Origin of the sequence: Gemmobacter serpentinus, from assembly GCF_008973825.1 — a bacterium.
GTDB classification, from domain to species: Bacteria; Pseudomonadota; Alphaproteobacteria; order Rhodobacterales; family Rhodobacteraceae; genus Gemmobacter; species Gemmobacter serpentinus.
Genome location: NZ_WCHR01000007.1, coordinates 114,139 through 169,205 on the forward strand (window position 1 = coordinate 114,139; position 55,067 = coordinate 169,205).

Here is a 55,067-nt window from a genome sequence, read left to right on the forward strand (position 1 = left end):
GCCAGATCAATCCCGCCGAGATCAGGCAGCAAGCGACGGATGCGGCCATAGACCGGCTCCAGAATGCGGTTCAGCCCATACCAGAGCTGGGCAACCAGCGGCTGGCGCAGGTTCAGCACCTGGAAGTTGATGAGCCAGGACATGATGATATGCGCCAGGATCACGAATTGCGCGATACGCAGCACCATCAGCAGCACTTCAAGGATCGTGATCATAGCCCAACCTCACCATCTGTTGTGGTTCGAGGTAACGCGAAGCCCCAAAAAGCACAACCACTTCCGCGCAGCGATGCAGCCTCGCGGGCTCGGATTTCCGCAGCGTTCCGCTTGACCGCACGGCCCTCTGGCGGCAGGTCATGCGGCAGGAGGCGCGCATGTATCCCTATATCCGACTTCTGAAGGAAGTGTTGAAGGCGCGCCGGGCGCCGCGGCTTGGCATTCTGGACACCCATATCAGCGAACATATCTGCTGGCCCTGGGATATCGACCCGTGGCTGGAGCTTAACAATGGCCGCACCCTGACGCTGTTCGATCTGGGCCGGGTGCCCTTGGGCATCCGCACCGGGCTGGACAAGGCGGTGATGAAAAACGGCTGGGGCATGGCGATTGCGGGCAATTCCACCCGCTATCGCAAGCGTGTGACCACGTTTCAGCGCATCACCATGCACTCGCGCTGTGTCGGATGGGATGCGCGCTTCATCTATATCGACCAGAGCATGTGGCGCGGCGATGATTGCACCAGCCAGATGCTGGCACGATCGGCCTTCACTTCGCGGCAGGGGATCGTGGCACCGGAACGGGTTATTGCGGCCATGGGGCAGGATGCGCAAAGCCCGGCCTTGCCGGATTGGGTGGTCGAATGGATCGCCGCCGACGCGGCCCGCCCCTGGCCACCCGAAATCTAGTCGGCCACGGCCGCCCCCGGCCTCATCGCCCCCCGGCCTCGTCATCCCCCAGTCTCGCAGGCCACAATCTCTTCACCCCCAGCCTGGTGGCCCGCAGTCTCGCTGCGACTCAGGTCCTTGCGTGTCTCGTCAAGCCTGTGCTTGCGCGCAGGCCCGGTTTCGGGCTTCATCGCGCGAAAGGGCGTGGACAAGCGAGACGGGTATGGCATCGGTAAAACGGCGGATCTGGGGCTGGTTCTTTTTCGATTGGGCCAGCCAACCCTATAACACGCTTCTGCTGACCTTCATTTTTGGCCCCTATTTCGCCGAAGTGGCGCGGGCGCATTACGCCACGCTCGGCATGGCACCCGATGCGGCGGCTGCCGAGGCACAGGCGCTTTGGGGCTATGGGCAGACCATATCGGGCGTCATTATCGCCCTTCTGGCACCGATCCTGGGTGCGGTCGCCGATGGGTCAGGGCGGCGCATGATCTGGATCTGGGTCTTCTCCGCCTGCTATGTGATCGGTGCCTTCGGGCTTTGGTATCTGATGCCAGAGGCCCCGATGCTGATGCTGGCCATTGCCTGTTTCGGCATCGGTCTGATCGGTATGGAATTTGCCACCATCTTTACCAATGCGCTGATGCCCAGCCTTGGCACGCATGAGGAAATGGGCGCGATCTCCGGCTCTGGCTTTGCCTTTGGCTATGCAGGCGGCGTGCTGGCATTGGTTATCATGCTGCTGTTCTTTGCCGAAAGTGGCAGCACCGGAAAAACCCTGATTGGCCTCGATCCGGGCTTTGGCTGGCTGGATGGCGCAACGCGTGAGGGCACCCGCGCCGTCGGCCCCTTCACCGCGATCTGGTACGTCATCTTCATGGTGCCCTTCTTCCTTTGGGTGAAGGAACCAAGGCAGACCGGCAGCCGCCGCCCCCTGAAGCAATCGCTGGCCGATCTGGGGGCCCTTCTGAAAAGCCTTCCCACGCGCAAAAGCCTGTTCGCCTATCTGATGTCGTCGATGTTCTACCGCGACTCGCTGAATGCGCTTTACGGCTTTGGCGGCGTCTATGCCTCGGGCGTGCTGGGCTGGAGCGTGACCCAGATCGGCATTTTCGGCATCATTGGCGCGATTGCAGGCGCGCTGGCCACATGGATCGGCGGCAAGGTCGACACTTTGCGCGGGCCAAAGCCGGTCATCGTCACCTCGGTCTGGGTGCTGATTGTGGTCTGCGCGGTCATCGTCGGCATGTCGCGCGAACAGATCTTCGGGATGGAGCTTTCGCCGGGATCCTCGATCCCGGACGTGATCATGTATGCCTGCGGCATCCTGATCGGCGCGGCAGGCGGCACGGTGCAGGCGGCCTCGCGCACGATGATGGTGTTCCACACCACACCCGAACGCGCGACCGAGGCCTTTGGCCTGTTCGCCCTCTCGGGCAAGGCCACAGCCTTTATCGCGCCATTGGCCATCGCCATCGCCTCGGATCTGAGCGGATCACAGCGTATTGGCGTGGCACCGCTGATTGGGTTGTTCCTGTTCGCGCTCATTCTGTTAATCTGGGTCAAACCGAATGGTGAACAGGCCCCGTCATGATCCGTGCTTTTTCCGTTGCCCTGCTTCTGGGCCTTTCTGCCCTGCCCGCCTCGGCGCAGCAGCTGGCGAACCAGTTGTTTGGTGCCCATGCCACCCCCTCGAAACAAGCGTCGATGCCAATCGGGTCTTACGCCAAGGGCTGTGCGGCAGGCATGGTAGAATTGCCGGAAACCGGGCCGACATGGCAGGCGATGCGCCTGTCACGGCATCGCAATTTCGGCCAGCCGGAACTGGTGCAATATCTGGTCGACCTGTCCTATGCGGCAACGCAGATCGGTTGGCGCGGCCTTTACATCGGCGATATGAGCCAGCCGCGCGGCGGCCCGATGACCTCGGGCCATGCCAGTCACCAGATCGGGCTTGATGCAGATATCTGGATGTTGCCCCCCAAAAGCCTGCAATTGTCGCGCAAGGAACGTGAGAAGATCAGCTCCATCCCCGTGCGTTCGGCCGATCAACGCAGCGTGACCCGCAACTGGACACCACAGCATCATGCCCTGCTGCGCGCGGCCGCCTCCGATCCGCGCGTCGACCGTATCTTCGTGGCGGCGGCCGTGAAGATCGAGATGTGCAAGACCGCCAAGCGCCGTGACAAGGCCTGGCTGCAAAAGATCCGCCCCGTTGCGGGCCATGACACGCATTTTCATGTCCGGCTGAAATGCCCGGCAGGGGCCACCGCCTGCCAGCCCCAGACCCCCACGGTCGATGAACTGTCCAAGGGCGGCAATGGCTGTGATGATACATTGATGTGGTGGGTGACGGATTACCTCAATCCGCCGAAACCCACCGGCAAGCCGCCGAAAGACCCGGAAGAGCCCAAACGCCATCCGCGCCAATATACCATGGCCGATCTGCCTGCCCAATGCGCCGCCGTTCTCTCTGCGCCCTGATCCTTCTCGCCGCCATTGGCGGCGCGCAGGCGCAGGAGACCGGCTATATCGGCAGCTTCACCTGGCGGTCGGATGATCCGCGCCTGGGCGGGATGTCGGCGATTGATCTGGATGCAAGCGGCACGCGGTTCACCGCGCTGTCGGATCGCGGCGGCTGGACCGAGGGGCGGCTGATCCGCAATGCGCAAGGGCGTATCACCGGCATCGAGGCTGCGCCGATCCGCCTGCTGAAAGGCAAGGGCAAGGCCCCTCTGGAAAAGGGGCGCAATGACAGCGAGGGGCTGGCGATTGCCGAAGACGGCACCGCCTATGTCTCGTTTGAAGGGGCGGCGCGGGTCTTGCGTTACCGCGACCTTGCGGGCCCCGCCGAGAACCTGCCCGTCGCTGCGGCATTCAAAAAGATGCGCAGCAATGCGGCATTGGAGGCCCTTGCGATTGCCCCCGATGGCACGTTGTTCACCCTGCCAGAGCAATGGGGCAAGCCCGATCAGCCCTTCCCGGTGTTCCGCTTGCCCCCCGGCGGCAAATGGGCGCGCGCCTTCACCATCCCGAAAATCGGGGAGTTCCTGCCGGTCGGGGCCGATTTCGGACCTGACGGCAAGCTCTATGTGCTGGAACGGCAGTTTCGCGGTATATTGGGCTTTGCCTCGCGCGTGCGCCGCTTCACGCTGGATGGCACCGGCGAGACGGTGTTGCAGACCCCACTTGGCACGCATGACAATCTTGAAGGCATCGCGGTCTGGCGCGATGCGGCGGGCAGCCTCCGCCTGACCATGATCGCCGATGACAATTTCCGGTTCTTCCTGACCACCCAGATTGTCGAATATCGGATTCCCGATTGACCGATCCGCCGCCCCGGCGTATCGGGGCGGCTGCCTGTGCAACCTTGCCTCCCGCAACCTTGCCCCAACGACGGGGCCAAGTCTCCGCGACCTTGTAAAAAACGGAAATGACATGACCAGAATGCTCGTGCCCGGCGTCATCGCCATGGCGGCCACAGTCGTCGCCTCCAATATCCTTGTGCAATATCTGCTTGGCCCATGGCTGACCTGGGGGGCGCTGACCTATCCGGTCGCCTTCCTCGTCACCGATATCATCAACCGTATCCATGGGGTGAAAGCCGCACGTCAGGTCGTGCTGGTGGGCTTTGTGGTCGGGGTCGCCTGTTCGTTGATCGGTTCGCAGATCATGGGCGAGTTCGGACCGCTGGTCACGCTGCGCGTGGCGATCGGCTCCGGCCTTGCCTATCTCTGCGGCCAGCTGACCGATGTGACCGTGTTCAACTGGCTGCGCCGGGGCAGTTGGTGGCGGGCACCGCTGGTCTCCACGCTGGTCTCCTCCACCATGGATACCTGCATCTTCTTCAGCATCGCCTTTGCCTCTGGTCTCAGCTGGATCGACCCCGCCGCCGATGTGGCCTGGGCCAATGAGGCCCTGCCGCTGCTGGGATATGGCCCCATCGTCCCGCTGTGGATCTCGCTCGCCGTGGCGGACTGGATGGTAAAGCTGGCGATGGCCGCTGTTGCACTTGTGCCATTCCGAATGCTTGTCGGAAAATTGACGCAACGGGCTGTGTAAATTGTTTTGACAAACCCAAAATCTGTGTCACGCTCCCTATATCGGCAATCTTTTGAAAGGAGGTGATCCAGTGTCTAGAGTGATATTGGAGAGAGGTGTCGGGACAGTCGGAGGGTGTGATTACTAGGGCAACCCCTTGGAAATCATGACTTTGATTGGGCTTGTAACCTAACTGGCCCATCTCCTTGGAACTCGGAAAGGGTTGCCGTCCATGCGGCAACCCTTTCTCTTTGCAGCCACCTTAAAATGCTTGGGCATTTCTGCTTAAAATATGACAGCTTTATGAACGCCCATGCGGATCGTGAATAATTCGGCAATCATTTAGGCAATTGCGAAAGCCGCCTTCCGCAATAGGCGCAAGCCAGATCACCCGATCCACCGGAGGGTGCGAACACCCTCCGAAATTACCCTTGCATCAGAACTTTCGCCTCATGCGCCTTCAGGGTCATGCGGGCCGCGCTGAAGCTGCGCGGCAGATCCTGCGCCGCAAGCTCCGGGAATAGTTTCAGCACCTCGTCGCGGCTTGGGCAATCGAGGCCCGACATGCTGCGCTCACCGGGCTGGAAGCTTTCGCTCCAGGTGCCGTCGCCAAGAACCAACTCGTGCCGGTCAAACAGCAGGTGCAGATAGGTCACGTCCTTCAGCGCCGCAAGTTCGATCCCCGGCAGGCCAACCAGATGAATCGCCCGCACCAGAACCTCATCGACCCCGAACATCAGTTCGGCGCGCTGGCCGGTCACCAGCATACGGTGCTGGCGCGAGACCAGCATATCCCGCTCCGGCAGGCCCGCCCCCAATGCCCCCTTGCGGATCCGCACCGGCTGCAGTGTCGGGTCGGCGATCAGTTCACCGATACCAAGACGACGATGCCCGATCCAGCGGATCACCTGCTGGCCATGATCTCGGGTCAGCACGCGTTGGCCCACCTTCAGATCCTCAACCGCCATTTCGCCACGGTCAGTGACGATGCGGGTGCCAGGTGTAAAGCAGGCCACGATCTTTTCGATATTGCGGAAGGTGATTGTGCCGGTGACATTGCCCCAGAAATCAAGGAACTGGATGATGCCGTTCTCGGGGTTTGACGGATCGCGGATGATCCGGCGCGGCCCAAGGCCCGTCAGGTCGATGGTGTCGACATCATCGCCCGCCTCGCCCCCATCGATGGTGTCGCCGTAGCCGGCATAGAAGGTGTCGCGATCTGCGCCGCCCTCCAGGCTGTCATTGCCGGAACCCCCGACCAAAGTGTCGCGCCCTGCCCCGCCATAAAGCGTGTCATTGCCCTCGCCACCTTCAAGATAGTCATCGCCGTCACCGCCCGACAGCGTGTCATTGCCCCAACCGCCGTATAGGCGGTCATTGCCGGAACCACCGTCCAGGCTGTCATTGCCCCAATCACCATACACCGTGTCATGGCCGCTGCCGGCATTTACGGTGTCATTGTCATAGCCCGCATCGACATAGTCATTGCCCGCCCCGGCATCGACGGAATCATTGCCGAATCCGGCAAGGATGGTGTCATCCCCGTCGCCACCAGACACGGTGTCATTGCCATAGCTGGCATCGATCAGATCATTACCGTCATCGCCCGAGACATTGTCATCGCCATTCCCGGCATAAAGCGTGTCATGCCCGCCGCCGCCATAGATCAGGTCGTTGTTTTCGCCGCCATAGACAAGGTCATTGCCGCCGCCTGCCAACACCGTGTCATTGCCGGTGCCCGCGTCGATGCTGTCATCGCCATCGCCGCCATCGACACTGTCCTGACCGTCGCCGGCTAGGATCGTGTCATTGCCGCTGCCGCCAAGGGCGGTGTCATGCCCGGTGCCCAGTTCGATCCGGTCATGGCCATCGCCACCATCGACCCGGTCATCGCCATCACCCGCATAAAGCAGGTCATTGCCCGCATCCCCGAACAGCGTATCATTGCCGGTGCCACCAAGAAGGCTGTCATTGCCCTCGCCACCAGCCAGACTGTCGGCCCCATCGCCGCCGTCCAGAGTGTCATCGCCGGTGCCCCCAAACAGCGTATCGTCGCCATTGCCGGCGTAAAGCAGGTCATTGTCGGCCCCGCCATCCAGATAGTCGCGGCCTTCACCGCCCGTCAGCGTGTCGCGACCGGCACCGCCCAGGATACGGTCATTGCCATTGCCCCCGTCAAGGCTGTCATCCCCGTCACCGCCATCCAGGCTGTCATGGCCCTCTCCGCCCAAGACGGTATCATTGCCAAGCCCGCCCAGCAGCGTGTCATCGCCCTGACCGCCATCGACACTGTCATTGTCTGCACCGCCATCAAGGTAGTCATTGCCCGCACCGCCCCAAAGCGTGTCAAAGCCCGCCCCCCCCAGCAGCGTGTCATTGCCATTGGCCCCATCGAGCGTGTCATTGCCCGCACCGCCATCAAGGCTGTCATGGCCTTCGCCACCCTGCAGGGTGTCATTGCCGGTGCCACCCAACAGGGTGTCGTCGCCCTGTCCGCCATCAAGGCTGTCATTCTCGGCACCGCCATCCAGATAGTCGTTGCCCGCCCCACCCCAAAGCGTGTCGAACCCGTCTCCGCCCAGCAAGGTGTCGTTGCCATTGCCGCCATCCAGCGTGTCATTCTCGGCACCGCCATCAAGGCTGTCATGACCCTCGCCACCCACCAGCGAGTCACGGCCCGCACCACCAATCAGCGTGTCATTGCCGTCGCCGCCTTCGAGCCGGTCATTATCGGCCCCGCCATCCAGCCGGTCATCGCCTGCCCCGCCGATCAGCGTGTCAAAGCCATCGCCGCCAATCAGCGTGTCATTGCCTGCGCCGCCTTCAACGCTGTCATTGCCGCTGCCTGCGTCGATGCTGTCATTGCCATCGCCGCCAAACAGGCGGTCATTGCCCTCTTCGCCCCAGATCGAATCTTCGCCGCTGCCGCCGATGATCGTGTCATTGCCGATGCCGCCATAAAGGATGTCATCGCCGCCGCGACCATCCATGGAATCGTCGCCAGCGGCACCATAGAAGATATTGGTATAGATATCGGAGCCGGTGCTGCTGGATCCGTCATAGCCCAGAATGGTGTCGTTATAGGCGCTGCCGATAATGCCATCGATGCCCGACAGGGTATCGCCGGTGCCATGGCCGCCGGTGATGGTGTAGGAGGCCAGATCGACATTGATCGCGCCATTGGAGCCGCTGTAATCCGCGATATCAAGGCCACCGCCCCCGGCAAGGATATCCGCGCCCGCGCCGCCGATCAGCGTGTCATTCCCCCAGCCGCCGTAAAGCCGGTCATTGCCCGCGCCGCCGTCCAGACGGTTGGCCCCATCATCGCCGGTCAAGGTATCGGCATAGTTCGAGCCCACCAGATTTTCGATGTCGCGCAGCGTATCGCCAGCCGCATCGCCGCCCGTGCCGCCCCCGAGCGTGATCGTGATGATGCCCAGATCGATGCCGAACGGATCGGTGCCCGCGCCGGAGCCTTCCCCCAGCGAGACATTCACCCCCGAACCAGAGGCCGAATAATCTGCCGTGTCGATGCCGTCGCCACCGTCCAGCCGATCGGCCCCCGATCCGCCGATCAGCGTGTCATTGCCTGCCCCGCCATAAAGCGAGTCCGCGCCAAGCCCGCCATATAGCAGGTCATTCCCGGCAGCGCCGGAAATGGAATCCGCGAAAAGCGTCCCGGTCAACGTGTCGTTGCCGGACGTCCCATTGATGTTCGCCACGATGGTCTGCCTGTGATGCCCGAGGTTTTCCCCGGTGCGATGCTGCTCGAGGATCAGACTACGTCAGGAATGCGGCGGAATTTAGTCAATTAAGGCGGGACCATGGCGAAAACAGGTCGCCTGTGACGAAAAAACCCCGGCAAAGCCGGGGTTTCTGAAAGCGACCGCCTGAAAATCGATCAGTTGTCGTCGTCTTCGTCTTCATCATCGCCTTGCGGCAGGTTGAAGAAGCTGTCGGCATCGGAATAATCCGCCGGGCTTTCTTCTTTTTCCACTTTGGTGAAAGCATCAAGACCCGCGAGTGCGTCTTCGTTGCGCGCATCCGGTGCCATGCCCAGGGACTGCTCGGTCGACACCAGTTTGCGACGCTCGTCATCCGACATCACGCCGCCCTCGGCTGCCTTCTTGCGGGCCGCAGCCTGCACGATGGTGTCCAGTTCGGACTGGCGGCAGAGACCAAGCGCCACCGGATCAATGGGCTGGATGTTCTGGATGTTCCAGTGGGTGCGCTCGCGGATCGAGGCGATGGTCGGCTTGGTGGTGCCGACCAGCTTGCTGATCGCGCCATCCGAAAGTTCAGGGTGAAACTTCACCAGCCACAGGATCGCGGCCGGACGATCCTGACGCTTGGACAGCGGCGTATAGCGCGGGCCGCGGCGCTTTTCCTCGCCGACAGCGGCGGGGTTGTGCTTCAGCCGCAGGCGATAAAGCGGATCCTTCTGGCCACGCTCGATCTCGATCGGGTCCAGCTGGTTGTTGCTCACCGGGTCAAACCCCTTGACGCCCGTCGCCACATCGCCATCGGCAATGCCCTGAACCTCAAGCTCGTGCATACCGCAGAAATCGGCGACCTGCTTGAAGGTCAGCGTCGTATTGTCCACCAGCCACACGGCCGTCGCCTTGGCCATCAGAGGTCTCGACATGAGGATCACTCCTTTACAAATCTCTCCCGTGCCGGGAAAACGGCTGCAACCGATCCGGCTGCGATTTCCACGTTTTTAGGGAATTCAACCGTTCCTATAATGCGAATCCGCTGCGGGGGAAAGAGAAAATGCGTGCAATTGCAGGGGCCCTTCTCGCCAGTGTGATCGGGATCGGCCTGCCGGGCATGGCGCGCGCCGAGGGGGAACCAGCGGGCGATTTCGACTATTATGTCATGGCGCTCAGCTGGTCGCCCAATTGGTGCGCGCTGGAGGGCGACGGGCGCGGCGCGCCGGAATGTCGAAAGGGGGCGGCACGCGCCTTCACGCTGCACGGTCTTTGGCCGCAATATGAAGAGGGTTGGCCCTCTTACTGCCGCACGGTGGAGCGCGATCCCTCGCGTCAGGAAAGCGAAGGCATGGCTGATATCATGGGGGCATCCGGCCTTGCCTGGTATCAGTGGAAGAAGCACGGGCGTTGCGCCGGCTTGCCTGCGCGGACCTATTACCAGACCATGCGCGAGGCCTTTGCGGGCGTGAAGATCCCTGCCGTATTCCCCAGGGTGAACAAACAGCTGAAAGTGCCCGCCGAAGTGATCGAGGGGGCCTTCCTGGAGGCCAATCCGCAGCTCAAACGCGATCAGGTGACCATCACCTGCGCCTCGGGCATGATCCAGGAGGTGCGGATCTGTCTGACCAAGGATCTGGAGCCACGCCGTTGCGGACGCGACGTGATCCGCGACTGCACGCTGAAGGATGCGGTGCTGGACCCCGTCCGCTAAGCGGACCGCGATTTTTCGCCGAAAAATCGAGGCCCCCCTGCGGTCAGGTTCAGATCAGGCCTTCCTTGCGGAACAGGGCCTTCAGATCAGCCTCGGGACGCGCGCCGAAATGGCTGATCACTTCGGCGGCCGCCACACAGCCCATGCGGCCCGACACTTCAAGGCTTTGGCCGGTGGCCATGCCGTAGATAAAGCCTGCGGCGAACTGATCGCCCGCCCCGGTCGCATCCACCGGCACCACACGGCGCACCGGCACCACGGCACGCTCGTCCCCGCGCAGCACGATCACCTCTTCGCCCGAGCGCGTGCAGGCCACCAGCCCGGCATCCTGCGCCGCCTGTTTCAGCGCGCTATCGAGATCGGTCTGATACAGGCTTTCCCATTCGTGCTGGTTGCCGATCACATAATCCAGATCGCGCACCAGACGGCGGAAATGATCGCGGTGACGGTTCACGCAGAAGGGGTCCGACAGCGCGATGCCCGCGCGCCCGCCCGATTGACGGCAGAGTTTCGCCGCGCGTTCAAACGCCTCCATTCCCTTGGGCTTGTCATACAGATAGCCCTCAAGGAACAGCACTTCGGTATCGCCCGCCACCTCGTCGCTCACATCCTCCGGCCCCAGTTCCGAGGAAATGCCGAGATAGGTGTTCATCGACCGCTCGCCATCGGGGGCCACGAAGATCATCGACCGCGAAGTCGGCAACTCGCCACCCGGCACCGGCGGGTTCACGAAGGCCGTGCCCTCATCGCCCATGGCCTTGGCATAGAACCGCCCCAAAGCGTCGTCATGCACACGGCCAATAAAGGCCGCGTTCAGCCCCAGCATCCCCAGCCCTGCCAGCGTATTGGCGACCGATCCGCCCGGGGCCTGCACCCGGTCCTTCATCGCAGCGTAAAGCAGTTCGCCCCGCTCGCGCTCCACCAGTTGCATGATGCCTTTCTCGATGCCCATCAGCTCCAGAAAGCTGTCATCGGCCTGCGCAAACACATCGACGATGGCATTGCCGATGCCGACAACCTGATATTTCTTCATGCGGTTTTTTCCTCAAAATGACAAAGGTCCTGGATCAGACAATCCGGGCAACGGGGTTTGCGGGCGGTGCAGATGTAGCGCCCATGCAAAATCATCCAGTGATGGGCGTGTTGCTGGAACTCGGCCGGGATGTGATCTTCGATGGCGCGCTCCACCACATCGACATCCTTGCCGGGGCAAATGCCGGTGCGATTGCCAAGGCGGAAGATATGGGTATCCACGGCCTGGGTCGGCACATGCCACCACATGTTCAACACGACATTGGCAGTCTTGCGCCCGACACCGGGCAGGGATTGCAGGGCGGCCCGGCTGCTTGGCACCTCGCCACCATAGTCATTGACCAGAATTTCCGACAGCCGGATCACGTTCTTGGCCTTCTGGCGGAACAGGCCGATGGTCTTGATCGCCTCTGTCACGCCCTCGATCCCGAGGTCGAGCATCTTCTGCGGTGTGTCCACGCGCGCAAAAAGAGGGCGCGTTGCCTTGTTCACCCCTGCATCGGTCGCCTGTGCCGACAAGGCCACCGCCACCAGCAGCGTATAGGCATTGGTGTGATACAGTTCACCCTGCGGTTCCGCCTCTTGCGTACGGAACCGGGTAAAAATCTCGCGGATGCTATGGTAATCCAACTGTCGAGCCATGGCGCTTCCTAGCCCGCGGACGCGCCGCTGCCAAGCAAAGCCGCAGGTTCCGGGTCGCTGCCCGCATTTTTACCGCCTATTGTGACAGCAAGAACCAGTTGAGACCGATCATGACCGACCAATCCAGCCCCTATCATTACCGCGTCATCGCCCGCGCCCTGGCCGAAATCGACGCGGGCGGGCCGTCCTTGACGCTGGACGGGCTGGCCGGCCGCATGGGCATGAGCCCCGCGCATTTCCAGCGCATCTTCTCGCAATGGGTAGGGGTCAGCCCGAAACGCTACCAGCAATATCTGACGCTGGACCATGCAAGGCGCCTGCTGGCCGAGCGGCATTCGGTGCTGGAAACCTCACACGCGACCGGGTTGTCTGGCGGTGGGCGACTGCATGATCTGTTCCTGCGGTGGGAGGCCATGACACCGGGCGAGTTTGCCCGGGCTGGCGCGGGTCTGACCATTCGCTATGGCTGGTTTGACAGCCCCTTCGGCCCGGCGCTTGTCATGGCCACCGATCGCGGCATCTGCGGTGTGGGTTTTGCCGCCGAGCAAGGCGAGGCTCAGGTGCTGGCCGATCTCAGCGCCCGCTGGCCTGGTGCGCGGGTCCTCGAAGATGCCCCTGCCCTGCGGGTTTGGGCGGATGCGGCCTTTGGCGGAGGGACGCAGGCACCGCTGCATCTGATCGGTGCGCCCTTCCAGATCAAGGTCTGGGAGGCGCTGCTGGCCGTGCCATCCGGCCATGTCACCACCTATTCCGATCTCGCCCGCGTGATCGGCCATCCGGCGGCTGTGCGCGCCGTCGGCACCGCCGTGGGGCGCAACCCGATCAGCTTCCTGATCCCCTGCCACCGCGCCTTGCGCAAATCAGGTGGCCTTGGCGGTTACCATTGGGGTCTGCCGGTCAAACGCGCGATGCTGGCATGGGAATCCGCGCGCAGCGAAACCGAAGCCGACCCCCATACCGCGCCCGCCGCCTGACGCGAAACCGTGAACGCGCTGAAATGTGATGGGCAATTTTTTGCTGCACATCATGCAACGAATTCCGCTTTGCCACGTTAATGGGCTAAGCTGGGGGCAAGGCCCGGCTGGGCTGACCATAACGAGGCATGACCATGACCATCAAAACCTCCCTGATTTGCGGCCTGCTGGGCGCAAGCCTGCTCGCAGGCTGTGTGCAGGACCCCTATCGTTACGAGGACCCCAATGCGCGCGCCAAGGGCGGCGCATTGGCAGGCGGGTTGATCGGCGCCGTGGCAGGCGCCAAGTCGGGCGGTGATGACCGTCTGGCCAAGGCCGTGATCGGCGGCGCCATCGGCGCGGCGGCCGGCGGGGCCATCGGCAGCGCGCTGGATAACCAGGCGGCAGAACTGCGCCAGCAACTCGGCGGCAATGCCAATGTGGTGAACACCGGCAATGGCATCAATGTCACCATGGGCCAGGACGTGCTGTTCGCCACCGACAGCTTCACCGTGCGTCCTGATCAGGCCTATAACCTGAACGCCATCGCTCAGAACCTGTTGCGCTATCCCAATAGCCGCGTGGAAATTGTCGGCCATACCGACAGCGACGGCGACGCCGCCTATAACCAGACCCTGTCGGAACGCCGCGCGGCAGCCGTCAGCAATGTCATCGCCGCCAATGGCGTGCCGGCCAGCCGCCTTTCGGCCTATGGCCGCGGCGAAAGCCAGCCGATTGCCTCGAACCTGACCGCGCAGGGCAAGCAACAGAACCGCCGGGTCGAGATCAGCATCATCCCGCTGCGCTGATCCTCCTGGACATCGATCTTGGGGCGCGGTTCTGCCGCGCCCTTTTCCATTGCCGTTTCGCCTGATCGGTCATATTTTTTAACCAGCACCTGTGCCTTTATGCAAAGCCACGTTCTTGGCCCCCGCCGGAGACCCCATGCCCTTCGAGAAGATCGCCGCCGAAAAACTTTCGCAGTCCGTCTCGCGTCAGATCGAATTGTTGATCCTGCGCGGCATCCTGCGCCCCGGTGAGCGGCTTCCGGCTGAGCGCGATCTGGCCGAACGCATGGGCGTGTCGCGCCCCTCGCTGCGCGAGGCGCTGGAGGCGCTGGAACTGAAGGGCTTGCTGGTCACCCGCCCAGGTGCCGGTTGTTTCGTGGCCGAAGTGCTGGGCAATGCCTTCGCGCCTGCGCTGGTGGAACTGTTCTCGGCGCATGACGATGCGGTGCAGGATTACATCGCCTTCCGCCGTGATCTGGAATCCCTGGCGGCCGACCGCGCCGCCCGGCTTGGCTCGGCCACCGACCTGGAGGTGATCGCGACGATCTTCACCAAGATGGAGGCCGCGCATCTGAAGCGCGACCCCTCGGATGAAGCTGCGCTGGATGCCGAATTTCACATGGCCATCATCGAGGCCAGCCATAACATCATCATGCTGCATATGATGCGGTCGATGTTTGATCTGTTGAAACAGGGTGTGTTCTACAATCGCCAGATGATGTTCCGCAATCGGATCACCCGCGACAACCTGCTGGACCAGCACCGCGCCATCAATGCGGCCATTCAGGCGCGCGATCCGTCAGCAGCCCGGGCGGCGGCGGCATTGCATATGGATTATGTTGAACAGGCTTTGGCCGAACATGCCAAGGCCGAACGCAATGAGGCAATTGCCCGCCAACGCATCGAACACGAGCGCAGTCGCTGATTCACGGACACTGGAAAGGCCAAAGAAAAACCCGGCCACAAGGACCGGGTTTTTCAGATCGTATCGGGCGCGTCGAAGATCAGTGCAGCTTGGCTGCAACCTGATCGATGGCCTCATCGATGGTGGCCGCAGCGCCTTCGGTCGAAAGCTGCTTCGACAGCACGCTGGAGGCTGCGGCAATCGCCACATCCACGGCGCGCTCGCGCACTTCACGGATGGCACCAGCCTCGGCCGAAGCAATCCGTTCTTCTGCGGCAGCCAGACGACGGGTGATCGAGGCCTTCAGATCCTCTTTCGCTTGCGCCGCAGCGGATTGGGCTTCGGCTTTCGCCGCAGCCACGATCCGCTCCGACTGTTCCATCATCTCTTTCGACTTGCGCTCGTAAGATGCGAGAATGGCTTTCGCCTCTTCACGCAGCGCCTTGGCCTCTTCCAGCTCGGCCTTGATGGTCTGCGCACGCGCATCCAGCAAACCGCCCAGCTTGGCCGGGACCTTCATCAACAGCAGGAAGCCGACAAAGACGATGAACGCGATCAACACGATGAAATCGGTGTTTCGCAGCGAGAAGAACGGGCCACTTGCGGCAAATGCCGGGCTTGCCATCAGCGCGAACAGAACGGGGGTCAGCTTTTTCATGGGCTTACCCTTTCAGTTTCGCAGTGACAGCAGCCGTGATGCTGCGCGCGTCCGCCTTGCCACCCAGAGCTGCGACCAGCTCTTTCGCGGTGTCTTTGGCCACTTCCGTGACGCTTTCCAGCGCACCGGCGCGGATCTCGCCGATCCGGCTCTCCGATTCCGCAACCTTGGCTGCGATTTCGGCATCGGCCTTGGCCGTTGCCTTGTCGAGATCAGCCTGGATTTCGGCCTTGGCGGCAGCGACGATGGCAGCCGCATCCGCACGCGCCTTGTCCAGCGCGGCGTTATAGGCCTTCTCGGCGGCGAGCGCCTTTTGCTTCAGCTCTTCAGCTGCGGCAAGATCATTGGTGATGGTGCTGCTGCGGTCAGCCAGAACCGCCCCGATGCGGGGCAGCGCCACGAGGCGCAGCACGAAATAGATCACGACAAGCGCGACCACCAGCCAGAAGATCTGGTTCTGCCAGGTCGAGACGTCGAGTTGCGGCATACCGACGGATTGCCCCGCCGCGCCTGCCGCGTCATGCGCTTCGGTCGCCATGTGATTTCCTCACGTTCGTCAAAAACCTGGCCGGGGGGCGCAAAGCCCACCCGGCCGAGATGCCTGGACGCGTCAGGATCAGACGGCGAACATCAGCAGCAGGGCGATCAGGAACGAGAAGATGCCCAGAGCTTCGGCAAACGCGATGCCGACGAAGAGGTTAGCGGTCTGGCCGGCAGCAGCGGACGGATTGCGCAGGGCGCCTTCCAGGAACTTGCCGACGATGTTACCGACGCCGAGGCCAGCACCGGCCAGGCCGAAAGCTGCGAGGCCAGCACCGATGTATTTGCCGAGCAGAGCGAGTTCGCCTTCCATGTCGTAGACTCCTATGGTTGGAATGGCTGGATATTAAGTTCGGACCTTAGTGATGGGCGTCGCCCACCGCGTCCTTCAGATAGACGCAGGTCAGAATGGTGAAGACATAGGCCTGAACACAGGCCACGAGAACCTCAAGCGCATAGATGCCGACGGCACCCAGCACAGCGACCGGCATGATGACGGTCATCGAGGCAAAGCCCGCGAACACTTTCAGCACCGCGTGACCGGCCAGCAGGTTGCCGGCAAGACGGATGGAGTGCGAGACGGGGCGCATCATGTAGGAGATGACCTCGATCACGGCGAGGACCGGACGCAGCGCCAGCGGTGCCGAAGTGATCCAGAACATCGCGAGGAAGCCCGGGCCCTTGCGAACCAGACCCAGCAGGGTGATGCCGAAGAAGACCAGCAGCGCCAGCGTCACGGTGACCGCGACATGGCTGGTGGTGGTGAAGCTCATCGGCAGCAGGCCAAGCAGGTTGGCGAACAGGATGAACAGGAACAGCGTCATGATGTAGGGGAAATACTTCACCCCTTCATGGCCGGTCACGTCTTCAACCGTCTTGTAGACAAAGCCGTAAAGCAGCTCACCGATCGACTGCACCCGCGACGGGATGATGGCGCGGCCACGCGAGCCGAACACCATCAGCGCGATGATGACGATCACCGTCATTGCCATCCAGAAGGTGACATTGGTGATCTCATACCATTTGATATCAGTGGTGCAATCGGCGTGGGCGGCATCACAGAAGAACCGCTTCACAATGAACTGGTCCATCGGGTGAATTGCAAAACCGGTCTCAGCCAAGTTCGTCATCCTTCGGTTCCGGCGGTGGCTCCGCCTTTGTCTGCGCGTTCATGGCCCGCATCTGGCGCTCCTGCAGGTCACGGGCGGTGCCGATGACGACGCGGATGCCGGCGACGAAGCCGAACAGAAGGAAAATCACCAGCAGGATGGGCTTGGTGCCGAACATATGGTCCAGCCCGTATCCGATACCGCCCCCGACCACGATGCCGGATATCAGTTCGATCACCATCCGCCAGGCCATTTCCGCCTGCGAAAAATTCTGCCCCATTCCGGCTGGCTTGGCCTTGGCACCTTTCACCGCACCGATCCGCGCCTCAAGTCTGCGCAGCCGCTCGGCATCGGGTTCTTGCGCCATGCTCACGCCCCCAGAACAGTCTCGGGGAACCTAGACAGGGCAAGGATATGAGTCAAGCAGAACAACCCGACGCAAGGCATTGATAAATAATGATTTTGCAAATTCAACCTTGCCCCGCAACACCTGTTTGCGCTGTCACGGTGACGTGAGGCATATTCAACCTTCCGGTTGACGATCCAGGCACCGCCCGTCAAAGCTGGACCCCATGTCGCACTCCGGATCCCCGCCTCCCGACCGTCTCAGCCCGATCTTCGCGGCGCTTGCCGATCCGACCCGACGCGCCATCCTCGCGATGCTGCTGGAAGATGACATGGCGGTGACCGATGTGGCAGAGCCCTTCCAGATGTCACTCGCCGCGATTTCCAAACATCTGCAGGTGCTGTCCGAGGCCGGGCTGATCAGCCGCGAAAAGCGCGGCAGGGTGATCTGGTGCAAGCTGGAGCCCGACGCGCTGAAAGCCGCATCGGTCTGGATGCAGGGATTCGGCCAGTTCGAGCCGGTGGACCTCGACGCGCTGGAACGCTTCCTCGCGGTCGAATTGCAGGATCCCGACACGACCGGGGAATGACCTGCCATCTGCATTGCTCACAGGAAGATTGAGTATTTGGGCAAGCAGCACAGGGCATAGATCTGCACGACACGCCCAAACCGGGTATCCTTCCTAGATGACCCACAGGTGCGCTACCCCTGTCTTTGCTGCTTGCCCAAATACTCATCCTGCCTTCAGGGCCAGCTTTGCAGTCGTAACACCATCGACCGGCCTGCAACTGCGATGGCAATGCCGTCGGGCGAGGGCCCCGGCGGGGCCTGAGCCCGGCGGCGCCCGGCTCAGAGAAACCAGTCCCTGAACTGGTCGCGCAGCAGGTTCTTTTGCACCTTGCCCATCGTATTCCGCGGCAGCTCTGCCAGGATCACCGCGCCTTTGGGCTGCTTGAACCGCGCGACCCGGTCCTGCAACGCCGCCAGCACATTTTCTGGCTGTAGCTCGGCACCCTTTTGCGGGACCAGCACAGCAAAGACTGCCTCGCCGAAATCGGGATGCGGCAGGCCGATCACCGCGCTTTCCAAGACACCCGGCACCTCGTCCAGCAGCAGCTCCAGCTCCTTGGGGTAGATGTTGAACCCGCCAGAAATCACCAGGTCCTTGGCGCGCCCGACGATGGTCACATAGCCTTTCGCATCGACCTGCCCCAGATCGCCAGTGATGAACCAGCCATCGGCGCGCAACTCCTCGCGGGTTTTATCGGGCATCTGCCAATAGCCCTTGAAGACATTGGGGCCGCGCACTTCGATCACGCCGACATCGCCGGGCGCAACCTCTGCCTCGCCCTTCATCACGCGCAGCTCCACCCCCGGCAGGGGCTGCCCGACGGTGCCCGCCCGGCGGTCGCCATCATAGGGGTTGGAGGTGTTCATATTGGTCTCGGTCATGCCATAGCGTTCCAGAATGCGCTGTCCGGTTCGCGCTTCGAAATCGCGATGGGTCTCGGCCAGAAGCGGTGCCGAGCCAGAGATGAACAACCGCATATGCCCGACCAGATCGCGGTCCAGCCGGGGATCATCCAGCAGCCTTGTGTAGAAGGTCGGCACGCCCATCATCGTGGTGGCCTGCGGCAACAGCCGCAGCACCGCTTCCAGATCGAAGCCCGGCAGGAAGATCATCCGCCCGCCCGTCAGCAGGCAAAGGTTGCTGGCGACAAACAGCCCATGGGTGTGGAAGATTGGCAGGGCGTGCAGCAGCACATCGCGCCTCGTGAAGCGCCAGGCCGAGCGCAACACCTCGGCATTGGACAGCAGATTGCCATGGGTCAGCATCGCACCCTTGGATCGCCCCGTCGTGCCCGATGTATACAGGAGGGCCGCAAGATCATCCGGCCCGCATTTGGCGGGCGTGATGGTATCCGGCTGGCTTCGTGCAGCGACCGCCAGACTGCCGCTGCCATCGCTGTTCAGCGTCAGCAGTTGCGCCCCATGGCGCGCCGCAACCGGGGCCAGCGCATCAGCCTTGGCTCCATCACAGAGAAAGACCTTGGGGGTCGCATTGCCTAGAAAATAATCGACCTCATCTGCCGTATAGGCGGTGTTCAGCGGCAGGAAGACCGCACCAAGCGCCAATGCCGCCCCATATGTCGCCAGCGCCTCGGGGCTTTTGGCAATCTGAACCGCGATGCGATCGCCCTGCCCCAGCCCCGCCGCGCGCAGCGCATGGGCCTGCCGTGCCACCATGCCCAGGAAATCACGGCCGGATATCTCGCGCCCATCTGCCAGGATCAGCAAGGTATCCTTTCGCTTGGCAAGCGGCGCAAACAGGGAATCGAACAGGGTATTGGCCATGGCAACCTCCGCTATTGCCCCTTCCTGACACGCGCCCGGCCCTGCCTCAAGGCTATGGTCCCAAGAAGTCTCTGCCCCAAGAGGACCCTGCACCAAGGGCCGGTCCGCAGGCGCTGGCCCCAGAGCCTCGCCCAAGATCCCGGCCTATGTCCAGATCCGGGCCCGCGAATGCAATTGCCTAAAATCGCCGCGAAACCATCCAGATGCTTGCACCGCATTGCCGCAATTTTGCCGCGCTTCACCGCCAGCCTCAGATTACATATCCGAGGGCAAGACTATCCGCCCCCGGCCATTCAGGGAGAAGCCCAATGACCTTCGTGACCCGCCTGCTGGCAAAATTCCGCAAGACTGCTGCAGTTGAACCCCTGTCCGAAGATGACATCTTTGCGCTGCGTCTCAGCAAGATGCAGGGCCGCGCCCGTCTGGCGCAACAGGGCTCGCCGTTCAAAAACCACCGGACACAGCCGGCAGCCTGAGTTCCGCCATCAGGTCGCGCAACTCTTGCCGCGCGGCGATATTGGACAGGTTCAGCTGCTCGACGCCTGTATCCTTGAGATCCAGCAGCGTCAGCCCGCGCGGGAACAATTCGCGGAAGATCACGCGCTCGGTAAAGCCGGGCGCGACACGAAAGCCGATCCGCCGCGACAGATCTTCCAGCGCCGCCCCCACCTTCTTCTTGTTGTGCATCTGCTGCGCGCCCAGACGGTTGCGCAGCACGATCCAGTCGATCGGCTTCAACCCGGCCTGCGCCCGCGCCTGACGCGCCGCCCAGACCATTTCCGAATAGATCGACGGACCCTGCACCTTGTTGGTTTCCGGATCGATCCGCGCCAGCAGATCAAAATCCACAAAACTGTCATTCAGCGGCGTGATCAGCGTATCCGCCAGACTATGCGCCACCTGGCTGAGCCGGGTATGCGAGCCGGGGCAGTCGATCACGATGAAATCGCTTTGCTTTTCCAGTGTCGAAATCGCGGCTGACAAGCGATGGTCGAACAGGTTTTCGCCCGCTGGAATGCTGGCCGGGTCCAGTTCCGGCAATTCGCGGTAATCGGGGCTGGGCAGCTCGCGCCCGTTGCGCGCCATCCAGGCCCGACGATTTTCCACATAGCGGCCAAAGCTGCGTTGGCGCAGATCAAGGTCCAGCGCGCCGACGGAATGGCCCATCCGCACCAGCGCCGTCGCAACATGCATACAGGTGGTCGATTTGCCCGACCCGCCCTTTTCGTTGCCGACAACGATGATATGCGCCATGTGAGCCGCCCCTGTCTTTCCGTCTGGCCTGCTTCATAAGCGGCGATCCGCCCGGAGGAAAGAGATTCCCCGCGCGCAGATCCCGCCGCGCATGGAATGCCGCTTTAGCGCGCGGCTTTTGCCTCCGTATGGGCCTTGAAGCGGTCAAGAATGGCCTGCCAGCCCTGACGCTGCATATCTTCAGGATATTCACCATCAGAATCAAAGGCTTCGCGGATGCGCACGCCCTCAGCGGTCTGGATGAACTCTACGATCATCTCGCGATCTCCAAAGCGCGCCTCCAATCGCGACAGGGGCGCGACCACGGTATAGACCCCGGTAAAGTCGAACCCCATGCTGCCGTCGCGGGCCTCCATCCGCGACGAAAATTCTCCGCCCTCGCGCAGATCGACCCGTGCAGCGGTGGTGTGCCAGTCGTCCGAAGCCGCGTTCCAGGCCATGATATCCTCAGGCGTGGTCCAGCTGTCCCAGACGGTCTGCAAAGGCGCGGCAACAAGGGTTTCAACGGTGATCTTCATGACATGCTCCACTGCGATGCAAAGCAGAGTGCCGCAAGGCCTGCGCCTTGCCAAGCCTCGCCGCGACGGCGGGGCCAGGATCGCCTTCGGCATGGATAACCTAGGTCGCCCGCGGCTTTGGCAACAAGGGTCGCTTAAGTCTTTGGCGAAACGCGCGGCAGTCTTGCTTGCGCGCAAATGTTCGCCTAATGTTCCAATTCATCATCGAAGGAGCATGACAGATGTATGCAGCAAGTTGTTGTTCTGGTGCGGTGGCGTTCACCGCGTCAGGCCCCCCGACGATGATGGGCACCTGCCACTGTTCGCGCTGCCGGAAGCTGGGGGCAAGCACCATCGCGTTCGTGCGCCGCGACGACCTGCATTGGCAGCGCGGTCAAGAGCATGTCGCGCAATACCAGCCCGAAGCGCCCTACACCTATGCCCGCTGTTTCTGCAGGCTTTGTGGCACCGCGCTTGGCGAAATTCTGTCACAGGCAGACAGTTTCCCAATCCCCGCCAATGTCTTCGATGGCGACATCGGGCTGCCCAACCAGTTTCACGTCTATGTATCCGAAAAACCGGAATGGTCGGTGATCTGTGATGGCGCACCGCAATATGCGACGGCCCCGTGATCGTCCGCCCATACATGAAAAAGCCCCGCGCGATGGCGGGGCTTTCTCGAACAGGTCGGTCAGGATCAGAAGCCCAGACCGGCGTATTTGTTCTTGAACTTCGACACGCGGCCGCCGGTATCCATCAGCTTGGCGGTCTGGCCGGTCCATGCCGGGTGCGACAGCGGATCGATGTCGAGCGACATGGTATCGCCTTCCTTGCCCCAGGTGGTGCGGGTCTTGAAGGTCGAGCCGTCGGTCATCTTCACTTCGATGAAGTGGTAGTCGGGGTGGATGCCATCTCTCATAGCGCCGCTCCTCACTCAGCTTTTTCTTTGTAGTTCGTGACTTCGGCGATACGGGCCGATTTGCCACGACGCGCGCGGAGGTAATAGAGCTTCGCACGGCGCACACGGCCACGACGGACCACTTCGATCGAGTCGATATTGGTCGAATAGAGCGGGAACACGCGTTCCACGCCTTCACCGAACGAGATCTTGCGCACGGTGAACGAGGCGGAGATGGTCATGCCGCCCTTGCGGCCGATGACGACACCTTCGTAGTTCTGCACGCGCGAACGGGTGCCTTCGGTCACTTTGAAACCGACGCGAACGGTGTCACCGGCCTTGAAATCCGGGATTTTCTTGCCGAGGGCGGCGATTTGCTCGGCCTCGATTTGTGCGATCAGATTCATCGCTGTCTCCTGTCTGCCTGCGGTTTTCCCACAGCGGTGATGCCATCCCAGAGCTCCCGGTCTTCGATCGGATCCCCGCATGATGCGAGTCCGCCGGAGATTGGATCGGCGCGTTTTTCGTTCCATCCCCCAAGACAGGCCGCCCATCGAAGCATCTGGACGCAGGTCATAGGGAATCGAATCCGGCGGGCCCTTTGACCCCGGACTGCGCGCGTATAGGGGGGCGCAAGCCTTGGGTCAAGGCCGGATCAGTCCTGCGTCTCCAGCCAGTCGCGGAAGGCATCCACCACCTCGGCCTCGCTGTCCACCAGATATTGCGGTGCGGGATAAAGGCCTTCATGCACGTCGTCGACAAAATGGCGCATGGCCGCGATCCGCATTTGCTGCAGCCGGGCGTGCTCGGCCGCAAAATCGGCATAGACCTTGGCATGGCGCGGCACATGGCCGGTGTTCTGGCCCAGCACGTCATCGCTGAACAGATATTGTGCGTGCCCCGCAGCCCCTGCCCCCATGGAAATCAGAAACAGCCCTGTGCGTTCGGCAATCAGCCGGGTGATGGATTGCGGCACCACCTCGATCTCCACCGCGAATGCCCCGGCCTGTTCCAGCGCGCGGCATTGCTGCCAGACCAGCTGCGCGGTCTCCAGCGTCTTGCCGACGGCCTTGAAGCCGCCGGTCCAGGTGCGCTTGGACGGGATCAGCCCGACATGGCCGCAGACCGGAATGCCATGATCGGCCAGCGCCCGCACCGTGCCCAGCGAGCCGGAACAGTAAACGGCATCCGCGCCCACCTTCATCAGCGGAAAGGCCCAGCTCAGAAAGACCGCTGTATCGCCGATCTCGTAGTAGTTTTCGCCTGGCATGGCGAAGGCTGTGGGCGCAACCTCGCGAAAGCGCGGATCACAGATCAGCGCGGGCGGAACCGACAGCAGCTCCACCCCTGCTCGCTCGGCCGCCTCGGCCTCGGCCAAGGTTTCGACCCGCAACATGGCGAAGCTGTGCTTGCCCCGCGCGTCCAGCAGATCGCGGACGGTCAGACGTTTGCCCATCATGGCACCTCGATGAAGACCGCGCCCGCCTCGACCCGGATCGGATAGGTGCGCAGGTTGACACAGACCGGCGCGCGCTTCGCCTCGCCGGTGCGATAATCGAACTGGCCGTTATGCTTGGGGCATTCGACCAGATGACCCATCACCAGCCCGTCGCAGAGATGCACATCCTCATGGGTGCATTTGCCGGCGGTGGCGAAGAAATCGCCTTCTGGGGAATGATAGATGGCATAGGTCTCCCCGGCATGATCGAAGCGGATCAGATCCTCTTCATCGACATCATCGGTGGCGCAGGCGCGAATCCATTGGCTCATTTTTCGTCCTCATTCGGCTGGGATTGCGGTCTCGGGCAGATCACCCAAAGCGGCGCGGTGGAAATCCTCGCGATAGGGCTTGGCCCCTTCGGGCAGTTCGCGGCGCAGGAAGTAATCCTCGTAGCGCAGCTGGCGGCGTAGGGCGGGCCACATCTCGGCAAAGCCTGCGGCGATCGATGGGTTGGGCGCGGGCAGATCGTGCTTGATCGCATCATGCAGGCGCGGCAGCGCGTGATAGGGCACCATCGGGAACATGTGATGCTCCACATGGTAATTCATGTTCCAATACACGAAGCGGCTGATCGGGTTCATATAGACGGTGCGCGAGTTCAGCCGATGGTCGATCACATTATCGGCCAGCCCCCCGTGTTGCAGCAGGCCGGTCATCACATGATGCCAGGCACCGTAGAGCCGGGGCAGACCGATCACCATCAAGGGCAGGATGGAGCCAAGCCAGATCGCCAGCGCCAAGGTGGCCAGATAGATCGCCATATGGATGCGGGCCACGCGGGCAACCTTGCCCCATTCGCTTTGCGGCACGAAGGTCTTCTCTTCCGTGGTGGGGCCAAGCACCGCGTTATAGGCCAGACGCGGCAGGGCGGCGGCGACATCGAAGACGCCAAAGAAGTTCAGGATCAGCTTGAAGAAGGCCGGGGGCCGCATCACCGCAATTTCGGGGTCACGCCCGACGATATAGGTGTCGGTATGGTGGCGGGCATGGCTCCAGCGCCAGGTGGCAGAGTTGCGCATGATCATGAAGGACGCGATCTCGTAGACCGCGTTGTTCATCCAGGCGGTGCGAAAGGCCGTGCCATGGCCGCATTCGTGCCAACGCGAATCCGAGGCCGAGCCATACAGCACGCCATAAGCGAGCCATGCCGGGATCGTCCAGAACGAGGGCCAGAAGGCGATGCCAATGCCAGCCAGAACCACCATCGACCCCAGCCAGATCACCGTATCGCGGATCGCAGGCTGGTCGCTGCGCTGCATCAACTCCTTCATCACCTTGCGCGGCACTTCGGTGTGATACCACTCTGCCGCCGCAAGGCCGGTCTCGACAGCGCGTGCCCCATCCGGCCCCAACAGACTGTAATCGCGTTTCATATCCGGCCCTTTCCGTCTTGCATCCCGTCCTGTTCAGATCGGGGCTTGACGAAAATAGAACATCCTTTCCATTTCTCGTGTAGACAGGGGGCGCGAGGTTTTCGTCAAATCTCGTCAAATTCAACGGGAGGGCAGCATGGCACGGCGGGCAGGCATGGCAGAATTGGCAGCGGCTGCGGGGGTTTCTGTCGCGACCGTCGACAGGGCGCTGAACGGGCGCGAGGCGGTGGCGGGCGACACCCGCGCCCGCATCGCCGAGGCGGCGCAACGCATCGGCCACCCTGCCGCCTGGCGGCTGTCGGGCCATGCCCCGGGGCCCGCCCTGCGAGAGCTGTGCTTTGGTGTGGTGCTGCACAAGCAGGGGCAGGATTTCTACAAGGCCTTTGCCGAAGAACTGCACCGCGCGGTCACGCTTGTGCCGGGGGTGAAGGCACGCCTGATGCTGGAATTTTCCAGTTCGCAATCCCCGTCCGAGATGGCCGCCGCACTCCGCGCCATGGCCGGGCGCTGCGACGTGCTGGCGGCAACGGCAGTCAACCACCCCGAAGTGACCGCCGCAGTTGAGGAATTGCGCGGCCGGGGCCTGCGGATCATCTCGTTGCTGTCGGAATTTGGACAGGGCTTTCGCGCCGGTTACGTTGGCCTGAACAACCTGAAAATCGGTCGCAGCGCCGGCTGGATCACCGCGCTTTCGGCGCGGGGGCCCGGCAAGGTCATGCTGTTTGTCGGCGGCCATCGCTGGCATGGGCATGAGCTGCGCGAGACTGGTTTTCGCAGCTATCTGCGCGAGACCGCGCCGCAGCTCGAGGTGATGGAAACCTGCGTCAACCTGGAGACGCGGCAACTGACCTATGATGCCGCCCGCACGGCACTGGCGCGTCATCCCGATTTGCGCGGCATCTATGTCGCGGGCGGCGGAATGGAGGGAGCGATTGCCGCGCTGCGTGAAGCCCGCCCGCCCGGTGCCGTGGTGCTGACAGTTTCCGCGCTCACGCCCGAATCGCGGCGCGGCTTGGCTGAGGGCGTGGTGACACTGGTCACCGACACGCCGCTGGAAAAGCTGTGCCGCACGCTTTTCGATCAGATGGTGATGCTCTGCACCCCGCGCCCCGGCATCGCGGCGTCAGAGGATATCGGCCAGATCTTCCTGCCCCCCGATCTGCATATCGCGGAATCGATCTGACGAGATTCCATCAACGCCGTGACATAGATATTGCGCCAGGCGCGCAATGGAATAAACATTCCAAATCTCTTCTGCCCAAATCATCCCGCAAGGATTCCCATGCCGCCCTTCGCCCTGAACCACATGACCGCGCCCGGCACCGACTGGCGCGCCTTCGCCGATCTGGCCGCAGGGCTTGGCTGCGTCGGCGTTGAATACCGCAATGACCTGAACGGCCCGCTGTTCGGTGGCGATGCGCCCGAGGATGTGGGGGCGGCTTTGCGCGCCAGGGGCCTGCGTTTCCTCGCCTTGGCCGAGGTCAAGATGTTCAATGACTGGTCCGATACCAAGGCGGCAGAGGCTGAGGCGCTGATGCAGATCGCGTCCCGCGCAGGTGCCGAGGCCGTCAGCCTGATCCCGCGCAATGATGGTGTGGCCACCGACCGCGCGGGCAGCCGCCGTGTGACCGAAACCGCGCTGCGCGAGGTGCTGCCGATGCTGAAGGCCCATGGCCTGAACGCCATGGTAGAACCCTTGGGCTTTGCCGTCTGTTCGCTGCGCTACAAGGATGTGCTGGCTGATTGCATCGATGCCGTGGGCGGCGAAGGCACGCTTTTCATGGTGCATGACACCTTCCACCACCATCTGGCGGGCGGCGGCGCGATCTTCCCCGATCTGACCGGCATCGTGCATGTGTCGGGCGTGACCGCCCCGGTCCATGTCGATGACATGCGCGATCCGCATCGGGTGCTGGTCGATGCCGATGACCAGCTGGGCAATGTGGCGCAGATCCGCGCGCTGCGCCGGGGCGGCTATCGCGGCCCGATCAGCTATGAGCCCTTCGCGCCCGAGGTCCACGCCCTGTGCGACCATGCGCCTGCGCTGCAAGCCTCGATGCAGTTCATCGCGGCCGGGGTGGCCGGTTAAGGCCACACCCCCTTATCGCAACAGCTGTCGCAGCTTGGAGCCACAACCTCCGATCACGGCAGATGTGGCGACTTAGGGCATCACCTCGAACCGGTCGACATCGACCATGCCATGATCGGTGATCTTCAGATGCGGGATCACCGGCAGGGCCAGAAAAGCCAACTGGAGGAAGGGCTCCTCCAGCACCACGTCCAGCGATTTTGCGGCGGCGCGCAGCTTGATCAGATCATCGCGCACCACCTCGAAGGGCTGCAGGCTCATCAACCCCGCCACCGGCAGCGCCAGTTCGGCCAGAACCTTGCCGCCCTCCACCACCACGAAACCGCCTTCGATCTCGGACAGGCGGTTCGCGGCCAGTGCCATATCGGCATAATCAGCCCCCACCACCGCGATATTGTGGTGATCGTGACAGACGGTGGAGGCGATGGCCCCGCGCTTCAGCCCGAATCCCTGCACAAAGCCGGTGGCGCGGTTGCCGTTCTTGCCATGCCGTTCGATCACCGCGATCTTCACCAGATCGCGGGCCAGATCCGGGCGCTTGTCGCCATTTTCCGGCGCGATGTCATAGGTCAGATGCTGGGTGATGATCTTGCCGGGCAGGATACCGATCACCGGGGTCTCGGTCCGGTTGCCGCCGGTGCGGAAATCCTCGGCCGCGACCTTCGGCGCCTTCACCGAATGGCGGGCAACCGGGGCGATGATTTCGCGGGCGGCAAAGGCCGCATCGCCCACGCGGGTGCCGCCGATAAACACCATCTCGGGTCGGCAGGTCGCCAGATCATCGATCACCACGATATCCGCGCGCTTGCCCGGTGCGATCTGGCCGCGATCCTTCAGCCCGAACGCCTCTGCCGCCGATAGCGAGGCCGCGCGATAGACCGCAAGCGGCGGGCATCCAAGGCGGATCGCGGTGCGGATCAGATAGTCCAGATGGCCTTGCTCCGAAATATCCAGCGGATTGCGGTCATCGGTGCAGAAGCAGCAATAGGCCGAGGTCCGCTCGGACAGCACTTCTGCCAAGGCGTGCAGGTCTTTCGAGACCGAGCCTTCACGGATCAGGATCCGCATCCCCTTGCGCAGCTTCTCGCGTGCCTCCGCGGCGGTCGTCGCCTCGTGTTCGGTGCGGATGCCCGCGGCGATATAGCCGTTCAGGTCGCGCCCCGACAGCAGCGGCGCATGGCCGTCGATATGGCGGGTGCGAAACGCATCCAGCTTGGCCATACAGCCCGGATCCTGATGCAAGACGCCGGGATAATTCATGAATTCCGCCAGCCCGATGACGCGCGGATGATCCATCAGCGGCGCGATATCAGCCGCCTCCAGCCGGGCGCCCGTCGTCTCCATATGGGTCGAGGGCACGCAGGAGGAAAGCTGCACCCGGATATCCATCACCGTATGCTTTGACGCCTCAAGGAAATATCCGATCCCCTCCAGCCCGCAGACATTGGCGATCTCGTGCGGGTCACAGATCGCGGTGGTCACACCATAAGGGGCCACGCAACGATCAAACTCGTAGGGTGTGACCAGCGAGCTTTCGATATGCAGATGGGTGTCGATGAAGCCAGGCACCAGGATCTTGCCCGTCACATCGACCACCTCGCGCCCGTCATAGCTGGCGCAGATACCAACGATCACCCCACCGCAAATCGCGACATCGCCCTCAAGCAGATCACCTGTGACGACATCCAGCACACGCCCGCCACGCAAGACCAGATCGGCGGGCACCAGGCCCCTGCCCTGCGCAATCAGGTCTGCCAGTGGCGGCTGTGGGTCGGGGCGGGTCATCGGCGTCTCCTGCAAGGCATATTGCCGACTGAACCCGATCCTGCGCGCCGGGTCCAGCCCTCGTCACGGGTGAGCACTCCCACAAGAAACGCCATTCCCGAAACGCCGCTGGCCCGAGACTCGGCAGATCCGAAACCCGGCAGGCCCGCAACGCCGCAAGAATGTGCCGCGCGCCCAATGGCCCCGCTCACGCGCTCCATACGACCTAAGCCGCTGGAAAGGCCCCCCGGCAACACTCCCCGTCCAAAGGTCTCGATCAAGGGCGGCGACCAGGACGACAGGGTCGAAGGATTTGGTCAGGCTTGCACCCCGCCGCTGTCAGTGCTTTTCATGGGCCACGCGAAAAGGAAGCCCGATGCCCCCCACCGAGACCCAGCAGCGCCCCTTGCGGGGCATTGCGCTGAAAATCTGCTCCGTCCTCGTGTTCATCGCCATGTCCTCTGCGATCAAGGCCGTATCGGACCGCATCCCACCGGGTGAGGCGGTGTTCTTCCGCTCGTTCTTCGCCATGCCCGTGATCTTTGTCTGGTTGGCGATGCGGCACGAATTGTCGACCGGGCTGCGCACCGTCAATCCGTTCGGCCATGTCTGGCGCGGGCTGATGGGCACCTGCGCCATGGGCTTGGGTTTTGCGGGGCTGGCCTTCCTGCCGCTGCCAGAGGTCACCGCGATCGGCTATGCCGCGCCGCTTCTGACCGTCATCTTCGCCGCGATGTTTCTGGGCGAAGAGGTTCGGGCCTTTCGTGTCTCCGCCGTGGCGCTTGGGCTGGTCGGGGTGCTGATCGTGATCTGGCCGCGTCTGACCCTGATCGAAGGGGCCGATCAAGCGGGGGCCTTCGGGGCAATCCTGGTGCTGGGCGGTGCGGTCTTTGCGGCCCTGGCACAGGTATTCGTCCGCAAACTGGTGAATACGGAACGCACCTCTGCCATCGTCTTCTGGTTCTCGATGACGGCCTCGGTGCTGTCACTGATCACCCTGCCCTTCGGTTGGGTCTGGCCCACACCGTTTGAGGCATTCCTGCTGGTCATGGCGGGGCTTCTCGGCGGGGTCGGGCAGATCCTGCTGACCTCCAGCTATCGCGAGGCCGATGCCTCGCTGATCGCGCCTTTCGAATATGCCTCGATGCTGTTTGCGCTGCTGATCGGCTATTTCGTCTTTGCCGAAGTGCCAACCGGAACAATGCTGGCGGGGGCCGCACTGGTGGTGACCGCCGGCATCCTCATCATCTGGCGCGAGCGGCAACTGGGCCTGAGGCGCGCGCGACAGCGCAAGGCGATGACACCCTGAACCATCGCCTTGCCCGGCTTAAAGCCGGGCGCCGCTGGTATAGATCGGCGAAAGATTGCCCTTCCACGGGCCTTCATAGGCCGCGAGATAACGGTCGGCCTGCACATTGCCGGTGGCAAGGCTTTCCAGCAGCGGCGCAAGATGCACCTCTTCGCCATGGCCGCGCGCAGCCAAACCCGCCTGCGACAGCGCCACAACCTCGCGCGCCAGATCCAGCAGCTTCACGCCGCCCGCCTCGCCGCGCAGCGCCGAGACCGAGGCCGCGACCCGCAGCCCCTCACGCGTGGCGGTGTCAAAGCCCTTCACCAGATCCCAGGCCGCATCCAGCGCGGATTGGTCATAGGTCAGGCCGGTCCAGAACGCGGGCAGCGCCACGATATGCGCCGCATCGCCCACATCAGCGCCGCGCATCTCGATATATTTCTTCACCCGTGCCTCAGGGAAGACGGTCGTCATATGATCGGCCCAGTCCGACAGCGTCGGCTTTTCACCCGGCAGCGCGGGCAGCGCGCCCTTCAGGAAATCACGGAAGCTCTGGCCCAGCGCGTTGATGTAATGACCATCGCGATAGACGAAATACATCGGCACATCGAGCACCCAGTCGACATAGCGCTGGAACCCCATGCCATCCTCAAAGGCGAAGGGCAGCATCCCGGTGCGGCTGTTGTCGAGGCCGCGCCAGATGCGCGAGCGCCAGCTGCGATGGCCGTTGGGCTTGCCCTCGAAGAACGGGCTGGAGGCAAACAGCGCGGTCGCGACCGGCTGCAAAGCCAGCGCCACACGCAGCTTGTGGACCATATCGGCCTCGGACGCGTAGTCCAGATTAACCTGCACGGTCGAAGTGCGATACATCATCTGCGTGCCATGGGTGCCGACGCGCCCCATGTAATCGGTCATCAGCCGGTAACGGCCCTTCGGCATCACCGGCATCTCGTCATGATGCCATTCCGGTGCCGCCCCCACGCCAAGGAAGCCCACGCCCCAACCCTCGGTCACAGCGCGCACCTCGGCCAGATGCTCGTCCAGCTCGGCCTTGACCTGATGGATGGTTTCCAGCGGCGCGCCCGACAGCTCGAACTGGCCACCCGGCTCCAGGCTGATATTGGCGCCCTTGCGGCTCAGGCCGATGATCTTGCCCTGTTCCAGCACCTCGGACCAGCCGAAGCGGTCGCGCAGGCCCTCCATCAGTGCCTTAATCGAGCGGGTGCCCTCATAGGGCAAGGGCGCGTGGCTGCCTTCCAGAAAGCCGAATTTCTCATGCTCGGTGCCGATGCGCCAATCGGCGCGCGGCTTGCAGCCGTCCTCCATCATCCCGGCAAGCTGATCGAAATTTTCGATCTGACCGCCGCCGCTTTGGGGAATGGACATGGGAGACCTCCGTTTGCCTCTGGCCAGGCGCCCACTGGTGGCGCGACGCCGCGTCCGAGTCAAGCAGGTCCAAGACGCCTTGTGGCACCGTTGCGACGCCAGACCACCGGACCGAGTGTATCTTCGGGGCCAGCCGCCTGCGCGTGCAGCGCCGCAACCAGTGCCTCGCTGTCCATGCCGGGCAGGCTGGTAAAGGCATCAAACAGCCGCTCCGCCCCGGCCGCATCGACCGGGATCAACAGCGCCTGCCCATCGTCCTGCTTCACCCGCCAATAGCGATGCGACCCGCGTGTCAGCAGCCGCAGTTCAGACATTTCACGAAGCGAGACAAACCCGCCGCCCTCTGGTCCGAAGACCGCAATCTGCGCCTCGTCCAGTTCCACCACACCTGCGCCCTGCCCACCTTGGGCAAAGCGCAAGCGGCGAAAGCCGATCAGCGCCAGGGCCCCGGCCAGTGCCAGTGCGGCAAGGCCCAGCGGGATGAAGACCCAGCCACCAAGGCGCAGCCACCACAGGCCCAGCAGGGCAACCCCTGCGGCGACCGCAATATCGCGCCAGCGCGCCAGCATGGCCAAAGCCTCGGGCCGGATCATGCCCAATCCCCCAGGGTTGATTGCCACAGTGTCAGTGCCGCGACTGCAGCCGTTTCCGCCCGCAGGATACGCGGCCCAAGGCTTGCCTGCACGACATCCGGCCTTGCCGCCAGACGCGCGCGTTCCCGATCCGAAAACCCGCCTTCCGGTCCGATCAGGATGGCCCATGGCCCGGATGGCTGCCCGGCAAGCCGCGTCGCCACGCCCGCCTCGGCCTCGTTGCACCACAAGATACGACGCCCCTCGGGCCAGCCCGCCAACATCCTGTCCAGCGGTTGCAGCGCGTCGACCTCGGGCACCAGCGTGGCGCCGCATTGCTCCGCCGCCTCGCGAGCATTGGCCTGCATCCGGTCGCGATTCAGCCGGTCAGAATTGGTAAAATCGGTCTGCACCGGACACAGCCGCGCCACGCCCAGCTCCACCGCCTTTTCAACGATGAACACGGTCTCCGCCTTTTTTACCGGCGCGAAGCACAACCAAAGGTCAGGCGGCACCTGCAAGGGCCGGGTCTGCGCGCGACAGACCAGCACGCCCCGGCGTTTGGACGCCTCGACCACCTCGGCGCGCCATTCGCCATCGCGCCCGTTGAACAGCAAGACGGCATCCCCCACGGCCCGGCGCATCACCGCGAACAGATAAAGCGCCTGATCCTCAGACATCGCCACCGATTGCCCCGGGCCAAGGGGCTGGTCTACATAGAGCCTGATCTTTGCATCTGCCATGATGGACCGAACCTATGTCTGAGCGCGCCGGAAATCCAGAGCCCGACCTGCGGGTCCCAGACCAGCAGGTGCCATACCAGCAGGTTGTTGATGCGCCCAAGGACAATTGGGTGGATCGCTACGCACCCGCCGCGACCCGCCCCTATCTGCGGCTCAGCCGGGCCGACCGGCCGATTGGCACCTGGCTTTTGCTGATCCCCTGCTGGTGGGGATTGGCGCTGGCGGTCGCGGCAGATCCCGCCGGACCGGGCTGGTTTGATCTCTGGATCGCATTGGGCTGCGGCGTCGGGGCCTTTGTGATGCGCGGCGCGGGCTGCACATGGAATGACATCACCGACCGCGATATCGATGCGCAGGTTGCGCGCACCCGCTCGCGCCCGCTGCCATCGGGGCAGGTTTCGGTCCGGCAGGCACTGGTCTGGATGGTGCTGCAGGCGCTGATCGGGGCCGCGATCCTGCTGACCTTCCCGCCCATGGCGATCCTGTTGGGCGTGGCCTCGCTGGTGCCGGTCGCGATCTATCCCTTTGCCAAGCGCTTTACCTGGTGGCCGCAGGCCTTTCTGGGCATCGCCTTCAACTGGGGCGCGCTGGTGGCATGGGCCGCACAGAGCAATGACCTGAGCCTGCCGGCGGTGCTGCTATGGCTGGCAGGTCTGATCTGGACGCTGTTCTACGACACGATCTATGCCCATCAGGACAAGGAAGATGACGAACTGATCGGGGTGAAATCCACCGCGCGCCTGTTTGGCGATGCGGATACCCCGCTTTGGCTGCGGCGTTTTCTGGTCGGCACGCTGGTTTTTCTGGCGCTGGCGGTGGTCAAGGCGCTGATCGACGGGCCGGTGCTACCGCTGGTCATCGCGCTTGCCGGGATCTGGGCCTTTGGCTGGCATCTGCGCTGGCAACTGATGCGGCTGGATACCACCGACACTACGAACTGCCTGAAACTGTTTCGTTCCAACCGCGATGCCGGGCTGATTCTTGCGCTGTTTCTTGCCGGTGCGGCAATGGTCTGATTGATCCGGGCGCGCCGGGGCCGTAAGGAACCCGAGACATTCCGGTTCCGAAAGGCGCTCCGACGATGCGAATCCCGCCCCCGCTGATGACGACCACCGCCTTCGTAGGCGCGGGGCTGGTGTCGATCATCACCGCATGGACCGGGGCCGCACTGATCGAAAGCCGCTCGGTCTCGCTGGTGCGGTCGCAGCTTTTGACCCAGGGCATGACCTGGGTCGAGGTCAAGGCATCCGGCCTGCAGGTGCGCTTGCTGGGCACTGCCCCGAACGAGGCTGCGCGCTTTCGCGCCGTGAACCTTGCCGGGGCTGTGGTCGACAGCGCGCGCGTGCGCGACAGGCTGGATGTGACGCCGGTGCGCGCCATTGAGGCCCCGCGATTCTCGGTCGAGATGCTGCGCAATACCGACGGGTTTTCGATCATCGGCCTGTTGCCCGCGACGCCGCCTTCTGTCACGCCCGAACCCGCATCCGGCGAGGAGGCCCCCAGCCCCGACAAGTTGCTGCTGGACGAGATCGCAACTTTCTCCGGCGGGCTGCCGGTCTCGGACATGCTGGAAACCGCGGCCTTCCCCGCGCCGGAGGGCTGGGCTGCCGCACTTGAGTTCGGGACCGAGGCGCTGCGCCTGTTGCCGCGCTCCAAGATCTCCATCGCCGCCGACCGGGTAGCAATCACCGCGATCTCCGACAGTGATGCGCAGAAGCGCCGCTTCGAGACCGAACTTGCCCGGATGAAACCCGCGGGTCTGCAGGTCTCGACCGAGATTTCCGCGCCGCGCCCGGTGCTGACTCCCTTTACCCTGCGCTTCATCAAGGATGCCGAAGGTGCGCGCTTTGATGCCTGCTCCGCCGATACCGATGCGGCGCGTGAGCGCATCCTGACCGCCGCGCGTGAGGCCGGGATGGAAGGCGGCACGATCTGCACCCTGGGCCTCGGCGTGCCAAGCCCAAGCTGGTCGCAGGCAACCGCCGCCGGGATCAAGGCGGTGGCCGATCTGGGCACCGGCACCATCACCTTCTCGGATGCCGATGTGACGCTTCTGGCGGAACCCGGCACCGATCAGGCACTGTTTGACCGGGTCGTCGGCGAATTGCAGGCTGCCCTTCCGGCGGTGTTCTCGCTGAAATCGACGCTGCCGCCACGCCCCGATGGCGCCTTGGCAGGCCCTGCCGAATTCACCGCCAGCCTGTCGGAACAGGGGCAGGTCCAGTTGCGCGGACGATTGACCGACGATCTGCTGAAATCGGCGGTCGACAGCTATGCCCGTGCCCGCTTTGGTGCCGACCGGGTCTATACCGCCACGCGCTTTGACGAGGCGCTACCCGATGGCTGGCCGGTGCGGGTTCTGGCCGGGCTTGAGGCATTGGCGGTGCTGCATCATGGCAGCCTGACCGTGCGTGCAGATACCGTTATCGTGACGGGCGTCAGCGGCCGCCAGGACGGGCGCGCCCGGGTGTCGCAGATCCTGTCGGACAAGCTGGGACAGGGCAATCCGTTCCGCGTCGATGTGCGCTATGACGAGGCCTTTGATCCTTTCGCGGCCCTGCCCACCCCGCAGGAATGCGCGGCACAGCTGAACGATGTGGTGGTGCGCCAGAAGATCACCTTCGCGCCGGGATCAGCCGAGATTTCCGACACCGCGAATGGCACGATGGATGCGCTGAGCAAGATCCTTCTGGGCTGCCCTGCCCTGCAGCTGGAGATCGCGGGCCATACCGATGCGCAGGGCTCTACCGAAGGCAATCTGGCGCTCAGCCAGGCGCGGGCCGAAGCGGTGCTGCTGGCCTTGCAAGGGCGGCGCGTCAATATCAGCGGCATGACCGCCAAAGGCTATGGCGAGGGCGTGCCGATTGCCGACAACGGCACCGAGGAAGGCCGAGAGGCCAATCGTCGGATCGAATTCAACCTGCCGCAAGTAGCCCCGGCCTCTGCCGCGCCTGAGGCCAATGCAGAGGCAGGGCCGGAGGTGCCGGTCGCCGAGGCCGCCACCGAAGAGCCGGCCGCCGAAGCCGCCATCCCCGAGGCCCCCATCCCTGACGCCCTGCCGATCCCCGAAGGCGAGATGGGCGATATGCCGGAGGGCAGCGGCGATGGCCCGATGGACGCGCCGATGGAGGACGATGCGCCGATGGATGGGGTAACGTCGGACGGGGCAACGGCGGACGGGGCATCGGTGGGTGCGTTGCCCGCCGATCAGGCCCCTGCGGCTGTTTCCCCGGCTGAAACCGCACCCGATGTGCAACCGGCTGCGGGACAAGCCGCCCCGGATCAGGCTGCCCCCGCGCAACCCGCACCCGATCAACCTGCATCGGAAACCGAGAGCGGCCCGGATTTCTCCGGCGATACCAGCCCCTCTATTGCACCGACCGAAATGACCCTGCGCCCGCTGCCGCGCCCGGCCCGCGATTGATAGGAAGCCCTGCATGAACCGCAACGAATTCGTCATCGCCACGGCCATTGTCCTGATGCTGGCCTTTACGCTGGGGTGGTTTGCCCATCTGGTGGTGCAACGCTTCCGCCGGGTCTCTGCCGCCGATATGGGCGAGCTGGAAAAGCTGGCGCAATCGCTGCACGAGGCCGAGGAAACCCGCGATCAGGCGATCATCTATCTGGAACATCGCGAAAGCGAGTTGCAGAACCAGATCGCCCAGACCGAGGCCGAATTGCGCGCCGCGATGGAAGGCCTGCGTGATGCGCGGCACGAGGCCGAGGAAATGCGCGCCTATATCGAGCGGATGCATTCCAACGGCTGACCCGGTGGCAGGCTGAATGGCTGAGCCCGGTCGCTGGTTGCACAATCGCCCCGGCGGATGACGGGATGACAGACCGGGTGGATCACTATGTGCCGCTCTGAAAGGGCTGACGGGGCGGCAGATCACTCCGCTCCCGTGAAAATCAAAATTTTGATCAAAATTTTACTGCCCTGCCCTGCATCAACTGGACAGGCGCGGGCCTAAGTGCTTTGACTTTGGCAACCCATGCCGGAGGCCCCCATGCTTGATTCCGTGACCGATCTGCGTTCGCTGCTGAAAGACCCCTCGCTTTTGACCGACAAGGCCTATGTCGCGGGCGAGTGGATCGAGGCTGATGACGGCACCTCGTTCGAAGTGACAAACCCCGCGCGCGGCGATGTCATCGCCCGTGTGCCCAATCTGGGCCGGGCCGAGACCGCCCGCGCCATTGCCGCCGCCGCCGTCGCGCAAAACGAATGGGCTGCCCGCACCGGCAAGGAACGCTCCGCCGTCCTGCGCAAATGGTTCGAACTGATGATGGCCAATCAGGATGATCTGGGCACCATCCTTTGCGCCGAAATGGGCAAGCCGCTGGCCGAGGCCAAGGGCGAGATCGCCTATGGTGCCAGCTTCATCGAATGGTTCGGCGAGGAAGCCAAACGGGTTTACGGCGAAACCATCCCCGGCCATCAGCGTGACAAGCGTATCACGGTCATCAAGCAGCCGATCGGGGTTGTCGCCTCGATCACGCCCTGGAACTTCCCCAATGCGATGATCACCCGCAAATGCGGCCCGGCGCTGGCCGTGGGCTGTGGCTTTGTCGCCCGCCCCGCCTCGGAAACCCCGCTTTCGGCGCTGGCGCTGGCGGTTCTGGCCGAACGCGCAGGGCTTCCGGGCGGGATCTTCTCGGTCATCACCTCCGAACGCGCCTCGGCCATCGGCAAGGAATTCTGCGAGAACCCGATCGTGCGCAAGCTGACCTTCACCGGCTCCACCGAAGTGGGGCGAATCCTGCTGCGTCAGGCGGCGGATCAGGTGATGAAATGCTCGATGGAACTGGGCGGCAACGCGCCCTTCATCGTGTTCGACGATGCCGATCTCGACAAGGCGGTCGAAGGCGCGATGGTGTCGAAGTTCCGCAACAACGGCCAGACCTGCGTCTGTGCCAACCGGATCTATGTGCAGGCGGGCGTTTATGACGCCTTTGCCGAAAAGCTGAAGGCGGCGGTCGAGAAAACGGCCGTCGGCGACGGTCTGCGCGATGCGGTGCAATTCGGGCCGCTGATCAATCTGGACGCTGTGGAAAAGGTCGAGGAACATATCGCCGACGCCACGGCCAAGGGTGCCAAGGTGGCGCTTGGCGGCAAGCGTCACGCGCTTGGCGGCACATTCTTCCAGCCGACCGTCCTGACCGGCGTTACCGACGAAATGGCGGTGACCAATGAAGAAACCTTCGGGCCTGTCGCGCCGCTGTTCAAGTTCGACACCGAGGAAGAGGTGATCGAGAAGGCCAATGCCACGATCTTTGGCCTGGCCTCCTACTTCTACGCCCGTGACATTGGCCGCATCACCCGTGTGCAAGAGGCGCTGGAATACGGCATGGTCGGCGTGAATACCGGCCTGATCTCGACCGAGGTGGCACCGTTTGGCGGCGTCAAGCAATCCGGCCTTGGCCGCGAAGGCAGCCATCACGGGATGGAGGACTATCTGGAAATGAAGTATATCTGCCTCAGCGTCTGAGACAGAAAAGGGGCCGCAAGGCCCCTTTTTCTTTGCCGGCGCGGCCCCTGTGTCAGGCCTTTTTGCGACCGATCTTGGGTTCGGTCCCGGCAAGGATGCGCTGGATATTGTCCTTGTGGCGCCAGATCACCAGCACCGCCAGCACAAGACCAAGCGCAATCATCTGCCCCTGCCCCATCAGCAGCAGCCAAAGGGGAACGCTTGCTGCAGCGACCAGCGCCGACAGAGATGAGATCCGGCTGATCGCCGCCGTCACCAGCCATGTGCCGCAGACGGCAAGCCCCACCGGCCAGGCCAGTGCCAGCAGCGTGCCGAGGAAGGTCGCAACCCCCTTGCCACCGCGAAAGCCGATCCAGACCGGGAACAGATGCCCCAGAAACGAGGCAAGCGCCGCAAGCTGTGCCGCATCCTGCGCCCCGGTCCAGGCCCAGGCCAGCAGCACCGCAATGCCGCCCTTGCCCGCATCCAGCAGCAGCGTGGCCAGTGCCGCGCCCTTGTTGCCGGTGCGCAGCACATTGGTCGCGCCGATATTGCCCGACCCGATCTGGCGCAGATCGCCCAGGCCCAACAGGCGGGTAATCACGATGCCGAATGGCACCGAGCCCAGCAGATAGGCAAGGACAGCAACAAGGCCGAGGATCATCGGGTCCGTGGTGACGGGCGGCATGGTTTGAAACTCTCCGATGCTTCAGGCTTCAAAGACGGGCTTGCCGCCGACATAGGTCGCAAGGACCCTACCCTCCATCCGGCTGCCGTCAAAGGGCGTGTTCTTCGATTTCGACCGCAGCGTGAATCGATCCATCACGAAGGGCGCATCCGGGTCGAACAGCACCAGATCGGCAGGCGCGCCGACCGCAAGCCGCCCCTGCGGCAGACCCAGCCGTCTGGCCGGGTTCAGCGACAGCGCGCGCCATAGCGTCGGCAGATCCAGATGGCCCGCATGATAAAGCCGCATGGCGGCGGGCAGCAGGGTTTCGAGACCCACCGCCCCCGAGGCCGCCTCTTCATAGGGCAGGCGCTTGCTTTCCTCATCGGCGGGGGTGTGCATCGAACAGATCACATCGATCAGGCCCGATCCCACGGCCTCGACCATGGCCAGCCGGTCCTCCTCCGACCGCAGCGGCGGCGTCAGCTTGAAGAAGGTGCGGTAATCGCCCACGTCGATCTCGTTCAGCGTCAGGTGATGGATCGAGATCCCGGCGCTGACGTCAAAGCCATTGGCCTTGGCGCGTTCCAGCGCGGGCAGGCTGCGGGCACTGGTGATCTGATCGGCATGGTAGCGGACGCCGGTCATCTCGACCAGGGCGATATCGCGGTCCAGCCCCATGCGTTCGGCCATCGGATGCACGCCGGGAAGCCCGCGCAGCGAGGCGAACTTGCCAGAGGTCACCGCGCCCCCCTTCGACAGACCCGGCTCTTGCGGATGGCCGATCACCAGCGCACCAAGGCTGCGGGCATAGGTGAAGGCGCGGCTCAGGGCCTTGGTGTCGGTTGCCACCGCATCGGCATCGGTGAAGGCGATGGCGCCTGCATCCAGCAGAAAGCCGATCTCGGTCATTTCGCGGCCCTGCCGCCCCTTGGTCAGCGCCGCCATATGGCGGATGCGCACCGGGCTTGCCTCGGCCGCGCGGCGCGTCACAAACTCCAGCACCTCGGGCGTGTCGATGGCGGGTGCGGTGTCGGGACGCGCGATGATCGTGGTCACACCGCCTGCCGCCGCCGCCAATCCGGCAGAGCGGAAACTCTCGCGGTGGCGCTCGCCCGGCTCGCCGATCTTCACGCCCAGATCGACGATGCCCGGCGCAAGACAGGCACCATTGCAATCACGGATCGTGACCCCTTCGGGCGCGGGTGTATTGACCCCGGCAATCAGGCCGTCTTCCAGCGTCAGGCTGCCAAGGGCATCGGTGCCGGCCTCCGGGTCGATCAGACGGGCATTGGTAAAGTGCAGGCGCATATCAGGCCCTCCACGAAAGGCAGGTCGGGGGAAGCAGAGACTGGCTTTGGCGCATCAGCCGCCACCCAGAATGAAGATCGCGGTCAGGATACCCAGCACCACAAGGGCCGCCAATGCCACCATGCCACCGGCGCGCATCTCGGCCTTTGTCGGCTTGCGGTTGGGATCGGGTTTCATCGGCGCGTCTCTCCCAAAGGTTCAGGCGGCATTGCGCTGCATCTGGCGGATCAGCGCCATGACGTGATCGGCCTCGTCCAGACGCAGCAGGGTCAGGCTTTCGGTTGCGTTGCCGCGCGGCCCCGCCACCTGATGGCGCAGGGTAATCGTGGCCGGACCGCCCGAACGTTCTACAATCGTCGAAGGGCCGGGCGACATGACCGCGCTGCGCGTGCCGATCAAGGGCCAGACCAGATCAACCAGCACGCGGGTCTCGGTCAGACGGTAAACCGCTACCTTGGCCCGCAGGCGCGGTGCCCATGCCTGCCAGACCGACAGCTTCAACCCGATGAACAGGAAGGGCAGACCGCCCAGCCAGATCGGTCCGCTGGCCATCGCCTTGTCCATCCAGAACAGCGAGAAGGCGACGAAGGCAAAGCCAAACAGCAGCCGCCCCGGATTGGACAGATCGGCGGGCACCCCACCTCCGGGCCGCCCCTGCCACAGCACCTGTTCCCCGGGCAAAAGCGGCGTCATGGCCGCCCCCCGGTCGAAGCGGCGGTCAGGGCGGCAATCACACCCTTTGGATAGGGATGAAACCGGATCACGGCGGGCTTGGCGCCCTTCTGCATCACCAGCACGGTGCCAAGGATATTGCGCACCGCTGAAATCTCGGCCAGCGGGATGACCCGCCCCCCCGGGCCGATCAGGCGCCGGTCGGTCAGTTGCCATTCAAGCGACATAGCAAGACCTGCCATATGCCACGCCCGCAGGCCAATCATGCAGATGGCAAAGGCCGGGATTGCCCAAGGATAGGCCGCGCCCCGCAGGGTTTCAGCCAGGGCCAAAACCGCACCAGCGACCAACATGACAATCATCATATTGCGGATATAGACAGCATGGTCAGCGCGAAAGCTGGTCACCAGCCGCTCACCCGGTTCAAGGGCGGCGGGGCCAGTCAGCAGACTGTCGCGCGTGACGCGGCTCACACCATGGACCCTACGGCTTTGGCGCCGCGTTCGGCGCGCAGGTTGCGGGCCAGCAGTTCCATACAGGCCATGCGGACCGCAACGCCCATCTCGACCTGATCCTGAATGACGCTGCGGTTGATGTCATCGGCGATCTCGCCATCGATCTCGACACCCCGGTTCATCGGGCCGGGATGCATCACGATGGCCTCGGGGCTCGCCACCGCCAGCTTGTCGGCATCAAGGCCGTAACGGTGGTAATATTCGCGCTCGGACGGGATGAAGCCGCCATCCATGCGTTCTTTCTGAAGGCGCAGCATCATCACCACATCCGCGCCCTTCAGCCCCTCGCGCATATCGTCATAGACCTCGCAGCCAAACTCGGCGACGCCCGAGGGCATCAGGGTCGGCGGCCCGATCAGGCGGATGCGGTTTTCCATCTTGCCCAGCAAGATCAGGTTCGACCGCGCGACCCGGCTATGGGCGATGTCGCCGCAGATCGCGATGGTCAGCCGCTGGATGCGCCCCTTGGCCCGGCGGATGGTCAGCGCATCCAGCAGGGCCTGTGTCGGGTGTTCATGCTTGCCATCGCCCGCATTCAGCACCGCGCAATTCACCTTTGAGGCCAGCAGGTTCACCGCCCCCGAATTGGGGTGCCGCACCACCAGAAGGTCGGGATGCATCGCGTTCAGGGTCAGCGCCGTATCAATCAGCGTCTCGCCCTTTTTCACCGAGGATTGCGCGACCGACATGTTCATCACATCGGCCCCCAGCCGCTTGCCTGCCAGTTCAAAACTGGCCTGCGTGCGGGTGGAGTTTTCGAAGAACATATTGATCTGCGTCATGCCTGCCAGCACGTCAGAGCTTTTGACCGTGCGGCGGTTCAGATCGACATAGCGTTCGGCCAGATCCAGAACGGCGCGGATCTCATCCTGTGCCAGATGTTCGATGCCAAGCAGGTGACGGGCGCGGAATGACATGGGGCCTCCCTCAAGGCGGCGCGTGCGGGGAAACGCATCGCCCGCAGGCATCGTCTGGCCGCGTTATAGGCAGGCCACCGGGGCGGATCAATCCGGGAATCGCCCAACAGCCCTTTCCACGCAGCCCCCTTTCCTCGGGCGCGGGCGGGCTTTAGGGTCGGGCACATGGGAATCGACGCAGACAGTCTTGGTCAACAGATCCTCGGCGACTGGCAGGCCTCGCTGGCAGCCCTTGAATGGCTGCAAGAGCTTGGCGCGCTGGATCCGATGCTGGATGCGCCCCTGAACCGCTATGATCTGGCGGAGCGGGAGGTGGCAGCCGCCCGTCCGCAGGCACAGGCCGCGGCCAAAGCCGCGCCCATAGTAACCCCGCCTGCGCCAAAAATCGATCCTGTCGCCGTCGCACAGGATGCCGCAAGCCGCTCCCAGACGCTTGAGGCGCTGCGCGAGGCACTGACCACCTATCCGCATTGCGATCTGAAGAAGGGCGCGCGCAACACGGTCTTTGCCGATGGCAACCCGAAAGCGCGGGTGATGATCGTGGGCGAGGCCCCGGGCCGCGACGAGGATCTGCAGGGCCTGCCCTTTGTCGGGCGCGCCGGGCAGCTCCTGGACCGGATGTTTGCGGCCATCGGTCTGGGCCGCGCCAGCCCCGATGCCGAACGCGCGCTCTACATCAGCAATGTGATGCCTTGGCGCCCGCCCTCGAACCGTGAACCCACACCCGAAGAAATGGCGATGATGGGGCCGTTCCTGCAACGCCATGTCGAACTGGCCGACCCTGAGGTGATCGTGGTCATGGGCAATACGCCCGCGCAGGCGGTGCTGCGCCAGAAGGGTATCACTAGGCTGCGGGGCCAATGGACCCAAGCCTGGGGCAAGCCGGTGCTGCCCATGCTGCACCCGGCCTATCTGCTGCGCAACCCCATCGCCAAACGCGAGGCATGGGCCGATCTTCTGTCGTTGCAGACGCATCTGCGCGGCTGATCGCGGAAAACTCTGGGGCCGCGCGCCCCAAAAATTTTCGCGGACCGCGCCAAGGATTGCGCCTGCCCGCGCGTCCCAATAGCGTCATGCGCATGGAAACCACGGATGAGAACCTGGCTTTGGCTGCTGCGGGCGGCGACCGTGCGGCCTTCGCCGCATTGGTCACCCGCCATTATGACCGCATCCATGGCCTTGCCTGGCGTCTGACCGGATCGGCGGCGGATGCGCAGGATCTGACGCAAGAGATTTGCGCGGCCCTGCCCGCCAAAATGTCCGGCTGGCGGGGAGACGCGCGCTTTACCACCTGGCTTTACCGCGTGGTGGTCAATGCCTGCGCCGATCTGCGCCGCCGCCACATGACCCGCGCCCGCGCCGCAGATGGCTGGGGCGATTGGGAGCTTGCGCGTCAGGCCGAGATTGCCGAGGCACGCGCGGCCCAGGACTGGCTGGAAGCCGCTATGGCGCGACTTAGCCCGGAACTGCGCGAGACCGTGGCGCTGGTGTTGGGGGAAGAGCTGACCCAGGCCGAGGCCGGTCAGGTATTGGGCGTCTCCGAGGGCACGATTGCCTGGCGGATGTCCGAGGTGAAGAAGCGGCTGCGCCGCATGGCAGAGGAGGAGGGGCTGTGACCGATGAGCTTGACCGTCTGAAGGCGGGTCTGCGCAAGGCACCCCCTGCCCCGGATCGCGCCGCGCGCGAGGCCGCCCTTTCCGCCGCCTTGCAATCTTTCGACAAAATCCACGACGCCCCCCAAGGATCGGCCGATGCGCCGCGTCCTATGCCTGAACGCCCGAAGAAATCGGGCGGGATTGCAGGAGTGCTGGACATGCTGAAATCGCTTTCCCCCGCCAGGGTTCTGGCGGGAACGACCTCTGTCGTCGCGCTGACCGTGGCGGTGATTGCCATCGCCCCCGGCCTGCGCGAAGGCCCGCCCAAGCCGCAGATGCCCGAAACGCTTGGCGTCTCGTCAACCGATCCCGCCATGGTGCCCCCGTCCGATGCACCGGGGGAACAGGCGGATGCGCAGGCCAACGCGACAACCGCGGATGCAACCGCGGCGGATGCGGCAAGGGCGGATGCACAAAACAGCCCGATGCAGAAGGCCGCCGAGGCCGCCCCGGCGGGGGCAGCGGTTGACCAAGATGGCGGCTCCGTGGCCCCGCGTGTGGCGCAGGAACAGGCCGCACCGGTGGCCCCCGCCAAAGACATGGCGGCAGCCGAACCAATGGCCGAAAGCTATGGCGCCGCCGCCGATATGACGATTGCGGAAAACGAAGCGCCACCGCTTGCGGCACCCGCCCCCTCCGGCGCGCGTCTGCGCAAGGAGCTTGGCGGCGCGCGCAACGGCGTGGCCATGGGCAATCAAGCCGCGCCAGCAGCCTCTGAGGCCGTCGCGCCGGACGCCTATCGTGCCCCGATGCAATCCCCCTCGACCGAGGCATTTGCCAATGCCGATGCCAATCCGGTGAAAGCGGTTGATGCAGCGCCGGTCTCGACCTTCTCGGTCGATGTCGATACCGCCTCTTATGCGATGGTGCGGCAAAGCCTTGAATCCGGGTATCCGCCGGTCAAGGAGTCGATCCGCATCGAGGAAATGGTGAACTATTTCCCCTATGCCTATCCCCAGCCCGAGGGCGACCAGCCCTTCCGCCCCGATGTGACCGTGTTCCAGACCCCATGGAACCCCGGCACAAGGCTCGTGCGCATCGGGCTTCAGGGTCGCTCTGCCGAGGTGGCGCAGCGCCCGCCCCTGAACCTTGTCTTCCTGGTCGACACATCCGGCAGCATGGATCAGCCCAACAAGTTGCCACTGTTGCAACAGGCGCTGCGGCTGGTGCTGCCGCAACTGACCGCAGAAGATCAGGTGGCGATTGTCAGCTATGCCGGATCGGCGGGCGTGGCGCTGCCGCCCACCAAGGCGACCGAGGTGGCAAAAATTGGGGCCGCACTCGATAACCTGCGCGCAGGCGGTGGCACCGCGGGCGAGGAAGGGTTGCAGGCGGCCTATCGTCTGGCGGCTGAGATGCGGAAAGATGGTGAGGTCAGCCGTGTGCTTCTGGCGACCGATGGCGATTTCAACCTTGGGCTTTCCGACCCCGAGGCGTTGACGGATTACATCGCGACACAGCGCAAATCCGGCACCTACCTGTCGGTGCTGGGCTTCGGACGCGGCAATCTGGATGATGCGGTGATGCAGGCGCTGGCGCAGAACGGCAATGGGCTGGCCGCCTATATCGACACCGCGCAAGAGGCCCGCAAGGTGCTGGTCGATCAACTGTCGGGGGCACTGTTCCCACTGGCCGATGATGTGAAGGTGCAGGTCGAATGGAACCCGGCCGAGGTCGCCGAATACCGGCTGATCGGCTATGAGACCCGGGCGCTTGCGCGGGAGGATTTCAACAATGACCGCGTGGATGCAGGCGAGATCGGATCAGGCCTGCAGGTGACCGCGCTTTACGAGGTGACGGCCCCCGACAGCGCCGCCCGCCTGACCGAGCCCCTGCGCTATGGCGCAGCCCCGGTTGCGGGCGAGACGGGCGAGCTGGGTTTCCTGCGGTTGCGCTGGAAGGCACCGGGTGCCAGCGAAAGCCAGTTGATCGAGGCACCGATTCCGGCCGCCGAGACCGCGCCGGACAGCGAGGCCCGCTTTGCCTCCGCGATTGCAGGTTTCGGGCAGTTGCTGACCGGATCGACCTATCTCGGCGACTGGGGCTGGGATGAGGCGATCAAGCTGGCAGAGGGCGCGCGCGGCGAAGATCCCTTCGGCTACCGGATCGAGGCGGTGAACCTGATGCGTCTGGCCAAGGTGATGCAGCCCTAAGGTCCGGCGACTGCGGCCTGAAAACAACAAAGGCCCGGGAGATCATCCCGGACCTTTGCGTCACAGCCTATCAGCCGCGATCAGTTCACCTTGGCATCCACCACTTCGCTGCCGGCACGGCCGATCTCGATCCGACGGGGTTTCAGCGCCTCGGGCGTTTCGCGGACCAGATCGATATGAAGCATCCCATTCTCATGGCTGGCCCCCGTCACGCGGACATGATCGGCAAGGGCAAAGCGGCGCTCGAAGGCGCGGGTGGCGATGCCGCGATGCAGATAGCTGCGTTCGGCTTCTTCGGGGGCCTTGCGGGCGGTCACGAACAGCGCGCCGTCCTTCACCTCCACGTTCAGCTCTTCAGGGGTGAAGCCCGCGACCGCGATCGAGATACGATAGGCGTTCTCATCGGTCTTTTCGATATTATAGGGCGGATAGGTCGGCTGGGCGACATCGCTTGCCAGCACGCGGTCCATCAGATCGGCGATGCGGTCAAAGCCAACGGTGGCACGATAGAGCGGGGCAAGATCAAAATTGCGCATGGTCATCCTCTTTGAGCGATGCAGATGGCGGCCCCCCGTCTGCCGGGCAGGCCGTCTGGATTGTCCCGGGCCCGTCATGGCACCCGGTCACCTTCATCTGGGATGGCAAAAGCCCGCTTTCAAGGGGGCAGGACGGGTCGGGGATTATTCGCCCGGACGCACGAATTTCGCGCTGCCCGAGCCACCGCGCAACACGCGCGGCTTGCCGGGGCGCGGGGCCCCTTCGGCGCGGAGCAGCTCCGCCTTCAGATCGGCAAGCGGCCCTTCCAGCGCAGTGCCAAGGGCGACCTTGCGCCCCTCGACCTCGGCCTTGGCAGAGACGACCGAGACGACGCGCGCGACGCCCCCTGCCAGCGCAAAGACCGGCGCGCCCGAGGATCCGAAATCGACATCGCAGGTCAGCATCAACATATCATCGCGCTGCGCCAGCACCTCGCAGACCTCTTGCAGCGATGGTGCCTCGGACCGATCCCGGGCATAGGACACGATGCCCACCTGATCGCCGCGCTGTGGCTGATTGGCCGTGGCAAAGGGCGTGACCGAAGGCAGGCGGATCGCCTGATCCAACTGCAAGAGCGCCACATCATTGGGGACGCGCGCGATGCTGTCGCCGCCGCCATAGACATAATCGGGATGGGCCAGCGCCCGGCGCACCCCGCGATAGGCCACCGCCCGACCATTGCGCCAACCCGCCAGAAACTCGATCTGCGCCGGATCTATCCGGGCACCGGTTTCGCGGTCAAACAGGCAATGCCCGGCGGTCAGCACCAGATCGGGCGCGATCAAAGCCCCGGTGCAAAAGCCCTTGGTGCCAAGGTTCAGCCGCCCGACCGCATCCCAGCCGCGTCCCATATCCGAGGTTTCAAGACTTTTCAGCCCTGCATCATCGGCCCGCAGCCCCGCAACGCCGCCCAAAAGGGCGACAAGGGCAAGACCGAAAAGAAGGGGCAACCTGCGCATCATTCCCGCGACCTAACAAGCCGGTTCGGCAGGAATGTGGCAAATTCCGGCCTCACGCAAGCCCTGCCGCCACCAGCGCGCGCGGTTTCGGCCCGCCTGTGGCCCAATCGAGCAATTCGACCGTATGCACCACCGGCACCTGGGTGCCCGATCCGATCTGCATCATGCAGCCGATATTGCCTGCGGCAATCAGTTGCGGGGCCTTGGCCTCCAGCGTGGCAACCTTGCGGCGCTTCAACTCGCCCGAGATCTCCGGCTGAAGCAGGTTGTAGGTGCCCGCCGATCCACAGCACAGATGCGGGTCGGCGGGCTCCACCACCTCAAAGCCTGCGCGTTTCAGCAAATCCTTGGGTGCCGATTTCACCTGCTGGCCATGTTGCAGCGAACAGGCCGCGTGATAGGCGACGCGCAGCCCTTTCGATGCGCCTTCGGGCAGGCCAAGCCGTTGCACCAGCTCGGATATATCCACCGCAAGCCCCGCCACCTCGGCCGCGTCGGCCGCCTTCGGGTCACCCCGGAACATATGGCCGTAATCCTTCACCGTGGTGCCGCAGCCCGAAGTGTTGATGACGATGGCATCAAGCCCGTCTGCCCGCTTTTCCGCCATCCAGGCCGCGATATTGGCCCCGGCCTGGGCATGGCTTTCGTCAACCCGCCCCATGTGATGGGTCAGAGCACCACAGCACCCCATGCCGCGGGCCACCACCACCTCGCAGCCAAGGCGACGCAACAGGCGGATCGTCGCATCGTTGATATCGGTGTTCAGCGCCTTTTGCGCGCAGCCGGTCAGCAGCGCCACCCGCACCCGGCGCACCCCCTGCGCCGGAAAGACCTGCGGATCGTCATTGCGGCTGACGGGCGGGATCTCGCGCGGGGCCATGGCGATCATCGCCCGCAGCCGCGCATCCGGCAGCAGCCGGGCCATGGGCCGCGCCAGCCGCGCGCCCGCAAGCGCAAGCCGGAACCGCATCGGATGCGGGATCACCTTGGCCAGCACCCATCGCAACGCGCGGTCCTGCCAGGGCCGCTTGTAGGTCGCCTCGACATGGGCGCGGGCATGGTCGATCAGATGCATGTAATGCACGCCCGAGGGGCAGGTGCTCATGCAACTCAGGCAACTCAGGCAGCGGTCAATATGCTTGACCGTCTTCTCATCGGCGGCGCGACCGCTTTCCAGCATATCCTTGATGAGATAGATCCGCCCACGCGGGCTGTCCAACTCGTCTCCCAGCACCTGATAGGTCGGGCAGGTTGCTGTGCAAAAGCCGCAATGCACGCAGGATCGCAGGATCTGGTTGGCGCGTGCGGTCCCGGGGTCCTGCAACTGATCGGGGGTGAAGAAGGTCTGCATCCTAGCGGCCCACCATGTAGAGAATAGCCATTGAAGCCCCGGCCAGCAGGGCCAGCACCAGCGCGACATAGGCCCATCCGGGCAGATAGGGCCGCGACACCTGCGCCAGCGCTGCAAGCAGGGCCATGACGGCGGCGAACACCGTCAGAACCTGACCCCATGGGTCGCCCTGCGCGTCGAACCACCACCAGATTCCGATCAGCAGCGCGGCGGTCAGGCCAAAGCTGATGCGGAACACCCGCCCGCGCGGCAAGACGACAAGCCCAAGATACAGCGCATAGGGAATACCGGCGAAGACCGCGAGGAAATGCCAGTTCATGCAAAGATCCCCTTCGGGTCGAATTGGTGCCGCAAGCCTGCGGTCAGGGCGGCAAGGGCCGGGGCCTCCGGTGCCTCTGGCGCATCGCCGATCAGACAGCGCGCATGGCCCCGATATGCCCCGGCAAGGGACCGCACATCGGTTCCTGGTGCCACGCGCAGCCAGGCCAGCGCCCCGCCCCAGTCATAGACCACGGCCCTGGCCCCGATCCGCGCCACCACCTCGGCCGCCTCGGACGGCACCAGATGCAGCCGCCACAGATCGCCCGGCAGATCCGCCAAGGCCATGACATCGCGGATCGCCGCCCATGGCGACGGCACTTCTTCCACCACCCCGAAGGGTGCGAGCAGATCCTGCAACCGGCGCAGACGATAGCGCACCGAATCCGCAAATCCCTCGATCCGCAGATAACTGCCCTGCCCCGGCAGATGTGCGGCCCCCGTCACCTCATAGGGCGACCCCAATGCCGCAGACAGCGCCGCAATCGCCTGCGTATCGCTCAAGCCCGGCAGACAGAGCGTGGCCTCCCCCTCCGGGCGCGGCAGCACCTTCAGCGCCACCTCGGTGATGATGCCCAACTGCCCCCGGCTGCCCGCCAGCAGTTTCACCAGATCATAGCCGGTGACATTCTTCATCACGCGCCCGCCATTGCGGATCACCCGCCCGGTGCCATCGACAAACCGCAGGCCCAGACAGAAGTCGCGACAGGCCCCGACCGATACCCGGCGCGGGCCAGAGGCATTCTCGGCCACCACGCCGCCAAGCGTTGATGCCCCTTGCCGCCCCAGAAGCCGCCGCAAATCCGGCACCTCAAAGGCCAGCCGCTGTCCCTCGACCGCCAAGGCCGCCTCGATCTCCTCGACCGCAGTTCCCGCCCCCGCCACCATCGTCAGCGCGCCCGGCTCGTAAAGCCGGATCCCGGCCAAGCCGCCGGTCGCCAGCACCGCAGCCGGCGCCATCCGCCCGCGCGTGCCGCCCCCCCGCACCGCAACGGGACCAGAGGCCGCCCGGATCAGTTCGCTCAACTCAACTTCAGTGCCTGGTCGCATGACATTCATCTGTTCAAAAATATCCTCGGGGGTCCGGGGGCCGACAGCCCCCGGGTCATCAACCAGCACGGTGCCCGGCCATTGAGGCACCACCCTCGCGGCGACCGGCCGTCACATGCAGCGGAAACACCTTGGCCGGGTTCAGCAACCAGCCAGGGTCGAAGACATCCTTCACCTGCATCTGCGCCTCCAGATCGGCGGCGGCATATTGCACCTCCATCAAGTCGCGCTTTTCGATGCCCACGCCATGCTCGCCGGTCAGACAACCGCCGACCTCGACGCAAAGTCGCAAGATATCGGCCCCGAAGGCCTCGCATAGCGCCTGCTGGCCCGGCTGATTGGCATTATAGAGGATCAGCGGGTGCATATTGCCGTCGCCCGCGTGAAAGACATTGGCGACATCCAGCCCGTAATGGCGACTCAACTCGCCGATGCGGCGCAGCACCAAAGGCAGGCTGGAGACCGGGATCGTGCCATCGAGGCACATGTAATCATTGATTTGCCCCATGGCCCCAAAGGCAGATTTGCGCCCGAGCCAGATGCGCTTGGCCTGATCGGCATCGGCCGCCTCGCGCAGCGCGCAGGGATTGTGGCGGCGGGCAATCTCGGTGATCAGCGCAAGCTGATGCCGGATCTCGGCCTCCGCCCCCTCGACCTCAACGATCAGCAGCGCCTCGCAATCGGGGTAGCCCGCCTTGGCGAAGGCCTCGCAGGCCTTGATGCAGGGGCCGTCCATGAACTCGATCGCGACCGGCAGGACGCCCGCCTTGATGATATCCGAGACGCAGGCCCCGGCCACCTCTGATGCCTCAAAGCCGATCAGCACCGGCAGCGCGCCTTCGGGTTTGGGCAGGATCCGCAAGGTCGCCTCGGTCACCACGCCCAGCTGGCCCTCGGATCCACAGATCACCCCCAGAAGATCAAGCCCAGGCGCATCCATCCAGGGCCCGCCGACCTCCACCACCGTGCCATCCATCTGCACCATGGTGACCCCCAACAGGTTGTTGGTGGTGACGCCGTATTTCAGGCAATGCGCGCCGCCGGAATTCATCGCCACATTGCCGGCAATCGCACAGGCCAGCTGGCTGGACGGATCCGGGGCATAGAAGAAGCCTGCCTCCTCCACCGCGCCCGAGACGCTCAGATTGGTGCGCCCCGATTGCACCCGGATGAAGCGGTCAGGATAGCTGACCTCCAGCACCGCATTCATCCGCGCAACGCCCAGGATCACGCTATCCGCCGTGGGCAGCGCCCCGCCCGCAAGCGAGGTGCCTGCGCCGCGCGGCACCACAGGCACCCCCGCCGCATGACAGACCCGCAGTGCCGCCGCCACTTCCGCGGTGCTGCGCGGCAGGATCGCGGCCAAAGGCGCGCAGCGATAAGCCGATAGCGCATCGCATTCATAAGCCCGCAGCTCCACCTGATCCGAGATCACCGCGTCAGAGGGCAGAACCGCCTGCAAGGCGGCCAGGATTTGCCCCCGGCGCGACAGGATCTCGGGGCTGGGAACGGGCATATCCATCGGCACCTCCTTGCTATTGGTAAATCAATATAACCAATTTCAGCATTTGGCAAGCAGGTCTGGTCAGGCTATGCCATGGGAATGGACACATTCACCCTGCTTCGCATGTTCTCGCTGCCCGATCTCGCCGCGCTCGGCTACACGCTGGCGGGGGGTGCAGCCCTGCAATGGGCGTTCGAGCGCGGGGGGCCGTTCCGCCCTTCTGTGGCGCGGATCATGGAGCTTTACCGCCGCGACTGGATGCGCGAGATGGTGACGCGCCAGCCCCGCATCTTCGATGCCGCCATCCTTGACGGGCTGCGGCAGGGGATCACCTTCTATGCGTCTTCCTGCCTGCTGGGTCTGGGTGCCGGGCTTGCCCTTCTGGCCGATACCACGCCGCTGCAGGGCCTGGCCTCAAGCTTTGATCTGCACAGCGATCCAAGCCTGATGATCAAGGCCAAGATCCTGCTGGTCCTTGGCTTTCTGATCAATGCCTTCCTGAAATTCGTCTGGTCACACCGGCTGTTCGGCTATTGCTCGGTGCTGATGGCCTCGGTCCCCAATGACCCGACCCACCCTCACGCCTACACCCGGGCTGCCCAGGCCGCCGAGGTGAACATCACCGCCGCGCGCAATTACAATCGCGGCCTGCGCTCGGTCTATTGCGCGCTTGGCGCGCTTGGCTGGCTGCTGGGGCCGTGGATGCTGATGCTGACCATGACGGTCACATTCGCCACGCTGATCCGGCGCGAATTCGCCTCGCAAAGCCGCGCGGCCATCGTGGCGCGCCTGCACGAAGACGCGTGATCGCGGTTTTGGCCACGGCCCGCGGGGGTGCGTCGCCCCCCGCCCCCCTGAAGATATTTTTGAACAGATGAAGCGGGATCGCTCCCCATTCAGCTGTTCAAAAATATCCTCGGGGGGAGGAGCCGCAGGCTCCGTGGGGGGCAGACAGCCCCCCATCTGTCGATCAGGCCCGGCGCTGCCCCATGCGGCCTTCGCGCAGCCAGCCGGTCAGCACCAGCGCGGTCGCAATCAAGAGCCAGGCCCAGGCGGGCAGGATCTCCGCCACGCGAACATCCTGCGCCACATAGGCCTCGCGCGGGGTGATGCCGATCCAGCCACGCCCCGCGGCGGTGCGGCCAATGCCGACCGCCCGCAGATCGGGCAGCCCGTCCTCGATGCGCAAGGTGCCACCGCCGGTCGCGGCGATGTAGTCGCCCAAGGGGGCGGCGCTTGCAAGGGTGGTCTCAAATTCACGCGGCGCGGGCGGGCCCATGGCCACGACCGTTGCCAGATCGTCCTGTTTCAGCCGGTAAAGCCCGACCAGCGGCGCGGGAATCGTGGCGCTGTAAAGGCCAGGGCCGCGCTCGGCCAGTTGCAACTGCGTCACGGTGCCATCGGGCGCGGTGATCTCGACCGCCTTTGGCGGGACCGAGGCCAGGGTGCGGCGGGTGATGCGCAGGGCCTGATCCTCGGGGATCGCCGACAGCGTCTCCTCTTCCAGATCGGGTTCCTTCAGCATCCAATGCGCGAGGCGCCGCAGCAGTTCCAGTTGCGGCCCGCCGCCCTCATAGCCGCGCCCCCAGAGCCAGGCGTGATCCGAGGCCAGCACCGCCACCCGCCCCTTGCCCTCACGCGATAGAACCAGAAGCGGCTTGTCCTCCAGCCCCTGCATCACCACCTGGCCTTGCCCGCGCGCCGCGATCTCGATCTGGCGGAACCAGCGGCCCCAGCCGCCCTCGGGTGCCTGTTTCTCAAGCCCCTGGGTCACCGGATGGCGTTGACCAAGATCGGTCAGCGCCGGGCGGAAGCCGCCTTCCAGCACCCGACTGGTGGTCGTGACCGGCAGGATATCGGCCAGAGGTGAGCGCCAGAGGCTGTCGGCGGTGCCAAATTCCGGCCCTGCCGCCACCAGAACCGTTCCACCGTTGAAGACGTAATCGCGCACGTTTTCAAGGTATTGCGTGGGCAGGATGCCGCGCAGGCGGTAGCGGTCAAAGATGATCAGATCGAATTCGTCGATCTTTTCGACAAACAGTTCGCGCGTTGGGAAAGCAATCAACGACAGCTCGTCGACCGGGATGCCATCCTGCTTCTCCGGCGGACGCAGGATGGTAAAATGCACAAGATCGACCGAAGGGTCGGATTTCAGCAGGTTGCGCCAGACCCGCTCGCCTGCATGTGGCTCGCCCGAGACCAGCAACACGCGCAGACGGTCGCGCACCCCGTTGATCGCGGTGACAGAGGCGTTGTTGCGGGTGGTCAGCTCTCCCTCGGCCTCGGCCACCTCGAATTGCAGCACATTCTGGCCGCCATGTGACAGCGTGACCGGCAATTCCAGATCCTCGCCCACCGGGACCGAATACCATTCGGGCTCCGCGCCATCCACCGCAATGGACAGATCGGCAACACCGGCCAGACCGGGGGGCACATCGCCCTGATCCTCGACCCGCAGGGTCAGCATGACCGGCTCACCCAGAATGGCGAAGGCGGGCGCGTTCTTCACGATCAACCGGCGGTCCCAGTCGCGGTCGCGCCCGGTCAACAACAGATGCACCGGGGCCGGGCTGTCAGGTGTCAGCGCGGTATCATGCGCCTGCCCGTCCGACAGGATCACCGCGCCCGCGATCCGGTCACGGGGTTCGGCGGCGATCGCCTCGGCCAAGGTCGCCATCACCGGCGATCCGGCATCGCCGGGGGCATCGCGCACCGTGACTTCGCGCAGTTCGGCATTGGGTTCTGCCGCAACCTCGGCCCGCAGGGCCGCCAGCGCCGATTGCACCTGTACGCCGCGATCGCCCACCGACTGGCTGGAGGTTTCATCGACCACCGCGATCACGATATCGGATAGCGGTTTGCGGTCCTCTTCCTGCAAGGACGGGTTGGCAAGGGCCGCCAACAGCACCAGCGCCGCAAGTCCGCGCCACGGCCAGCCCGCCAGCCCGCG

Annotated in this window: 57 protein-coding genes and 1 pseudogene (2 of these 58 only partly in view); 23 read left to right on the plus strand and 35 right to left on the minus strand. The window is 64.1% G+C overall.

The features are described from left to right. Positions 1–215 carry the 5' portion of a YggT family protein gene (locus tag GBJ34_RS05195; RefSeq protein WP_151718209.1) on the minus strand. Its footprint begins 73 nt before the window's first position, so 215 of the gene's 288 nt are visible here — the first part of the coding sequence; its start codon is at positions 213–215; the stop codon falls past the left edge of the window. Between the two features lie 158 nt (positions 216–373). On the opposite strand from GBJ34_RS05195, the gene GBJ34_RS05200 reads away from it, so the two are divergent. The 5 genes from GBJ34_RS05200 (at position 374) to GBJ34_RS05220 (ending at position 4,945) form a co-directional block, all read left to right on the plus strand. Further along, on the plus strand, positions 374–904 hold the full coding sequence (locus tag GBJ34_RS05200) for an acyl-CoA thioesterase (protein ID WP_151718210.1): 531 nt from the start codon (positions 374–376) through the stop codon (positions 902–904). Between the two features lie 202 nt (positions 905–1,106). Then, a complete protein-coding gene (locus GBJ34_RS05205) occupies positions 1,107–2,477 on the plus strand; it encodes an MFS transporter (RefSeq protein ID WP_151718211.1) in 1,371 nt (456 codons plus the stop codon). Further along, entirely contained in the window at positions 2,474–3,367 is an 894-nt protein-coding gene (gene mepA, locus GBJ34_RS05210; protein WP_151718212.1) for a penicillin-insensitive murein endopeptidase, read from the plus strand. Before GBJ34_RS05205 ends, mepA begins: the two co-directional genes overlap by 4 nt. After that, positions 3,340–4,209 (plus strand): esterase-like activity of phytase family protein, encoded by an 870-nt coding sequence (locus GBJ34_RS05215; RefSeq protein WP_151718213.1) that lies wholly within the window; start codon positions 3,340–3,342, stop codon positions 4,207–4,209. Before mepA ends, GBJ34_RS05215 begins: the two co-directional genes overlap by 28 nt. A gap of 112 nt (positions 4,210–4,321) precedes the next feature. After that, a complete protein-coding gene (locus tag GBJ34_RS05220) occupies positions 4,322–4,945 on the plus strand; it encodes a queuosine precursor transporter (protein ID WP_151718214.1) in 624 nt (207 codons plus the stop codon). A gap of 404 nt (positions 4,946–5,349) precedes the next feature. Here the strand turns inward: GBJ34_RS05220 and GBJ34_RS05225 are convergent, their stop codons facing one another. Beyond that, positions 5,350–8,646, minus strand: a complete 3,297-nt coding sequence (locus GBJ34_RS05225) for a Hint domain-containing protein (protein WP_151718215.1) — start codon at positions 8,644–8,646, stop codon at positions 5,350–5,352. 179 nt (positions 8,647–8,825) lie between these two features. Beyond that, positions 8,826–9,569 carry a DUF1013 domain-containing protein gene (locus tag GBJ34_RS05230; protein ID WP_151718216.1) on the minus strand — a complete coding sequence of 248 codons (744 nt, stop codon included), beginning with the start codon at positions 9,567–9,569 and terminating at the stop codon, positions 8,826–8,828. A 128-nt stretch (positions 9,570–9,697) separates the two neighbouring features. Here GBJ34_RS05230 and GBJ34_RS05235 point away from each other — a divergent pair, with 128 nt between their 5' ends. Continuing rightward, complete coding sequence (locus GBJ34_RS05235; RefSeq protein WP_151718217.1) at positions 9,698–10,348, plus strand: ribonuclease T2 family protein; 651 nt, start codon at positions 9,698–9,700, stop codon at positions 10,346–10,348. 49 nt (positions 10,349–10,397) lie between these two features. Here the strand turns inward: GBJ34_RS05235 and GBJ34_RS05240 are convergent, their stop codons facing one another. Continuing rightward, entirely contained in the window at positions 10,398–11,381 is a 984-nt protein-coding gene (locus GBJ34_RS05240; RefSeq protein ID WP_151718218.1) for an adenosine kinase, read from the minus strand. Further along, the gene (gene nth / locus GBJ34_RS05245) at positions 11,378–12,022 is read right to left on the minus strand and encodes an endonuclease III (RefSeq protein ID WP_151718219.1); all 645 of its coding nucleotides are present in this window, start codon (positions 12,020–12,022) and stop codon (positions 11,378–11,380) included. The genes GBJ34_RS05240 and nth overlap by 4 nt, the downstream gene beginning before the upstream one ends. Positions 12,023–12,132: 110 nt before the next feature. Between nth and GBJ34_RS05250 the strand changes: the two genes are divergently transcribed. The 3 genes from GBJ34_RS05250 (at position 12,133) to GBJ34_RS05260 (ending at position 14,688) form a co-directional block, all read left to right on the plus strand. After that, entirely contained in the window at positions 12,133–12,996 is an 864-nt protein-coding gene (locus GBJ34_RS05250) for a methylated-DNA--[protein]-cysteine S-methyltransferase (RefSeq protein WP_151718220.1), read from the plus strand. 134 nt (positions 12,997–13,130) lie between these two features. Then, positions 13,131–13,784: an OmpA family protein gene (locus GBJ34_RS05255; protein WP_151718221.1), complete on the plus strand. Its 654-nt coding sequence runs from the start codon at positions 13,131–13,133 to the stop codon at positions 13,782–13,784. Between the two features lie 136 nt (positions 13,785–13,920). Next, positions 13,921–14,688 carry a FadR/GntR family transcriptional regulator gene (locus tag GBJ34_RS05260; RefSeq protein WP_151718222.1) on the plus strand — a complete coding sequence of 256 codons (768 nt, stop codon included), beginning with the start codon at positions 13,921–13,923 and terminating at the stop codon, positions 14,686–14,688. A 79-nt stretch (positions 14,689–14,767) separates the two neighbouring features. Here the strand turns inward: GBJ34_RS05260 and GBJ34_RS05265 are convergent, their stop codons facing one another. The 5 genes from GBJ34_RS05265 to GBJ34_RS05285 all read right to left on the minus strand — a co-directional run bounded on the left by GBJ34_RS05265 (position 14,768) and on the right by GBJ34_RS05285 (position 17,341). After that, positions 14,768–15,325, minus strand: coding sequence for a F0F1 ATP synthase subunit B (locus tag GBJ34_RS05265; RefSeq protein ID WP_151718223.1), 558 nt, complete (start codon positions 15,323–15,325; stop codon positions 14,768–14,770). A gap of 4 nt (positions 15,326–15,329) precedes the next feature. After that, positions 15,330–15,863 (minus strand): F0F1 ATP synthase subunit B', encoded by a 534-nt coding sequence (locus tag GBJ34_RS05270; RefSeq protein ID WP_151718224.1) that lies wholly within the window; start codon positions 15,861–15,863, stop codon positions 15,330–15,332. 78 nt (positions 15,864–15,941) lie between these two features. Continuing rightward, on the minus strand, positions 15,942–16,178 hold the full coding sequence (locus tag GBJ34_RS05275; protein WP_151718225.1) for a F0F1 ATP synthase subunit C: 237 nt from the start codon (positions 16,176–16,178) through the stop codon (positions 15,942–15,944). Positions 16,179–16,224: 46 nt separating this feature from the next. Beyond that, positions 16,225–16,995, minus strand: coding sequence for a F0F1 ATP synthase subunit A (locus GBJ34_RS05280; protein ID WP_226341048.1), 771 nt, complete (start codon positions 16,993–16,995; stop codon positions 16,225–16,227). Then, entirely contained in the window at positions 16,979–17,341 is a 363-nt protein-coding gene (locus GBJ34_RS05285; protein WP_151718226.1) for an AtpZ/AtpI family protein, read from the minus strand. Before GBJ34_RS05285 ends, GBJ34_RS05280 begins: the two co-directional genes overlap by 17 nt. A gap of 205 nt (positions 17,342–17,546) precedes the next feature. Between GBJ34_RS05285 and GBJ34_RS05290 the strand changes: the two genes are divergently transcribed. After that, a complete protein-coding gene (locus GBJ34_RS05290; RefSeq protein WP_151718227.1) occupies positions 17,547–17,909 on the plus strand; it encodes an ArsR/SmtB family transcription factor in 363 nt (120 codons plus the stop codon). A gap of 260 nt (positions 17,910–18,169) precedes the next feature. On the opposite strand, the gene GBJ34_RS05295 is transcribed toward GBJ34_RS05290, so the two are convergent. Then, entirely contained in the window at positions 18,170–19,675 is a 1,506-nt protein-coding gene (locus GBJ34_RS05295; RefSeq protein ID WP_151718228.1) for a malonate--CoA ligase, read from the minus strand. Between the two features lie 308 nt (positions 19,676–19,983). Here GBJ34_RS05295 and GBJ34_RS20470 point away from each other — a divergent pair, with 308 nt between their 5' ends. Further along, positions 19,984–20,151 carry a hypothetical protein gene (locus GBJ34_RS20470; protein WP_192931115.1) on the plus strand — a complete coding sequence of 56 codons (168 nt, stop codon included), beginning with the start codon at positions 19,984–19,986 and terminating at the stop codon, positions 20,149–20,151. Here the strand turns inward: GBJ34_RS20470 and GBJ34_RS05300 are convergent. Together GBJ34_RS05300 and GBJ34_RS05305 are read right to left on the minus strand one after the other, a co-directional pair. Further along, positions 20,120–20,929: a division plane positioning ATPase MipZ gene (locus GBJ34_RS05300; protein WP_151718229.1), complete on the minus strand. Its 810-nt coding sequence runs from the start codon at positions 20,927–20,929 to the stop codon at positions 20,120–20,122. The genes GBJ34_RS20470 and GBJ34_RS05300 overlap by 32 nt on opposite strands. 104 nt (positions 20,930–21,033) lie before the next feature. Then, entirely contained in the window at positions 21,034–21,447 is a 414-nt protein-coding gene (locus GBJ34_RS05305; protein ID WP_151718230.1) for an SRPBCC domain-containing protein, read from the minus strand. A 221-nt stretch (positions 21,448–21,668) separates the two neighbouring features. Between GBJ34_RS05305 and GBJ34_RS05310 the strand changes: the two genes are divergently transcribed. Beyond that, positions 21,669–22,058, plus strand: coding sequence for a GFA family protein (locus GBJ34_RS05310; RefSeq protein WP_151718231.1), 390 nt, complete (start codon positions 21,669–21,671; stop codon positions 22,056–22,058). A 65-nt stretch (positions 22,059–22,123) separates the two neighbouring features. Here the strand turns inward: GBJ34_RS05310 and rpmE are convergent, their stop codons facing one another. The 5 genes from rpmE to GBJ34_RS05335 all read right to left on the minus strand — a co-directional run bounded on the left by rpmE (position 22,124) and on the right by GBJ34_RS05335 (position 25,198). Next, positions 22,124–22,345 carry a 50S ribosomal protein L31 gene (gene rpmE, locus GBJ34_RS05315; protein WP_151718232.1) on the minus strand — a complete coding sequence of 74 codons (222 nt, stop codon included), beginning with the start codon at positions 22,343–22,345 and terminating at the stop codon, positions 22,124–22,126. Between the two features lie 11 nt (positions 22,346–22,356). Continuing rightward, positions 22,357–22,731: a 50S ribosomal protein L19 gene (gene rplS / locus GBJ34_RS05320; RefSeq protein WP_151718233.1), complete on the minus strand. Its 375-nt coding sequence runs from the start codon at positions 22,729–22,731 to the stop codon at positions 22,357–22,359. 248 nt (positions 22,732–22,979) lie between these two features. After that, positions 22,980–23,783: a 3-methyl-2-oxobutanoate hydroxymethyltransferase gene (locus tag GBJ34_RS05325; RefSeq protein WP_151718234.1), complete on the minus strand. Its 804-nt coding sequence runs from the start codon at positions 23,781–23,783 to the stop codon at positions 22,980–22,982. Beyond that, positions 23,780–24,094: a MocE family 2Fe-2S type ferredoxin gene (locus GBJ34_RS05330; protein ID WP_151718235.1), complete on the minus strand. Its 315-nt coding sequence runs from the start codon at positions 24,092–24,094 to the stop codon at positions 23,780–23,782. Before GBJ34_RS05330 ends, GBJ34_RS05325 begins: the two co-directional genes overlap by 4 nt. Before the next feature lie 9 nt (positions 24,095–24,103). Next, a complete protein-coding gene (locus GBJ34_RS05335) occupies positions 24,104–25,198 on the minus strand; it encodes a fatty acid desaturase family protein (protein ID WP_151718236.1) in 1,095 nt (364 codons plus the stop codon). 136 nt (positions 25,199–25,334) lie between these two features. Here GBJ34_RS05335 and GBJ34_RS05340 point away from each other — a divergent pair, with 136 nt between their 5' ends. Next, positions 25,335–26,381, plus strand: coding sequence for a LacI family DNA-binding transcriptional regulator (locus GBJ34_RS05340; RefSeq protein WP_151718237.1), 1,047 nt, complete (start codon positions 25,335–25,337; stop codon positions 26,379–26,381). 99 nt (positions 26,382–26,480) lie between these two features. Then, the gene (locus GBJ34_RS05345; protein WP_226341049.1) at positions 26,481–27,287 is read left to right on the plus strand and encodes a TIM barrel protein; all 807 of its coding nucleotides are present in this window, start codon (positions 26,481–26,483) and stop codon (positions 27,285–27,287) included. A 72-nt stretch (positions 27,288–27,359) separates the two neighbouring features. Here GBJ34_RS05345 and ade read toward each other — a convergent pair whose 3' ends face one another. After that, a complete protein-coding gene (gene ade, locus GBJ34_RS05350; protein WP_151718238.1) occupies positions 27,360–29,072 on the minus strand; it encodes an adenine deaminase in 1,713 nt (570 codons plus the stop codon). 355 nt (positions 29,073–29,427) lie between these two features. Here ade and GBJ34_RS05355 point away from each other — a divergent pair, with 355 nt between their 5' ends. Further along, positions 29,428–30,360 carry a DMT family transporter gene (locus GBJ34_RS05355; RefSeq protein WP_151718239.1) on the plus strand — a complete coding sequence of 311 codons (933 nt, stop codon included), beginning with the start codon at positions 29,428–29,430 and terminating at the stop codon, positions 30,358–30,360. A gap of 18 nt (positions 30,361–30,378) precedes the next feature. On the opposite strand, the gene GBJ34_RS05360 is transcribed toward GBJ34_RS05355, so the two are convergent. Genes GBJ34_RS05360 through GBJ34_RS05370 form a run of 3 tightly spaced genes read right to left on the minus strand, consistent with a single transcriptional unit; the run spans position 30,379 to position 33,043 of the window. Continuing rightward, positions 30,379–31,728 (minus strand): glutamate--cysteine ligase, encoded by a 1,350-nt coding sequence (locus GBJ34_RS05360; protein WP_151718240.1) that lies wholly within the window; start codon positions 31,726–31,728, stop codon positions 30,379–30,381. 59 nt (positions 31,729–31,787) lie between these two features. Further along, positions 31,788–32,321, minus strand: coding sequence for a hypothetical protein (locus tag GBJ34_RS05365; protein ID WP_151718241.1), 534 nt, complete (start codon positions 32,319–32,321; stop codon positions 31,788–31,790). Continuing rightward, complete coding sequence (locus GBJ34_RS05370; protein WP_151718242.1) at positions 32,318–33,043, minus strand: 16S rRNA (uracil(1498)-N(3))-methyltransferase; 726 nt, start codon at positions 33,041–33,043, stop codon at positions 32,318–32,320. The genes GBJ34_RS05365 and GBJ34_RS05370 overlap by 4 nt, the downstream gene beginning before the upstream one ends. A gap of 14 nt (positions 33,044–33,057) precedes the next feature. Between GBJ34_RS05370 and ubiA the strand changes: the two genes are divergently transcribed. The 4 genes and pseudogenes from ubiA to GBJ34_RS05390 all read left to right on the plus strand — a co-directional run bounded on the left by ubiA (position 33,058) and on the right by GBJ34_RS05390 (position 38,529). After that, on the plus strand, positions 33,058–34,059 hold the full coding sequence (gene ubiA, locus GBJ34_RS05375; RefSeq protein ID WP_151718243.1) for a 4-hydroxybenzoate octaprenyltransferase: 1,002 nt from the start codon (positions 33,058–33,060) through the stop codon (positions 34,057–34,059). A 65-nt stretch (positions 34,060–34,124) separates the two neighbouring features. Then, positions 34,125–36,062, plus strand: a pseudogene (locus GBJ34_RS05380) (OmpA family protein); the annotation flags it as partial. Between the two features lie 418 nt (positions 36,063–36,480). After that, on the plus strand, positions 36,481–36,810 hold the full coding sequence (locus GBJ34_RS05385) for a hypothetical protein (protein ID WP_151718245.1): 330 nt from the start codon (positions 36,481–36,483) through the stop codon (positions 36,808–36,810). A gap of 240 nt (positions 36,811–37,050) precedes the next feature. After that, positions 37,051–38,529 (plus strand): NAD-dependent succinate-semialdehyde dehydrogenase, encoded by a 1,479-nt coding sequence (locus GBJ34_RS05390; RefSeq protein WP_151718246.1) that lies wholly within the window; start codon positions 37,051–37,053, stop codon positions 38,527–38,529. Positions 38,530–38,581: 52 nt separating this feature from the next. Here the strand turns inward: GBJ34_RS05390 and plsY are convergent, their stop codons facing one another. Genes plsY through GBJ34_RS05415 form a run of 6 tightly spaced genes read right to left on the minus strand, consistent with a single transcriptional unit; the run spans position 38,582 to position 42,590 of the window. Continuing rightward, positions 38,582–39,196, minus strand: a complete 615-nt coding sequence (gene plsY / locus GBJ34_RS05395; RefSeq protein WP_151718247.1) for a glycerol-3-phosphate 1-O-acyltransferase PlsY — start codon at positions 39,194–39,196, stop codon at positions 38,582–38,584. A 21-nt stretch (positions 39,197–39,217) separates the two neighbouring features. After that, positions 39,218–40,486, minus strand: a complete 1,269-nt coding sequence (gene pyrC, locus GBJ34_RS05400; protein WP_151718248.1) for a dihydroorotase — start codon at positions 40,484–40,486, stop codon at positions 39,218–39,220. A gap of 54 nt (positions 40,487–40,540) precedes the next feature. Continuing rightward, a complete protein-coding gene (locus GBJ34_RS21035; RefSeq protein ID WP_264177059.1) occupies positions 40,541–40,663 on the minus strand; it encodes a hypothetical protein in 123 nt (40 codons plus the stop codon). Between the two features lie 21 nt (positions 40,664–40,684). Next, the gene (locus GBJ34_RS05405) at positions 40,685–41,179 is read right to left on the minus strand and encodes a hypothetical protein (protein ID WP_151718249.1); all 495 of its coding nucleotides are present in this window, start codon (positions 41,177–41,179) and stop codon (positions 40,685–40,687) included. Then, positions 41,176–41,631 (minus strand): hypothetical protein, encoded by a 456-nt coding sequence (locus tag GBJ34_RS05410; RefSeq protein WP_151718250.1) that lies wholly within the window; start codon positions 41,629–41,631, stop codon positions 41,176–41,178. The genes GBJ34_RS05405 and GBJ34_RS05410 overlap by 4 nt, the downstream gene beginning before the upstream one ends. Continuing rightward, positions 41,628–42,590: an aspartate carbamoyltransferase catalytic subunit gene (locus GBJ34_RS05415; RefSeq protein WP_151718251.1), complete on the minus strand. Its 963-nt coding sequence runs from the start codon at positions 42,588–42,590 to the stop codon at positions 41,628–41,630. The genes GBJ34_RS05410 and GBJ34_RS05415 overlap by 4 nt, the downstream gene beginning before the upstream one ends. A 165-nt stretch (positions 42,591–42,755) precedes the next feature. Here GBJ34_RS05415 and GBJ34_RS05420 point away from each other — a divergent pair, with 165 nt between their 5' ends. The 3 genes from GBJ34_RS05420 to GBJ34_RS05430 all read left to right on the plus strand — a co-directional run bounded on the left by GBJ34_RS05420 (position 42,756) and on the right by GBJ34_RS05430 (position 46,398). Further along, positions 42,756–43,577 carry a uracil-DNA glycosylase gene (locus tag GBJ34_RS05420; RefSeq protein ID WP_151718252.1) on the plus strand — a complete coding sequence of 274 codons (822 nt, stop codon included), beginning with the start codon at positions 42,756–42,758 and terminating at the stop codon, positions 43,575–43,577. Between the two features lie 92 nt (positions 43,578–43,669). After that, positions 43,670–44,206, plus strand: a complete 537-nt coding sequence (locus GBJ34_RS05425; protein WP_151718253.1) for an RNA polymerase sigma factor — start codon at positions 43,670–43,672, stop codon at positions 44,204–44,206. Next, a complete protein-coding gene (locus GBJ34_RS05430) occupies positions 44,203–46,398 on the plus strand; it encodes a vWA domain-containing protein (protein WP_226341050.1) in 2,196 nt (731 codons plus the stop codon). The genes GBJ34_RS05425 and GBJ34_RS05430 overlap by 4 nt, the downstream gene beginning before the upstream one ends. Positions 46,399–46,478: 80 nt before the next feature. On the opposite strand, the gene GBJ34_RS05435 is transcribed toward GBJ34_RS05430, so the two are convergent. The 6 genes from GBJ34_RS05435 to GBJ34_RS05460 all read right to left on the minus strand — a co-directional run bounded on the left by GBJ34_RS05435 (position 46,479) and on the right by GBJ34_RS05460 (position 52,135). Next, positions 46,479–46,934, minus strand: a complete 456-nt coding sequence (locus GBJ34_RS05435) for an Hsp20 family protein (protein WP_151718254.1) — start codon at positions 46,932–46,934, stop codon at positions 46,479–46,481. A gap of 144 nt (positions 46,935–47,078) precedes the next feature. Continuing rightward, positions 47,079–47,885 carry a trypsin-like serine peptidase gene (locus GBJ34_RS05440; RefSeq protein ID WP_404811402.1) on the minus strand — a complete coding sequence of 269 codons (807 nt, stop codon included), beginning with the start codon at positions 47,883–47,885 and terminating at the stop codon, positions 47,079–47,081. Between the two features lie 61 nt (positions 47,886–47,946). Continuing rightward, positions 47,947–49,245 (minus strand): glycolate oxidase subunit GlcF, encoded by a 1,299-nt coding sequence (gene glcF, locus GBJ34_RS05445; protein ID WP_151718255.1) that lies wholly within the window; start codon positions 49,243–49,245, stop codon positions 47,947–47,949. Between the two features lies 1 nt (position 49,246). Continuing rightward, entirely contained in the window at positions 49,247–49,564 is a 318-nt protein-coding gene (locus GBJ34_RS05450) for a hypothetical protein (protein ID WP_151718256.1), read from the minus strand. Then, entirely contained in the window at positions 49,561–50,613 is a 1,053-nt protein-coding gene (locus GBJ34_RS05455; RefSeq protein ID WP_151718257.1) for an FAD-binding protein, read from the minus strand. The genes GBJ34_RS05450 and GBJ34_RS05455 overlap by 4 nt, the downstream gene beginning before the upstream one ends. Positions 50,614–50,671: 58 nt before the next feature. Beyond that, a complete protein-coding gene (locus GBJ34_RS05460; protein WP_151718258.1) occupies positions 50,672–52,135 on the minus strand; it encodes an FAD-linked oxidase C-terminal domain-containing protein in 1,464 nt (487 codons plus the stop codon). A gap of 75 nt (positions 52,136–52,210) precedes the next feature. Here GBJ34_RS05460 and GBJ34_RS05465 point away from each other — a divergent pair, with 75 nt between their 5' ends. After that, a complete protein-coding gene (locus GBJ34_RS05465) occupies positions 52,211–52,924 on the plus strand; it encodes a DUF599 domain-containing protein (RefSeq protein ID WP_226341051.1) in 714 nt (237 codons plus the stop codon). Between the two features lie 163 nt (positions 52,925–53,087). On the opposite strand, the gene GBJ34_RS05470 is transcribed toward GBJ34_RS05465, so the two are convergent. Next, positions 53,088–55,067, minus strand: partial view of a glutamine amidotransferase gene (locus GBJ34_RS05470; RefSeq protein WP_151718259.1) — the 3' portion only. Its footprint extends 96 nt past the window's final position; 1,980 of the gene's 2,076 nt are visible here — the last part of the coding sequence; its start codon lies off the right edge, out of view; it ends in the stop codon at positions 53,088–53,090.

Excerpts from the sequence above, each read along its gene's own strand:
- GBJ34_RS05200 (WP_151718210.1), top strand. The coding sequence starts at position 374 with ATGTATCCCTATATCCGACTTCTGAAGGAAGTGTTGAAGGCGCGCCGG.
- GBJ34_RS05205 (WP_151718211.1), top strand. The coding sequence starts at position 1,107 with ATGGCATCGGTAAAACGGCGGATCTGGGGCTGGTTCTTTTTCGATTGG.
- mepA (WP_151718212.1), top strand. The coding sequence starts at position 2,474 with ATGATCCGTGCTTTTTCCGTTGCCCTGCTTCTGGGCCTTTCTGCCCTG.
- GBJ34_RS05215 (WP_151718213.1), top strand. The coding sequence starts at position 3,340 with ATGCGCCGCCGTTCTCTCTGCGCCCTGATCCTTCTCGCCGCCATTGGC.
- GBJ34_RS05220 (WP_151718214.1), top strand. The coding sequence starts at position 4,322 with ATGACCAGAATGCTCGTGCCCGGCGTCATCGCCATGGCGGCCACAGTC.
- GBJ34_RS05230 (WP_151718216.1), bottom strand. The coding sequence starts at position 9,569 with ATGTCGAGACCTCTGATGGCCAAGGCGACGGCCGTGTGGCTGGTGGAC.
- GBJ34_RS05235 (WP_151718217.1), top strand. The coding sequence starts at position 9,698 with ATGCGTGCAATTGCAGGGGCCCTTCTCGCCAGTGTGATCGGGATCGGC.
- GBJ34_RS05240 (WP_151718218.1), bottom strand. The coding sequence starts at position 11,381 with ATGAAGAAATATCAGGTTGTCGGCATCGGCAATGCCATCGTCGATGTG.
- nth (WP_151718219.1), bottom strand. The coding sequence starts at position 12,022 with ATGGCTCGACAGTTGGATTACCATAGCATCCGCGAGATTTTTACCCGG.
- GBJ34_RS05250 (WP_151718220.1), top strand. The coding sequence starts at position 12,133 with ATGACCGACCAATCCAGCCCCTATCATTACCGCGTCATCGCCCGCGCC.
- GBJ34_RS05255 (WP_151718221.1), top strand. The coding sequence starts at position 13,131 with ATGACCATCAAAACCTCCCTGATTTGCGGCCTGCTGGGCGCAAGCCTG.
- GBJ34_RS05260 (WP_151718222.1), top strand. The coding sequence starts at position 13,921 with ATGCCCTTCGAGAAGATCGCCGCCGAAAAACTTTCGCAGTCCGTCTCG.
- GBJ34_RS05265 (WP_151718223.1), bottom strand. The coding sequence starts at position 15,325 with ATGAAAAAGCTGACCCCCGTTCTGTTCGCGCTGATGGCAAGCCCGGCA.
- GBJ34_RS05270 (WP_151718224.1), bottom strand. The coding sequence starts at position 15,863 with ATGGCGACCGAAGCGCATGACGCGGCAGGCGCGGCGGGGCAATCCGTC.
- GBJ34_RS05275 (WP_151718225.1), bottom strand. The coding sequence starts at position 16,178 with ATGGAAGGCGAACTCGCTCTGCTCGGCAAATACATCGGTGCTGGCCTC.
- GBJ34_RS05280 (WP_226341048.1), bottom strand. The coding sequence starts at position 16,995 with ATGACGAACTTGGCTGAGACCGGTTTTGCAATTCACCCGATGGACCAG.
- GBJ34_RS05285 (WP_151718226.1), bottom strand. The coding sequence starts at position 17,341 with ATGGCGCAAGAACCCGATGCCGAGCGGCTGCGCAGACTTGAGGCGCGG.
- GBJ34_RS05290 (WP_151718227.1), top strand. The coding sequence starts at position 17,547 with ATGTCGCACTCCGGATCCCCGCCTCCCGACCGTCTCAGCCCGATCTTC.
- GBJ34_RS05295 (WP_151718228.1), bottom strand. The coding sequence starts at position 19,675 with ATGGCCAATACCCTGTTCGATTCCCTGTTTGCGCCGCTTGCCAAGCGA.
- GBJ34_RS20470 (WP_192931115.1), top strand. The coding sequence starts at position 19,984 with ATGACCTTCGTGACCCGCCTGCTGGCAAAATTCCGCAAGACTGCTGCA.
- GBJ34_RS05300 (WP_151718229.1), bottom strand. The coding sequence starts at position 20,929 with ATGGCGCATATCATCGTTGTCGGCAACGAAAAGGGCGGGTCGGGCAAA.
- GBJ34_RS05305 (WP_151718230.1), bottom strand. The coding sequence starts at position 21,447 with ATGAAGATCACCGTTGAAACCCTTGTTGCCGCGCCTTTGCAGACCGTC.
- GBJ34_RS05310 (WP_151718231.1), top strand. The coding sequence starts at position 21,669 with ATGTATGCAGCAAGTTGTTGTTCTGGTGCGGTGGCGTTCACCGCGTCA.
- rpmE (WP_151718232.1), bottom strand. The coding sequence starts at position 22,345 with ATGAGAGATGGCATCCACCCCGACTACCACTTCATCGAAGTGAAGATG.
- rplS (WP_151718233.1), bottom strand. The coding sequence starts at position 22,731 with ATGAATCTGATCGCACAAATCGAGGCCGAGCAAATCGCCGCCCTCGGC.
- GBJ34_RS05325 (WP_151718234.1), bottom strand. The coding sequence starts at position 23,783 with ATGATGGGCAAACGTCTGACCGTCCGCGATCTGCTGGACGCGCGGGGC.
- GBJ34_RS05330 (WP_151718235.1), bottom strand. The coding sequence starts at position 24,094 with ATGAGCCAATGGATTCGCGCCTGCGCCACCGATGATGTCGATGAAGAG.
- GBJ34_RS05335 (WP_151718236.1), bottom strand. The coding sequence starts at position 25,198 with ATGAAACGCGATTACAGTCTGTTGGGGCCGGATGGGGCACGCGCTGTC.
- GBJ34_RS05340 (WP_151718237.1), top strand. The coding sequence starts at position 25,335 with ATGGCACGGCGGGCAGGCATGGCAGAATTGGCAGCGGCTGCGGGGGTT.
- GBJ34_RS05345 (WP_226341049.1), top strand. The coding sequence starts at position 26,481 with ATGCCGCCCTTCGCCCTGAACCACATGACCGCGCCCGGCACCGACTGG.
- ade (WP_151718238.1), bottom strand. The coding sequence starts at position 29,072 with ATGACCCGCCCCGACCCACAGCCGCCACTGGCAGACCTGATTGCGCAG.
- GBJ34_RS05355 (WP_151718239.1), top strand. The coding sequence starts at position 29,428 with ATGCCCCCCACCGAGACCCAGCAGCGCCCCTTGCGGGGCATTGCGCTG.
- GBJ34_RS05360 (WP_151718240.1), bottom strand. The coding sequence starts at position 31,728 with ATGTCCATTCCCCAAAGCGGCGGCGGTCAGATCGAAAATTTCGATCAG.
- GBJ34_RS05365 (WP_151718241.1), bottom strand. The coding sequence starts at position 32,321 with ATGATCCGGCCCGAGGCTTTGGCCATGCTGGCGCGCTGGCGCGATATT.
- GBJ34_RS05370 (WP_151718242.1), bottom strand. The coding sequence starts at position 33,043 with ATGGCAGATGCAAAGATCAGGCTCTATGTAGACCAGCCCCTTGGCCCG.
- ubiA (WP_151718243.1), top strand. The coding sequence starts at position 33,058 with ATGTCTGAGCGCGCCGGAAATCCAGAGCCCGACCTGCGGGTCCCAGAC.
- GBJ34_RS05385 (WP_151718245.1), top strand. The coding sequence starts at position 36,481 with ATGAACCGCAACGAATTCGTCATCGCCACGGCCATTGTCCTGATGCTG.
- GBJ34_RS05390 (WP_151718246.1), top strand. The coding sequence starts at position 37,051 with ATGCTTGATTCCGTGACCGATCTGCGTTCGCTGCTGAAAGACCCCTCG.
- plsY (WP_151718247.1), bottom strand. The coding sequence starts at position 39,196 with ATGCCGCCCGTCACCACGGACCCGATGATCCTCGGCCTTGTTGCTGTC.
- pyrC (WP_151718248.1), bottom strand. The coding sequence starts at position 40,486 with ATGCGCCTGCACTTTACCAATGCCCGTCTGATCGACCCGGAGGCCGGC.
- GBJ34_RS21035 (WP_264177059.1), bottom strand. The coding sequence starts at position 40,663 with ATGAAACCCGATCCCAACCGCAAGCCGACAAAGGCCGAGATGCGCGCC.
- GBJ34_RS05405 (WP_151718249.1), bottom strand. The coding sequence starts at position 41,179 with ATGACGCCGCTTTTGCCCGGGGAACAGGTGCTGTGGCAGGGGCGGCCC.
- GBJ34_RS05415 (WP_151718251.1), bottom strand. The coding sequence starts at position 42,590 with ATGTCATTCCGCGCCCGTCACCTGCTTGGCATCGAACATCTGGCACAG.
- GBJ34_RS05420 (WP_151718252.1), top strand. The coding sequence starts at position 42,756 with ATGGGAATCGACGCAGACAGTCTTGGTCAACAGATCCTCGGCGACTGG.
- GBJ34_RS05425 (WP_151718253.1), top strand. The coding sequence starts at position 43,670 with ATGGAAACCACGGATGAGAACCTGGCTTTGGCTGCTGCGGGCGGCGAC.
- GBJ34_RS05435 (WP_151718254.1), bottom strand. The coding sequence starts at position 46,934 with ATGCGCAATTTTGATCTTGCCCCGCTCTATCGTGCCACCGTTGGCTTT.
- glcF (WP_151718255.1), bottom strand. The coding sequence starts at position 49,245 with ATGCAGACCTTCTTCACCCCCGATCAGTTGCAGGACCCCGGGACCGCA.
- GBJ34_RS05450 (WP_151718256.1), bottom strand. The coding sequence starts at position 49,564 with ATGAACTGGCATTTCCTCGCGGTCTTCGCCGGTATTCCCTATGCGCTG.
- GBJ34_RS05455 (WP_151718257.1), bottom strand. The coding sequence starts at position 50,613 with ATGCGACCAGGCACTGAAGTTGAGTTGAGCGAACTGATCCGGGCGGCC.
- GBJ34_RS05460 (WP_151718258.1), bottom strand. The coding sequence starts at position 52,135 with ATGGATATGCCCGTTCCCAGCCCCGAGATCCTGTCGCGCCGGGGGCAA.
- GBJ34_RS05465 (WP_226341051.1), top strand. The coding sequence starts at position 52,211 with ATGGGAATGGACACATTCACCCTGCTTCGCATGTTCTCGCTGCCCGAT.